This window comes from Paenibacillus silvae, assembly GCF_014639235.1.
GTDB lineage: Bacteria > Bacillota > Bacilli > Paenibacillales > Paenibacillaceae > Paenibacillus > Paenibacillus silvae.
The window spans coordinates 1-50041 of record NZ_BMFU01000022.1 but is presented as its reverse complement, the minus strand read 5'-3'; the positions used below and the strand labels follow the sequence as shown (position 1 = coordinate 50041).

46 protein-coding genes, 1 tRNA gene, 1 rRNA gene, 1 other RNA gene and 1 riboswitch are annotated in these 50041 nt (G+C 46.7%); of the genes, 11 read left to right on the top strand and 38 right to left on the bottom strand.

Annotated features, from left to right (window positions below; translation table 11 throughout):
* Positions 1-292: 292 nt before the first annotated feature.
* The 14 genes from IEW26_RS29195 to rpoE all read right to left on the bottom strand — a co-directional run bounded on the left by IEW26_RS29195 (position 293) and on the right by rpoE (position 13725).
* Positions 293-562, bottom strand: coding sequence for a pro-sigmaK processing inhibitor BofA family protein (locus IEW26_RS29195; RefSeq protein ID WP_145406674.1), 270 nt, complete (start codon positions 560-562; stop codon positions 293-295).
* 45 nt (positions 563-607) lie between these two features.
* Complete coding sequence (locus IEW26_RS29190; RefSeq protein WP_229730096.1) at positions 608-889, bottom strand: DUF2508 family protein; 282 nt, start codon at positions 887-889, stop codon at positions 608-610.
* Between the two features lie 195 nt (positions 890-1084).
* Positions 1085-1684, bottom strand: a complete 600-nt coding sequence (gene recR / locus IEW26_RS29185) for a recombination mediator RecR (protein WP_111273524.1) — start codon at positions 1682-1684, stop codon at positions 1085-1087.
* A gap of 35 nt (positions 1685-1719) precedes the next feature.
* Positions 1720-2031, bottom strand: a complete 312-nt coding sequence (locus IEW26_RS29180; RefSeq protein ID WP_111273525.1) for a YbaB/EbfC family nucleoid-associated protein — start codon at positions 2029-2031, stop codon at positions 1720-1722.
* A gap of 57 nt (positions 2032-2088) precedes the next feature.
* Positions 2089-3834: a DNA polymerase III subunit gamma/tau gene (gene dnaX, locus IEW26_RS29175; RefSeq protein ID WP_188594891.1), complete on the bottom strand. Its 1746-nt coding sequence runs from the start codon at positions 3832-3834 to the stop codon at positions 2089-2091.
* A 177-nt stretch (positions 3835-4011) separates the two neighbouring features.
* An RNA gene (ffs, locus tag IEW26_RS29170) (signal recognition particle sRNA large type) lies at positions 4012-4279 on the bottom strand.
* Positions 4280-4429: 150 nt separating this feature from the next.
* A complete protein-coding gene (rpmE, locus tag IEW26_RS29165; protein ID WP_145406672.1) occupies positions 4430-4627 on the bottom strand; it encodes a 50S ribosomal protein L31 in 198 nt (65 codons plus the stop codon).
* 103 nt (positions 4628-4730) lie between these two features.
* Positions 4731-6005 (bottom strand): radical SAM family protein, encoded by a 1275-nt coding sequence (locus IEW26_RS29160; RefSeq protein WP_188594890.1) that lies wholly within the window; start codon positions 6003-6005, stop codon positions 4731-4733.
* A 55-nt stretch (positions 6006-6060) separates the two neighbouring features.
* On the bottom strand, positions 6061-7386 hold the full coding sequence (gene rho, locus IEW26_RS29155; RefSeq protein ID WP_111273529.1) for a transcription termination factor Rho: 1326 nt from the start codon (positions 7384-7386) through the stop codon (positions 6061-6063).
* A 494-nt stretch (positions 7387-7880) separates the two neighbouring features.
* On the bottom strand, positions 7881-9134 hold the full coding sequence (gene murA / locus IEW26_RS29150; RefSeq protein WP_110899530.1) for a UDP-N-acetylglucosamine 1-carboxyvinyltransferase: 1254 nt from the start codon (positions 9132-9134) through the stop codon (positions 7881-7883).
* 147 nt (positions 9135-9281) lie between these two features.
* The gene (gene fba / locus IEW26_RS29145; RefSeq protein ID WP_111273530.1) at positions 9282-10136 is read right to left on the bottom strand and encodes a class II fructose-1,6-bisphosphate aldolase; all 855 of its coding nucleotides are present in this window, start codon (positions 10134-10136) and stop codon (positions 9282-9284) included.
* 272 nt (positions 10137-10408) lie between these two features.
* Entirely contained in the window at positions 10409-10795 is a 387-nt protein-coding gene (locus tag IEW26_RS29140; RefSeq protein ID WP_111273531.1) for a response regulator, read from the bottom strand.
* Between the two features lie 264 nt (positions 10796-11059).
* Positions 11060-12664 carry a CTP synthase gene (gene pyrG, locus IEW26_RS29135; protein ID WP_110899527.1) on the bottom strand — a complete coding sequence of 535 codons (1605 nt, stop codon included), beginning with the start codon at positions 12662-12664 and terminating at the stop codon, positions 11060-11062.
* A 491-nt stretch (positions 12665-13155) separates the two neighbouring features.
* Positions 13156-13725, bottom strand: a complete 570-nt coding sequence (gene rpoE / locus IEW26_RS29130) for a DNA-directed RNA polymerase subunit delta (RefSeq protein WP_111273532.1) — start codon at positions 13723-13725, stop codon at positions 13156-13158.
* Between the two features lie 490 nt (positions 13726-14215).
* Between rpoE and IEW26_RS29125 the strand changes: the two genes are divergently transcribed.
* Positions 14216-15370, top strand: coding sequence for a S8 family peptidase (locus IEW26_RS29125; RefSeq protein WP_188594889.1), 1155 nt, complete (start codon positions 14216-14218; stop codon positions 15368-15370).
* A gap of 262 nt (positions 15371-15632) precedes the next feature.
* Here IEW26_RS29125 and argS read toward each other — a convergent pair whose 3' ends face one another.
* The 8 genes from argS to speE form a co-directional block, all read right to left on the bottom strand.
* Positions 15633-17312 carry an arginine--tRNA ligase gene (argS, locus tag IEW26_RS29120; protein WP_188594888.1) on the bottom strand — a complete coding sequence of 560 codons (1680 nt, stop codon included), beginning with the start codon at positions 17310-17312 and terminating at the stop codon, positions 15633-15635.
* Entirely contained in the window at positions 17309-17734 is a 426-nt protein-coding gene (locus tag IEW26_RS29115; protein WP_188594887.1) for a YwiB family protein, read from the bottom strand. Before IEW26_RS29115 ends, argS begins: the two co-directional genes overlap by 4 nt.
* Before the next feature lie 331 nt (positions 17735-18065).
* Positions 18066-18371 carry a DUF6171 family protein gene (locus IEW26_RS29110; protein WP_145406666.1) on the bottom strand — a complete coding sequence of 102 codons (306 nt, stop codon included), beginning with the start codon at positions 18369-18371 and terminating at the stop codon, positions 18066-18068.
* 3 nt (positions 18372-18374) lie between these two features.
* A complete protein-coding gene (locus tag IEW26_RS29105; protein WP_188594886.1) occupies positions 18375-19856 on the bottom strand; it encodes an alpha-N-arabinofuranosidase in 1482 nt (493 codons plus the stop codon).
* A 524-nt stretch (positions 19857-20380) separates the two neighbouring features.
* Entirely contained in the window at positions 20381-20641 is a 261-nt protein-coding gene (locus tag IEW26_RS29095; protein ID WP_188594884.1) for a WD40/YVTN/BNR-like repeat-containing protein, read from the bottom strand.
* A 260-nt stretch (positions 20642-20901) separates the two neighbouring features.
* Complete coding sequence (locus IEW26_RS29090) at positions 20902-21939, bottom strand: hypothetical protein (protein WP_188594883.1); 1038 nt, start codon at positions 21937-21939, stop codon at positions 20902-20904.
* Positions 21940-23004: 1065 nt separating this feature from the next.
* Positions 23005-23874: an agmatinase gene (gene speB, locus IEW26_RS29085; protein WP_145406675.1), complete on the bottom strand. Its 870-nt coding sequence runs from the start codon at positions 23872-23874 to the stop codon at positions 23005-23007.
* 14 nt (positions 23875-23888) lie between these two features.
* Positions 23889-24716 (bottom strand): polyamine aminopropyltransferase, encoded by an 828-nt coding sequence (gene speE / locus IEW26_RS29080; protein WP_188594882.1) that lies wholly within the window; start codon positions 24714-24716, stop codon positions 23889-23891.
* Between the two features lie 259 nt (positions 24717-24975).
* Between speE and IEW26_RS29075 the strand changes: the two genes are divergently transcribed.
* On the top strand, positions 24976-27054 hold the full coding sequence (locus IEW26_RS29075; RefSeq protein WP_188594881.1) for a transglycosylase domain-containing protein: 2079 nt from the start codon (positions 24976-24978) through the stop codon (positions 27052-27054).
* A 90-nt stretch (positions 27055-27144) separates the two neighbouring features.
* On the opposite strand, the gene IEW26_RS29070 is transcribed toward IEW26_RS29075, so the two are convergent.
* The gene (locus IEW26_RS29070) at positions 27145-27648 is read right to left on the bottom strand and encodes a YwhD family protein (RefSeq protein WP_145406661.1); all 504 of its coding nucleotides are present in this window, start codon (positions 27646-27648) and stop codon (positions 27145-27147) included.
* Positions 27649-27749: 101 nt separating this feature from the next.
* On the opposite strand from IEW26_RS29070, the gene IEW26_RS29065 reads away from it, so the two are divergent.
* The 5 genes from IEW26_RS29065 to IEW26_RS29045 all read left to right on the top strand — a co-directional run bounded on the left by IEW26_RS29065 (position 27750) and on the right by IEW26_RS29045 (position 32838).
* Positions 27750-29741, top strand: coding sequence for a M1 family metallopeptidase (locus tag IEW26_RS29065; protein WP_188594880.1), 1992 nt, complete (start codon positions 27750-27752; stop codon positions 29739-29741).
* 9 nt (positions 29742-29750) lie between these two features.
* On the top strand, positions 29751-30596 hold the full coding sequence (locus IEW26_RS29060; protein ID WP_188594879.1) for a hypothetical protein: 846 nt from the start codon (positions 29751-29753) through the stop codon (positions 30594-30596).
* A gap of 267 nt (positions 30597-30863) precedes the next feature.
* Positions 30864-31001, top strand: a riboswitch (cyclic di-AMP (ydaO/yuaA leader).
* 3 nt (positions 31002-31004) lie between these two features.
* Positions 31005-31475: a C40 family peptidase gene (locus IEW26_RS29055; protein WP_188594878.1), complete on the top strand. Its 471-nt coding sequence runs from the start codon at positions 31005-31007 to the stop codon at positions 31473-31475.
* A gap of 362 nt (positions 31476-31837) precedes the next feature.
* Entirely contained in the window at positions 31838-32332 is a 495-nt protein-coding gene (locus tag IEW26_RS29050) for a GNAT family N-acetyltransferase (RefSeq protein WP_188594892.1), read from the top strand.
* 149 nt (positions 32333-32481) lie between these two features.
* Positions 32482-32838, top strand: a complete 357-nt coding sequence (locus IEW26_RS29045; RefSeq protein ID WP_111272737.1) for a c-type cytochrome — start codon at positions 32482-32484, stop codon at positions 32836-32838.
* Between the two features lie 110 nt (positions 32839-32948).
* On the opposite strand, the gene IEW26_RS29040 is transcribed toward IEW26_RS29045, so the two are convergent.
* Entirely contained in the window at positions 32949-33245 is a 297-nt protein-coding gene (locus IEW26_RS29040) for a 4a-hydroxytetrahydrobiopterin dehydratase (RefSeq protein WP_111272736.1), read from the bottom strand.
* Positions 33246-33461: 216 nt separating this feature from the next.
* On the bottom strand, positions 33462-33755 hold the full coding sequence (locus IEW26_RS29035) for a hypothetical protein (RefSeq protein ID WP_111272735.1): 294 nt from the start codon (positions 33753-33755) through the stop codon (positions 33462-33464).
* A 234-nt stretch (positions 33756-33989) separates the two neighbouring features.
* Between IEW26_RS29035 and motA the strand changes: the two genes are divergently transcribed.
* The gene (gene motA / locus IEW26_RS29030; RefSeq protein ID WP_111272734.1) at positions 33990-34790 is read left to right on the top strand and encodes a flagellar motor stator protein MotA; all 801 of its coding nucleotides are present in this window, start codon (positions 33990-33992) and stop codon (positions 34788-34790) included.
* Complete coding sequence (gene motB / locus IEW26_RS29025) at positions 34777-35595, top strand: flagellar motor protein MotB (protein ID WP_188594877.1); 819 nt, start codon at positions 34777-34779, stop codon at positions 35593-35595. The genes motA and motB overlap by 14 nt, the downstream gene beginning before the upstream one ends.
* A 222-nt stretch (positions 35596-35817) precedes the next feature.
* Here motB and IEW26_RS29020 read toward each other — a convergent pair whose 3' ends face one another.
* Positions 35818-36519, bottom strand: a complete 702-nt coding sequence (locus IEW26_RS29020; protein WP_188594876.1) for a pseudouridine synthase — start codon at positions 36517-36519, stop codon at positions 35818-35820.
* Between the two features lie 18 nt (positions 36520-36537).
* Positions 36538-38877, bottom strand: coding sequence for a sensor histidine kinase (locus tag IEW26_RS29015; protein ID WP_188594875.1), 2340 nt, complete (start codon positions 38875-38877; stop codon positions 36538-36540).
* A gap of 342 nt (positions 38878-39219) precedes the next feature.
* On the opposite strand from IEW26_RS29015, the gene tadA reads away from it, so the two are divergent.
* Both tadA and IEW26_RS29005 read left to right on the top strand, forming a co-directional pair.
* Positions 39220-39714, top strand: coding sequence for a tRNA adenosine(34) deaminase TadA (gene tadA, locus IEW26_RS29010; protein ID WP_188594874.1), 495 nt, complete (start codon positions 39220-39222; stop codon positions 39712-39714).
* 48 nt (positions 39715-39762) lie between these two features.
* The gene (locus tag IEW26_RS29005) at positions 39763-40335 is read left to right on the top strand and encodes a GNAT family N-acetyltransferase (RefSeq protein WP_145406653.1); all 573 of its coding nucleotides are present in this window, start codon (positions 39763-39765) and stop codon (positions 40333-40335) included.
* Between the two features lie 167 nt (positions 40336-40502).
* Here IEW26_RS29005 and IEW26_RS29000 read toward each other — a convergent pair whose 3' ends face one another.
* The 11 genes from IEW26_RS29000 to rrf form a co-directional block, all read right to left on the bottom strand.
* Positions 40503-41597: a hypothetical protein gene (locus tag IEW26_RS29000; RefSeq protein WP_111272728.1), complete on the bottom strand. Its 1095-nt coding sequence runs from the start codon at positions 41595-41597 to the stop codon at positions 40503-40505.
* A 269-nt stretch (positions 41598-41866) separates the two neighbouring features.
* Positions 41867-42019 carry a small acid-soluble spore protein P gene (locus tag IEW26_RS28995; protein ID WP_111272727.1) on the bottom strand — a complete coding sequence of 51 codons (153 nt, stop codon included), beginning with the start codon at positions 42017-42019 and terminating at the stop codon, positions 41867-41869.
* 24 nt (positions 42020-42043) lie between these two features.
* Entirely contained in the window at positions 42044-42220 is a 177-nt protein-coding gene (locus IEW26_RS28990; RefSeq protein ID WP_186323241.1) for a hypothetical protein, read from the bottom strand.
* Between the two features lie 26 nt (positions 42221-42246).
* On the bottom strand, positions 42247-42588 hold the full coding sequence (locus IEW26_RS28985) for a hypothetical protein (protein ID WP_111272726.1): 342 nt from the start codon (positions 42586-42588) through the stop codon (positions 42247-42249).
* A gap of 167 nt (positions 42589-42755) precedes the next feature.
* Positions 42756-42844: transfer RNA gene (locus IEW26_RS28980), tRNA-Ser, on the bottom strand.
* 199 nt (positions 42845-43043) lie between these two features.
* Positions 43044-44327 carry a serine--tRNA ligase gene (gene serS, locus IEW26_RS28975; protein ID WP_188594873.1) on the bottom strand — a complete coding sequence of 428 codons (1284 nt, stop codon included), beginning with the start codon at positions 44325-44327 and terminating at the stop codon, positions 43044-43046.
* A gap of 278 nt (positions 44328-44605) precedes the next feature.
* A complete protein-coding gene (pdxT, locus tag IEW26_RS28970) occupies positions 44606-45196 on the bottom strand; it encodes a pyridoxal 5'-phosphate synthase glutaminase subunit PdxT (protein ID WP_188594872.1) in 591 nt (196 codons plus the stop codon).
* A 17-nt stretch (positions 45197-45213) separates the two neighbouring features.
* On the bottom strand, positions 45214-46095 hold the full coding sequence (pdxS, locus tag IEW26_RS28965) for a pyridoxal 5'-phosphate synthase lyase subunit PdxS (RefSeq protein WP_024628815.1): 882 nt from the start codon (positions 46093-46095) through the stop codon (positions 45214-45216).
* Positions 46096-46276: 181 nt separating this feature from the next.
* Positions 46277-47668 carry a D-alanyl-D-alanine carboxypeptidase family protein gene (locus tag IEW26_RS28960; protein ID WP_188594871.1) on the bottom strand — a complete coding sequence of 464 codons (1392 nt, stop codon included), beginning with the start codon at positions 47666-47668 and terminating at the stop codon, positions 46277-46279.
* Positions 47669-48090: 422 nt separating this feature from the next.
* Positions 48091-49548 carry an IMP dehydrogenase gene (gene guaB / locus IEW26_RS28955; protein WP_188594870.1) on the bottom strand — a complete coding sequence of 486 codons (1458 nt, stop codon included), beginning with the start codon at positions 49546-49548 and terminating at the stop codon, positions 48091-48093.
* Between the two features lie 392 nt (positions 49549-49940).
* Positions 49941-50041 (bottom strand): 5S ribosomal RNA (rrf, locus tag IEW26_RS28950); the annotation flags it as partial.

Below are 50041 nucleotides of genomic sequence, written 5' to 3'. Positions count from 1 at the left end.
AGCGATAAGCTCATTTTGAATCTGACGAGATTATAAATCTCATTGTTGATCTTGCAAGCAAGATCAGTACTCACTCGTTGTTCAGTTTTCAAAGATCAAACTTCGTTTTTCGTCACCATCTTGTCTCAGCGGCGACTTTTATAATATATCATACTTCGTTCGTTTTGGTCAAGCTTTTTTTGAAATTATTTTTTGAAGTTCTGATTGAACTTCATTCATTTCAGTTGAAGCCTGAAGCCAATCAAGCAAAGCAACGAGATATAATGTACCATATAATTTCCCTAATAGTCAACTATGCAAACAAAGAAATTTTTAATCCTAATAAAAGCCCTACACCAGGCAAACCCAAAACCGTAACGGTACCTATCGTTGCAGGGTTTAAAGGTATATACATCCCCGTTATCCATCCTGAATAATTCACAACATATATGCCCGCAGCAGCCATCACTAGATGAATTCCAATTGACGTAAAAACCGATAAGCCCAACCTCTTCCTGAATAAGATAACAACAAGCGCCAACAGAGAGGCAACTAGTACACTCCCGAGAATTACAGTCTTCATAAAACCCACCTCCAGATATAATCGTCTGCTCCCAACTGCACAGTGTCACATGCTGACTTTCCGTTCGATGACATCCTCCTGCACTCCACTCAATCGTTTCGCCTGCTTCAAATGAATCTGGTACTTTCGTTCTGCCGCCTCAAGTACATAAATTGCATAATCAATCTCATCTTTCCCGAGAGCATATTCGAACTGTTTCATCGCCCGCTCCCACTCCTGTCTTGCCTTCTCCACATCCGCATATACTTGAGATTGTTCCTCCTCAAGCTGTCGGCTCTCCCTCTTCCCTCTTTCCCCTAGTCTCCATACTTTTTGCCATATTAGCACCAGCGTTCCCTCCCTCATATCATCCATATAGCACACTTTCATACATATCAAGGGAGGGACAAACTTAGAACTTGGACGTCCGAATTAATAACAAAAAAAGAGAGAGCTCCTGGCCCTCTCTTGAAGATGATACTATGCTTTCTTTAAAAAATAATACGAAGTTCTCTCATTTATACTGAAATCACGTAATGAACATCAGCGCATTTCCCTGCGACCTTCCAACGCCTTCGAGAGTGTAACCTCATCCGCATACTCCAGATCTCCGCCCACAGGCAGTCCATGGGCAATACGGGTTACACTGATTTCAAACGGACGCACCAGGCGGGAAATGTACATCGCCGTTGCTTCACCCTCAATATTCGGATTGGTTGCCAAAATCAACTCTTTGACACGCTCATCACTCAATCGGGTTAACAGCTCTTTCAAACGTATATCATCCGGGCCAATCCCCTCCATCGGAGAGATTGCGCCCTGCAGCACGTGATAATACCCATCGAATTCCTTGGTGCGCTCCATAGCCACCAGATCCTTCGAGTCTTGAACTACACAGATTACCGATACATCTCTCGACTTATCCTGACAGATCCGGCAAGGGTCTGTATCCGTAATATTACAGCACACAGAGCAGTAATGAAGATTACGCTTCACACTGACGAGTGCCTTGGCAAAATCAATAACGTCATCTTCCTTCATGTTAAGCACATGAAAAGCTAAACGCGCTGCTGTCTTCGGCCCTACACCCGGCAGACGGGTAAAGGCATCAATCAGCTTGGCTATCGGTTCAGGATAGTGCAATCGGTTGTGTCTCCTTTGGACAGGATCAGTTCAAATTAAAACAGTCCCGGAATTTTCATGCCGCCTGTGAATTTACCCATATCCTGATTTGCAATTTCATCAGCCTTTGTCAAAGCATCATTCACCGCAGTCATGACAAGGTCTTGAAGCATTTCAACATCATCCGGATCAACAGCTTCCGGCTTGATTGTAATAGAAAGCAATTTTTTATGGCCATTCACTTCAGCTGTTACCACACCGCCACCAGAAGTTCCTTGAACTGTTTTGTCGGCGAGTTCCTCTTGAGCCTTCAGCATTTGCTCCTGCATTTTCTTTACTTGCTTCATCATTTGGTTCATGTTATTCATATCCGTCATCTCCTTTAATATAGTTATCTCAAATTATATACACTGCATTCAGACGTACTACTCTTTAATAACTACAAGATCCTCACCAAATAGCTGGATCGCTTCATCAATCCAAGGTTGCTTATCGCCTGAACCCCCATCTTCATGCTCAGGTTCAAGCTTAAAGTCCTCCTTTGGCGCATCAGTAGCTCCTTCCATCGCTCCCGTCCAATCCCTGAGCATCATCGTCACAAGTCGTGCCGGACGCCCAAGTTGCTCAGAAAGCACACGCTCAATAACATCACGATTGGCCTGCTTCTCCGTTGTTTCACGGTGGATGTTGTTTTTAAAAGCAACCAGCACATTGTCTTCAAGCAGTGATACCGGCTCTCCATCCATAAACCAGGCATGCACCGTTACCTTTTCCTCTTTGACACGCTGCAGAATTTGACTCCACTTTTTGCTGATCTCCGCGAACTCGGGAGACCCCTTGCGCGCAACATATTGATCCAGATGTGCCGGCAGCTTCGCCGGAGCATTAGATCTGGACATTGGCGCACGCGACGCCGGTCTGGCGGGAGCGCTTGAAGCAGCCTCCCCACCAGACAGACCGCTTTTGAGTGCCCGATCCAGCTTTTTCTCAAGCTCGGCCAACTGCTGCTTGAGTCGGTTAATCTCTCCGCCATCCACCGATGTCGATGGAGAGGATGCTCCTGCCGCTGCAGCCGCCCCGCCCGAAGCCGGGATACTACACAGTTTAAGCAGCGCGACCTCAAATAATGTCTGCGGCTGAACTGCATATTTCATCTCGCTTTGATACCGATTCAGCGTATCAATCATCTGGAACAGCTGTTCCTTTGTGAAAGATTCCGCCATATCTCGAAATGATTCAGGATTCAATACCCGATCCGTGAGCTTGTCCGCATCCGGAACCATCTTGATCATCAGCAAATCCCGGAAATAATACAGCAGGTTCTCCATACATTTGTCTGCACTTTTACCTTCGTGCATAAAGCCTTCGATCATCTGCAGGATATGGCCGACATCCCCTTTAAGCAAGGAAGCCGCCAGCTTGGCGAATTGCTCCGAAGCTATGCCACCGGTCATATCCATAACCTGCTGATATGTCACTCGTCCATCAGTAAATGAAGAGATTTGATCAAGCACGCTTAGCGCGTCCCTCATCCCCCCATCCGATAACCGAGCAATGTACTGCAGCGCATCATGATCCGCTTCCATGCCTTCCTGTTCACAGATCAAAGCCAATCTGGCTGTCTGCTCCTCCAGAGATACACGGCGAAAATCAAATCGCTGACACCGTGATATAATGGTCGCTGGCAGGCGATGCGGTTCAGTGGTTGCCAAAATAAACATCACATGCGGGGGAGGCTCTTCTAATGTTTTGAGCAAAGCATTAAACGCCTCTGTCGTCAACATATGCACTTCGTCAATAATATAAACCTTCTGCCGGACTTCGGTCGGCGCATATTTCACCTTTTCCCGAAGATCACGGATTTCCTCAACACCCCGATTGGATGCAGCGTCAATCTCCTGCACATCCATCACAGCGCCGCTCGTAATTCGGCGGCAAGCCTCACATTCGTTACAAGGCTCCGTTGCAGGTCCACGCTCACAGTTTACAGCTTTGGCCAATATTTTGGCCGCACTTGTTTTGCCCGTTCCTCTGGGCCCGCTAAACAAATAGGCATGGGAAGTTCGCTGTTCACGAATCGCATTCTGCAAAGTCTGAATAATGTGCTGTTGTCCCACCATATCCTGGAACGACTGAGGACGCCACGCCCGGTATAACGCGATATGCTCCATGATGCGTTACCTTCCTTCCACTTCGCATTCGAGTCCGTTGTCGTCACCCCATTATACTATATTCCAGAGTGATTCCAAACTCTATCTGACTGATTTCATACGCACTTTAACATTAACATATCAAAAAAGACCTCTGCATTCATACGCTGCAAAGGTCTCTACATTTAAAAGATTAAGCCGTGCACCTGCTATCGATAATTGCGATCCAAGCGGCACCCCTGAACAACAGCTCGGGCTAGGCAACCCTCCGGCACAAGAGTGGTCTCACTTATGGCTGCTTCCTTCCGGACCTGACCAGGTTCATGAGTACTCATTGCGGAGGACCCAACCGTCAACACCGCGTTCAGGGACCAAACCTCACATCGACAAAACCTCTAACAGGAATTCAACCTCGCTATAGCGGATTGCGAGTTACAGGGCACCGCTACCTCCCCATCTAGCACGGTAAGAAATAGTATAACGTAAGCTTGTCATAATTGCAACCGGCAGCCAATGGAAGCTGTTTGACTCCAAAACATATACAAAATAAAAACCCCCGCCGTAAGGCAGAGGTCGTTGGATGCAATAATTAGACAATCCGTTAGGACTGATTCTATTAGATGCCGTATTTCTTTTTGAAACGATCTACACGGCCGCCAGCATCGATAAACTTCTGTTTACCTGTGAAGAACGGGTGGCACGCGGAGCAAATCTCTACACGAAGTCCGTCTTTAACGGAACCAGTCTCAAACGTATTACCGCATGCGCAGGATACTTGACCAATCGTGAATTTAGGATGAATTGCTTCTTTCATTACCTTTCACCTCTTTCCGCCCTGAGCCTCAAGCGGACCCAGAGTAAATGGCACAACACAGCAGATTATAACACGGCATAAAGCTGGTTGCAATCTAATTCATTCAAGAGGTGATCAGCTTTTTGGGACGAGCCATACCTACTGGCGGAACATGAGTGTACGAGCCAATAACGACATCTGGCAGTTCTTCTGCAAAGATCTCCAGCATCTGCTTCATCCCCAGAATGTCACCCTGTGCCGGTGGAATCAACTCCAGATAACTCTCCGGGTCAATATTCAGATTACGCATCTGAATCAGACGCAGGTTGGTGCGGCGCGCAAATTCAATCATCGCTTCAATCTCTTCCTCACGGTCCGTTACACCCGGGAAGATCAGATAGTTGATGGATGTATACACCCCCTGCTCCGCTGCATATTTCATGGACTTCTCTACATTAGCGAGCGTGTAACCACGAGGTTTGTAGTATGCATTATAATGATCATCCAGCGCACTGATTGTACTTACACGCATCAGATCAAGGCCTGCATCTACAATGCCACGGATATGATCGTTCAGGCCGGCATTAGTATTAATGTTGATATACCCCATATCGGTAATCGAGCGTACTTCCCGAATTGCCTCAATAATGAGCTTGGCCTGCGTGGAAGGTTCTCCTTCACATCCCTGGCCAAAGCTGATAATCGACTCAGGAGTTTTCAGATGCTCCAGCATAACCTCTACAATCTCATCTACACGCGGGCGGAAGTTCATACGTGTCTGCGGGGATACAAAGCCACTGTCATCCGGTTGCTCTGAAATACAGCCGAAGCAGCCGGCGTTACAAGAGTAAGATACCGGCACGCCACCTTCCCAGCGATTAAGGAACGTATTGGAAGAGGTCAGACATTCGTAACCAAGCGCACAGTTCGACAAGTGGGTATACAGACGATTCTCCGGGTATTGTTCGGTTAAACGTTTCACGCCAGAACGCACATCGTCACGATCACAGTTCATCGGATTCCATTTGTCCGGAGTATCGGATTGTGAAGCTGTAACGTAAAAGCCTCCATCTTTCCATACTACAGCTGAATATCCAAACAGCGGCAGCTTGTACTCTTTATCCGTCTTGACATAACCAGGCAGACATAAACGGGTAAAGCCTTGCGGAAGCAAAGCCCCAACCGCCTGTGTACCACTCGGCATCGGCATCATCTCACCCGTGTCGGGGTCCATACCAATGGGACGGGTACTCGGAAGACCCACCAACGTTGCACCATCCGGCAGAGGAATCAACTCATCCTCCATAATCTCGACAATCATATCTCCACTACGAGCGAGCCCGTACAGGGAAGGATGATCAAATACATTACCTTTTTCATCTGCGTATACTAAATACATGATGTTCTCCTCACATCTATTAGGTTAAATCTGACGACAAGTGTTCTATTCAACGTTAATTCGATGTTCCTGACGTCGCTGTTTGTCTTGGGGAGCGGCGAGTTGTTGTTGTTCCCGAGTTGCTGGAAGGACTGTTGCCAGCCGCATCAAAAGCTGCAAGGAACTCCGCATTTGTCTTGCTATTGCGCAGCTTTTTGAGGAATCCTTCAACGAAGTCATGGGAATCATTCATATTTTTTCGAATCGCCCAGATGGTATCCAGCTCTTCCTTACTCAACAGCACCTCTTCACGACGTGTGCCGGAACGGCGAATATCTATCGCAGGGAAAATACGACGTTCAGCCAGCTTACGATCGAGATGAAGCTCCATATTTCCCGTACCTTTAAATTCTTCATAAATAATGTCATCCATACGTGAGCCTGTATCGATCAGCGCTGTAGCCAAAATAGTCAGGCTGCCGCCTTCCTCCACATTACGGGCGGAGCCGAAGAAGCGCTTCGGACGGTGGAATGCCGCTGGATCAATACCACCACTCAGTGTACGTCCGGATGGCGGAATAACCAGGTTATACGCACGGGCCAAACGCGTAATGCTATCAAGCAGAATAACAACATCCTTCTTTGCCTCAACCAAACGCAGTGCACGTTCCAATACCAGTTCCGCGACCTTGATATGATTCTCAGGCAGCTCATCGAATGTAGAAGCCACAACTTCCCCTTTTACCGAACGAGACATATCCGTTACTTCCTCGGGGCGTTCATCAATCAACAGGACAAATAGTTCAATTTCTGGATTGTTAGTTGAGATGCTATTGGCAATTTCTTTGAGGAGAAGCGTTTTACCCGCTTTGGGAGGTGCTACGATCAATCCACGCTGTCCCAGCCCTACCGGGGCAAGCACATCCATAATACGTGTGGACAAGTGGCTCGGGGATGTTTCAAGAACCAGTTTCTTCTGCGGATACAGTGGGGTTAATGCCGGGAAGTGAAGTCTCTCCGCAGCTGCTGATGGATTCTCACCATTCACAGCATTGACTTGCAATAAACCGAAATATCTTTCATTTTCTTTAGGCGTTCTGCATTTGCCTGACACCAGGTCACCCGTTCTAAGATCGAACTTGCGAATCTGTGAAGCCGAGATATAGATGTCTTCTGTACTTGGCAGGTAATTGATTGGCCTTAGGAAACCATACCCTTCAGGTAAAATCTCAAGTACGCCTTGCATAAACATCAAACCGCTTTGTTCCGCTTGTGCACGGAGAATGGCAAAGATTAATTCTTTCTTTTTGAGGGTACCGTAATAAGGAATCTGGTATTTTTTCGCCAGCTTATAGAGGTCCGTTAGTTTCATTTCTTCCAAATCGGAAATTTGTAGATCCATATAATAACCACCTATTCAATTAATGAGTCCGTGAAATGGATAGTTTCGTCAGCTATTTCAGTTAGAGAGCGATTCTGACCCCAATCTCTTCTGTCCATTGTACGGAATGTAACCGTTATAATGCAAATACTTGTCTTTATGTGTAAGTTTCCGGGTGGAATAGCCATAACATGGCATGATCCTGTAATGAGTGAACTCCTAACATGGGGCGATCGATCCGGGAAGACCGGCTATGGAGCGCAGGTTCAAACAAATCCGGGGATTGGAGAAAGGGAATAATTTCAAAAACTATATAAGGAAATGATGTTCATAAAGCCATATGATGTTTATTTCAAAAAAAGACCCTCGAAACAAGATATCCATCAAATTCTATCCTATCCGAAAGAGACTTTAAAATCTATTAGAATAGTTTACCCCATTCGATTACAGGTTATGCAGCACCGCTGAAAATACGCTTCTGGCGTATGATAAACGATGCTGCCCCACTCAAAACGTTATTCGGTTTCCCGCCATACGTCCGCACCAAGCAGACGCAAATTGGTCACCAGATGATCGTAACCACGATCAATAAATTCAACACCTGTAACCTCCGTAACACCTTCATTCACGGTAAGCCCCGCAATGACCAGTGCCGCACCGGCACGAAGATCAGACGCTTTGACTTTGGCCGCATTCAGGGAACTGCCTTCAATAATCGCTGAACGACCTTCCACACGGATTTTGGCACCCATCCGCACAAGCTCCGGCACATGTTTGAACCGATTGCTGTATACGAAATCACTCAGTACGCTTACACCCGTTGCCTGTGTCAGAACACTGGTCATCGGCGATTGCAGATCGGTTGGAAACCCCGGATATACAAGTGCCTTTACATCCACATGGTTATATTTAGGCTGTCCGATTACACGAATGCTTTCGTCCAGCTCCTCAATACCTACACCCATCTCCAGCAGCTTGGCTGTTAAAGCCTCCAGATGTTTGGGAATAACATTATCAATCAGGACATCTCCACGCGTTGCTGCAGCAGCAATCATATACGTGCCTGCCTGAATTCTGTCGGGGATAATGGAATGGCGGCACCCCTTGAGCTCCGACACCCCTTCAATGCGAATGGTTTCTGTTCCTGCACCCTTGATGCTCGCACCCATAGAGTTCAGGAGTGTTGCTACATCTATAATCTCAGGCTCTTTAGCCGCGTTTTCAATAATTGTAGAGCCTTTGGCACGTGTGGCCGCCAGCATAATATTAATCGTTGCACCGACACTGCTTACATCCAGATATATTTTAGCTCCCCGCAGCTCTTTGGCATGCAGGTGGATAGAGCCATGTTCATTAGTTACCGTTGCGCCAAGCGCTTCAAACCCTTTGATATGCTGATCAATCGGACGAGGCTCAAAATTACAGCCCCCAGGCAAACCTATTGTTGCTTCCTTAAAACGCCCGAGCAGTGCACCCATCATATAATACGAAGCACGCAGCTTCTTCACTGGGCCATTTGGCATCGGAATGGATTTAATATCGGAAGGATCGATTTTCATCTGACTGCCTTCCCAAGTTACACGTGCTCCGAGTTCCTCCAGAATTTCCGCATATACTGCCACGTCACTCAGTAACGGCAAGTTATCCAACACGACCTCAGACTCGGCAAGCAATGCTGCAGGAATAAGCGCAATGGCGCTGTTTTTGGCGCCGCTTATGGTTACAGTTCCCTGTAACGGACGTCCGCCGCTAATCATTAGTTTTTCCATAAAGCTTAATGTCCCCCTACGTGTTTTGCAGCCGATGAACGGCAATACGTGCTGATGGCTGACGATGTAGAAATAAGGTGTGAAAATGGAAAGACACCGGCTAGGCGGTGTTCTTCCATTTCACAGTATGGAACTGGTAAAGATAAATTACGCTTTGTTGTTGGAACCAAACTCACGGATTTTACCTTTAACGGTTTCTTTGATTGCTTCACGGCCTGGTACGATGAACGTACGTGGATCGTAAGCGTCTGGTTTTGCTGCAAGTACTTCACGAACTGCTTTAGTGAACGAAATTTGGTTCTCTGTGTTCACGTTAATTTTGGAAGTACCCAGGGAGATTGCTTTATCGATATCGTGTTTAGGAATACCAGTACCACCGTGCAGTACGAGTGGAACTTGAACCGCGTCACGAACTTCTTCCATTTCTTTGAAGCCCAGGTTAGGCTCGCCATGGTAAGGACCATGCACGGAACCAAGAGCTGGCGCCAATGTGTCGATACCTGTTTCTTTAACGATACGGATACACTCGTTCAGGTCAGCATACATGATACCGCCAATAACGTCGTCTTCCTGTCCGCCTACAGTTCCTACTTCAGCTTCTACAGAAACACCTTTAGCGTGTGCATACTCAACCACTTTTTTAGTCATTTCGATGTTCTCATCAATCGGGTGGTGGGAGCCATCAATCATAACGGAAGTAAAGCCAGCATCGATCGCTTCTTTACATTTGTCGAAGCTTGAACCGTGGTCCAGGTGAATGGCTACAGGTACAGTAATTTTCATGTCATGCAAGAGTCCTTCTACCATTTTAACAACAGTAGTAAAGCCGCCCATGTGACGTGCTGCACCTTCGGATACGCCCAGGATTACCGGGGATTTTTCTTCTTCAGCGGCAGCAAGAATCGCTTGAGTCCACTCAAGGTTGTTAATGTTGTATTGACCAACTGCGTATTTTCCTTCAAGTGCTTTGTTCAACATGTCTGTCATAGATACTAATGGCATGGTTTCAATCCTCCTAGGGGTTTGGGTTGTGTCTATGGTTTTTAGCCGAAATCACATACGGGCTTATTATACCACATCCCATGTCAAATACTAAACAAGCATTTGCAAAAATGCTGTGCTTTGCAGCACAGTTTTCAGAGACACAGCAGGATTTCGCTCCCATTTCCAATATTCCCCGCAAAAACAGGTGAAATACCCCAGTTTTCTATGATTCGACACAAGACGGAACATGAATTAATAAATGACGCAAAAAAATCCTGTATCTACAGGATTTAGCTGCACTTGTTGGCAGCACCATTGCGAAGCTGCATATTGACGGCTACACGCATCTCATCAATATCAAACGGTTTCGTAAAATGCATGAGCGCACCCAGATCGGTAGCTTCCTTGATCATATCCAGTTCTCCATATGCCGTCATCATAATGACTTTGATCTCCGGATCAATCTCCTTGATATGTTTCAGAATTTCAAGCCCGTCCATTCCCGGAATTTTCATATCCAGCAGAACCAGATCCGGCTTGTCCCTGTTAACAATCTCAAGTGCAATTTTACCGTTCGCCGCCTGAAATGTGTTGTACCCTTCGCTGCTGAACACTTCCATGAGTAGAATTCGAATACCGTTTTGGTCATCGACAATCAGAACTTTTTTATCTTCCACGCTGTAACCTCCTAGAATTAGGAAAGCATATACACATAACATCTGGATAACTATCCCATAGTCGTCATGATAAGTATTCTACCTCTTCCATTGAAATCCTTCTATTATCTCAAACCACTTCCATAAAAATCCTGTTATCAATCCAATATAACAAATAAGCAATTTAAGCCATGTTTATGCCGTAAAACAAAAGGATGCTTCAGCCGCCGCTGCTGGCGGCTGAAAGCATCCTTCTACGCTTGCTTTTCCAATAAAACAAAACAATTATTTCTCCGCATTCTCCAGTGAAGCTTTCACAAACTCACGGAACAATGGTTGCGGACGGTTCGGACGGGACGTAAATTCAGGGTGGAATTGTACAGCCAGGAACCATGGGTGTCCTGGAAGCTCCACAATCTCAACCAAACGACCATCCGGTGATGTACCGGAAATGACGAGACCGGCTTTTTCAATCGCTTCACGATATTCGTTGTTGAACTCGTACCGGTGACGGTGTCTCTCATATACCAGTTCATCATCATAACAAGCCATTGCGAGTGAACCTTCCTGAAGCTTGCAAGGGTACAGACCAAGACGCATCGTTCCGCCCAGATTTTCGATATCTTTCTGCTCAGGCAGCAGATCGATGACCGGGAATTCCGTAGCAGGGTTGATCTCGGAGCTGTTAGCGCCGTTCAAGCCCACGATGGAGCGCGCATATTCAATAACGGAAACCTGCATCCCCAGACAGATACCGAAAAATGGAATGTTTTTCTCACGAGCATAACGAATTGCCGACACTTTACCTTCAATACCACGGTCACCGAAGCCGCCTGGTACGAGAATACCGCCAACGCCATGCAGCATGTCGCCTACGTTCTCATCCGTAATATCCTCAGAAGGAACCCAGCGGATTTTCACATCTGCATTGGATGCAAATCCTGCATGTGAAAGCGACTCGACAACGCTCAGGTACGCGTCATGCAGTGCCACATATTTACCAACGATCGCGATTTCGACCGTACGCTCCAGCTTGCTGATCCGGTTCACCAAACCTTCCCACTCGCTCATATCCGGCGCAGGAGTGGTCAGCTTCAGGTGGTTAACCACGATCTCATCCAGACCTTCTTCACGAAGGTTAAGCGGCACTTCATACAGCGTGCTTGCATCACGGCATTCCACTACCGCATTCTCGTCGATGTCACAGAAGAGTGCAATTTTGGCTTTCATATCTTTGGACAATTCGTATTCCGTACGGCACACGATCACATTAGGCTGAATACCGATGCTGCGTAATTCCTTAACGCTGTGCTGTGTCGGTTTTGTTTTCACTTCGCCAGCAGCCTTGATGTATGGAATCAACGTAACGTGGATGTACATTACGTTGTCACGGCCTACATCGCTCTTGATCTGACGAATCGCTTCAAGGAATGGCAAGCTTTCAATATCGCCTACAGTACCGCCGATCTCAGTAATAACGACATCCGAACCCGCTTCACGTCCAGCGCGGAATACACGCTCTTTGATCTCGTTGGTGATGTGCGGAATAACCTGAACCGTGCCGCCCAGGTACTCTCCACGGCGCTCTTTGCTGATTACGGAAGAGTACACTTTACCTGTCGTGACGTTGCTGTTTTTGGAGAGGTTGATGTCGATAAAACGCTCGTAGTGACCCAGATCGAGGTCCGTCTCCGCGCCATCATCCGTTACAAACACCTCACCATGCTGATAAGGACTCATCGTTCCCGGGTCAATGTTGATATATGGATCGAATTTCTGAATTGTTACTTTGAGTCCTCTGTTCTTCAGCAATCTGCCCAGCGAAGCTGCTGTAATCCCTTTGCCCAGGGAGGACACAACTCCGCCCGTCACGAAAATATACTTTGTCACTGTTATTACCCTCCTAATATAAGTACAGAAATTCAGGCGATATATGGTATTATCGTAACCCGTTTCTCAGGTAATCATCGTGAAAAAGAGCAATGGCAGAAATTAACTGCTTCTGCGGACTACCCTTTCCAGCGAAGACGGTTTAACTACACACATTCCTGGCATAAATAACGCAAACTTTCCGGGAGCCTTCATCCATGCTTGTCCTCAAGCCGAGTATCTTCGGCAGGCTCCATTTCATTGCATGAACATACAAAAAAACAGGCCCAAAAGATTTGGCCGGGAGCAGTCGGAAAAGTAATCGTTTGACATCATTCTACCTCTAAAAATACAAAAAGAAAGTACTCCCGCAGGACGGGGCACTTTCTCTAAAAAACATAAATATATTCTCGCTCATTCATAAGCCCATGCAATAGTTTACCCGTTACCCCGTCCGCTGTCAAGGCTGACTGTTCGGGAAAAGACGGGTATCCATTGGTCATCAAAAAGGACTAGCGAACATCGGAATCGTCGTCAAATTCTTCCTCGTCTTCAGACTCTTCATCGTCTTCGTCCAGGTCTTCATCTTCCAGATCATCATCTTCAACCAGCACTTCTTCTTCGCTGTCGTCTTCATCAAAGATGTCATCATCATCGTCATCGTCGTCATCGTCGTCCTGATCATCATCTGTGCTGTCGAAATCTTCGTCACTGTTGTAGCTGTCGTCCTCTTCACCGAAGTCTTCGTCTTCCAGATCATCATCTTCATCGTTGATGATACGTGGACGCTTCGCACCTGTCATGGAATCTTCTGTTCCAGCAACCGGATACCAGCGTTTCAATCCCCAAAGACTTGTACCGACGCAAGCAAAACGGCCATCGATATTAATTTCAGTATACAGCTGGGCGATATACTCGTTGATCTCTTCATCCGTCATTCCGCGCTGCTTTGCTACCTCATTCATCAAATCCCGGTAGTAATACGGCGTATTAGCCGCTTTCAGCACCATAAAGGCCAGATCCACCAAAGGGATCTCTCTTACCTTTTCTTTATCAATTTTCAAATTGAGCGAGGTACTCACTGAAGACACTTCCTCTCACACATAATTCACTTTATATCCCCTGCAAACTGGAACGTTACGTATAACATATCCATTAACAAACCTAAGTAAAACCTATTTAGCGTTAAAAAGCAAGTTTTTCTGTAAGCATGTCCCATATTTGCAGAGCTATGCTTCCCCGCTCATTTGCACGCTGCACATTTTAGAGGTCGGAATGCTTGATTTGACCAGATGTTTTTCAACCATGACCAAGCTTAGAACTGTTATTTCAACATACTTCATATGTAAAAGACGGAGTCCCCTCCGCCTTCTGACTGTATACCCTCGTAGGATTGCTCCTCACCAGGTTCCCCGCAAGAGCCCTCTAGCTCTCCATCCATCATATGTCCCTGCGCCCGTTTTGACACGAAGAGAATGTCTTTTTGTAAAAAAAGGGCAAGTTCCCCATGCGGCAGGATGAACGCATTCATAGAATACCTCAGCATGTTCATCCCGAAGGGGGCCGCCCATAATGGACTATACCGGTTTATTGCATCAATTGATTGACGGAATGAGATGCCCCGCGTCTGAACAAGGGGCACGTTATCTGATCCGGTTCGCCAAACCACAGCACTATGAGGCCTGTCTTGTTGAGTTATCCCGAATGCGAAATGAATTCACCGATCTGGGAGGCATTCAGACCTCCAGACTTGCCAGAACCCTCATCGCCCCCGTACCGAGCCTGGATATGTTATATCGTTACGTGGATGACATCACAATAGAGGAAGATACTCCAATCTCGCTTCATTCTTCGGCACTTCACAATAAACCGAGCAGCGCTCAAGGTATACCTTGGGGAGTGAAGCACATCCGTGCTCCCAAAGTATGGTCTGTATCAACAGGACACCGGATCAAAATAGGTGTCATTGATACAGGGGCAGATTACCATCATCCCGATCTGCGATATTCCCTGGCTCGCGGAATTAATCTATTGAACCGAAGCATGCTTCCTCATGATGACAACGGACATGGCACACATATTGCGGGAACCATCGCTGCAGCGAACAGCACCGCAGGTATGATCGGTGTTGCTCCGCGCTCCGTGATCTATCCGGTTAAAGCATTTGACCATAACGGCTCGGCGTATGTCTCTGACATCGTGCTTGGCATTGACTGGTGCGTGCGCAATAAGGTCGACATTATTAATATGAGCTTTGGCATGAAAACACGCAGTAAATCCTTGCTGGATGTCGTTAACCGCGCATATCATGCCGGCATTGTCATCGTGGCTTCATCAGGAAACGACGGCAAGCGTCGCAGCATTGATTATCCTGCTCGTTATCCGCAAACGATCTCTGTCGGGGCTACTGACAAAAATCGGCGTATTGCGTCATTTAGCAATCGCGGGGCTTATGTGGATGTCTATGCCCCGGGGGACAAAATCGTGTCCTCCTGGGTGCAAGGCAAGCATCACGAGATGAGCGGAACTTCAATGGCAACCTCCCACGTCAGCGGGGCCATTGCCCTGCTGTTAGCTAAACATCCCGGCTTGTCTCCGGCCGAGATCAAGACTCTTGTGAAGCGCGCGACAGTTCCACTGCGCGCCCGCAAAAGCACCACCGCGAAAAGTAAAATTCGCGGTGGCGAGATTGACGCCCTCAAGCTGATGCAGGAGGGCGGGGGGTAACGCGGCGGCAGGGCTCTGCAAGCCGCCGGCAGCTGTGCTGCGCAGCAATGGATGCCGGCTGAGGCCGGGCATGCCTTGCGCAGCAAGCACCAGCAAGAGCAGGCGCAAGTGTGCCTGCTCTTGAAGCATTGCCCTGCGGCTATGCCAGCGCAGGGCAAAAAAGTCTCCATGCCCACGCGCAAGCAGAGCTGCTCGCGCGGGCATGGAGACTTTGTGCCTTCGGCCAGGCGGCTGCATGCTGCCCGCCGCTTGGCCGAAGGGATTACATTTTGTCTGGTGCGGATACGCCCACCAGACGGAGCGCTGTCGCGATGACGGTGCGAACGGCACCGATCAGCGCCAGACGCGCCTGGGTCTGCTGCGCGTCTTCGGTGATGACGCGCTCAGCCCGGTAGTAACTATGGAACAGGGATGCCAGCTCATAGACATAACGAATGATGCGGTGCGGCGCATAACCGGTCGCCGCTGCTGCAATCTCTTCAGGCAGCTCACCCATTTTGCGAAGAAGATCATATTCGTGCTCGGTTGTCAGCTTGGACAGATCAATCTGAGCCAGCGGCAATAGCTCGATGCCTTGCTCTTCGGCTTGACGATATACACTGCATACACGTGCATGCGCATATTGTACGTAGAACACCGGATTTTCATTGGATGTCGAAATCGCCAGATCCATGTCAAAGTCCAGGTGGGAATCCATGCTGCGCATCGTGAAGAAATAACGGATGGCATCAATGCCGACTTCATCCATCAAATCTTCCATCGTTACCGCTTTGCCCGTACGCTTGGACATTTTCACTTTCTCGCCATTCTGGAACAGGCTGACCATCTGCGCAATCAAGACAACCAGCTTATCCGGGTCATTGCCCAGTGCTTGCATCGCTGCTTTCATGCGTGGAATATATCCATGGTGGTCGGCGCCCCAGATGTTGATCATCGTATCGTAACCACGGGAATATTTATCACGGTGATATGCAATATCCGGTGTCAGATAGGTATACGTACCGTCGTTTTTGATCAGTACCCGCTCCTTGTCGTCACCATACTGCATTGTTTTCAGCCAGGTAGCGCCATCTTTTTCATAAATTTCGTTGCGGTCACGCAGCTCGTCCAGCACGCGAAGCACCTCACCGTTATCATACAGAGACGTTTCACTGAACCAGATATCAAACTTCACGCGGAAGCGATTGAGGTCACGTTTGATCTTGTCGAGTTCTTTCTCCAGACCATAATCACGGAAATAAGCCGCGCGATCCCCTGGATGCATGGACAGCAGGCTGTCTCCCTTTTCAGCAACAAGCTCCTTTGCAAAACCTTTAATGTCCTCGCCATGGTAGCCATCTTCCGGCATCTCGGCATCCTGACCAAGCTCCTGCAAATAACGAGCTTCAATGGAACGTGCCAGGTTGAACACCTGATTGCCCGCGTCATTGATATAGTATTCACGAGTTACTTCATATCCTGCATAATCGAGAATGTTGCACAGGGCATCTCCTACAGCTGCTCCCCGGGCATGACCCAGATGCAGACTGCCTGTTGGATTGGCACTGACAAATTCCATCTCAACCTTTTTCCCCGCTCCGGCATCAATTCTTCCGTAATTCTCGCCTTGCTCATGCACCAGTTGAAGCACGGGATAGAGATAACTCTTGTCCAATTTGAAATTGATGAATCCCGGTCCCGCAATCTCGGCCTTCTCTATGCCTGCATCAGCAAGATTCAGGTTGGCGATAATCTCTTCGGCAATCTGGCGCGGATTTCGCTTGGCGATTTTGGTCAATTGCATCGCCGCATTGGTGGCAAGGTCACCGTGAGATTTGTCGCGCGGCACCTCCAGCGTAATGGCAGGAAGATGTTCCTGTGTTACGATGCCCGCCGCCACAATGGCGCTGCCAATCGCTGTACTTACCCGTTCGTTAATTGTATCTAGTGGATTACGTGTCATGAATTTGGTTCCTCCTGTATATGCAAACTAATCGCAAAATGTCCGGCTTCTTCATCAAAGCGGTAAAAGTCGTAGCTCCACGCGGCGCGTGCGCTCAATCCCTGAATGGAAAGTTCCAGCTTTTGTGTATAAGTGGACAGGGCAAACGACATATATGGTGAACGGTAGAAACCCGGCAGCTTTCGGTCTAATTCAAACGTCTGCTCCGACTCCACCTCACCATGACGTATAATCTTGATGGATTGTCCGCCCAGCTTCAATGTTGTACGGGTCATGCCTCCCTCGGGTCCGACCTGCGGCTCTTCGTAACGGACATACAGATATGCCCCTTTGACCACAGCTTCTCCCTGCATTTCCTGAAGTACATCTTCCCCTTCATAACGGCTGTGCAGCCGGATCTGAACCGGTCGCATCTTCGACATGAATGTTAACCTCCATTATATTCGAGGCGACGCAAAACAGGACGGCTGGTGAGATCAGCCCTTCCTGTATCATTGTGCCGCTATACACGCTTATATTCCGAATACTTGCTCTCCTGCACTCTACTGTATAACTATATCCAGTTCACCCGCTCAATTCAAATCCAAATTCAGAGTTTTTTTCTCTCAGCATCAAAAAGAAGAGCCGCACCCTTAATGGCGGCCCTCCTTTATTTCGCATTTATTTCATCGCCTGCATCAAACATCCTGTCCTCTTGCTTCATTATATTGAAACAGATTCATCCTGCATCACATCAAAAGATGGAGCTGATTATTATGCCCACTGCGATGCATATGGGTAAGGACAAGTAGACTCGGCCAGCTTGGCGCGCACCTGTACAAGACAGCCGCAATGTCGGCATGTCGTCCCGTACTGCAGATCAGGACAGGCCAAGCAGATTGCAAGTCGCCGTTCATACTCCTCATCCCCTACCGTGGTACGAGAGCGTGAAGCGATCTCCACCAGCCGGGCCATTTTGGCATCACTGATATGAATATCATACTGTCTGTCGCAGCCCTTACAGGGTTCATTTCTGCCCCCACCTGGATACTGCTGTTGTTCATACCCGGAGGACTTCATACGTTAACCATTTACGGCGACTACACCAACGGAAGCAGGAGGCAGCACGAAGCGTAATGTGTTATTCTCCAGAACAAGCCCTTCCCATGCCGCAGGTTTTACCTCTTCTGGCTGTTCAAACGTATTAAAAGCGCCGAAGTCAGTGTGATGAAGAACCTGCCCCGAAACACTCGCCGCCTGACCTGCCTCAAGCTGGCATACCACTTCAAGCTCATCTGTATGACTCAGATTACATGCCGTCACATGAATAACTCCGTCCTTGTTGCGTGATGCAGACAAGCTAAGCTGAGGGATCGTTTCGTCTCCGAACGTATATCCCGGGCTCTCATAGCTGAGATCCAGACGCTGTGCATCCATATGAACCTGATACATGTCGAACACATGATACGTAGGCGTCAGGAGCATCTTATCTCCCTCGGTGAGTACCAGTGACTGCAGCACATTCACGATCTGAGCCAGATTCGCCATCTGCACCCGTTTGTTGTGCTGATTGAAAATGTTCAGGTTTACCGCGGCCAGTACGGCATCCCGCATCGTATTTTGCTGGTAAAGGAAGCCCGGATTCGTGCCCGGCTCAACGTTGTACCACGTCCCCCACTCATCTACGATAATGCCGACCCGGCCCTCAGGATCATATTTGTCCATGATCTCAGAGTGCTTCACTAGTAATTCATCCATAAACAAGGTCTTCTTCAGCGTGGTAAACCATTCTGCTTCTCCAAAACCGGTAGCGTTCCCCTTATCTTCCCATACGCCTGTCGGAATGGTGTAATAATGCAGGCTGATGCCATCCATGAAACGAGCCGCTTCCCGCATCAGCACTTCCATCCACTCATAGTTGCTGTCGTTGGGTCCACATGCGATTTTGTAGACCTGATTTCCTGAATAATTACGTACATATGTAGCATAACGTCTGTATTCATCCGCATAATACTCTGGACGCATGTTACCACCACAGCCCCAGTTCTCGTTGCCCACACCAAAATATTTCAGCTTCCACGGCTCTTCGCGGCCGTTCTGCTTCCGCCAGTTCGCCATAGGGGACTCACCGTCAAACGTAATATACTCTACCCATTCCTGCATCTCCTGAACGGTTCCACTGCCAAGGTTACCGCTGATGTACGGCTCTGCGCCAAGCAGTTCACACAGTCTCATAAATTCATGTGTGCCAAAATGATTGTTCTCCTCTACGCCGCCCCAGTGCGTATTAATCATACGTGCTCGCTGACTCTTTGGCCCTACCCCATCTTTCCAGTGATACTCATCAGCAAAGCATCCTCCCGGCCAGCGAAGTACAGGAATGTTCAGCTTCTGGAGCGCGCCAAGCACATCGTTACGAATACCTTCCGTGTTCGGGATAGGCGATTCCTCACCTACCCATAGTCCTTCATAAATACAACGTCCAAGATGCTCGGAGAAATGACCATAAATATTGCGATTTATTAATCCTTTGTCTGAATTAGCCTTTAAAATAACCTTAACCATAACTTCAACTCCCCTAAATGATGTTGTTATCGCTTACAATAACCTGTTTCAAGGAAGGTTTCAACTCTTTTATTTCCGAAATAAAAGGCCCTTTTCCATATTAAAAATCAGGAAAAGAGCCTGTTTATCACCATAATGACGCCAATAGATGCCATAATGCATGTGAAACCATCTTTCTTTAAATTCATAATATTATTAATTCATAATTGATTCCATTAATTCTGTTCTCATTAAAATGAAATTTTTGGTGACCATATAGCTGGCCCTGTCTCTGCTGTCGATTGGGTGAAAACCTGCTTCCAGCTCTTCCCTTGGTCACCACTAGAGTAGAGGGAATAGGACTGCTGGGACATGCCCGCATCTCCATACAAGACAGCCCACACCTGTGTTCCATGAGCATACAAGTCAGCGCCATTCCATGTGTTCTATTTCACCCGAAGGGCTGTAGTCCAGGTCCTGCCTCCATCACTCGTTTTCTCAAGCTTGTACCCGGCTTCAGGTACAACGACAACAGCATATCCCAGCTATGCAGCAGCTCGGGTGTTCGCAGGTGTGCCCTGTTTCGTCCACGTCACACCACCATCGGTTGTCCGATATGCACCGTTATAGGTGTATTCGTAGCCGTTATTTGTATCACTGAAATCAATGTGCCGGAATGCCGGAATTCCAGGTGTATCAAGTCTCTTCCAGTGTAAACCCCCATCGTTCGTGCGGATGAGATATGTTGCTGAAGAGCCCTTCACGCCTGCCAGCGCATACCCTGTAACGTTATTTGGAAAGCTCAATTGTTCAAGCTGCCACTGTCCCGTGTATATAGATTGCCAAGTACAGCCTGCATTCGAGGTTCCAATCAGGAATCCCTTACCTGCCGCCCCGTCCTGTGGTTTGGTTCAGAACATAAATATCTGTGAATTGCAGCTTCTGCCCCTAACACCACTTCCCTTTTTCAGTGCAGAGGATAACCCGTGATCTGCTTGGCCACATAAGACCAGTTTTGAGAAATAGAGGGACAGGCAATGTTCTGATAAAAGGTTGTTCTTTTGGATCAGTGAGGGCAATCTCTGCTCTCTAATCTTTTAATCAAATTATCTAAGGCCTGAGTTTCTAAAGATTCTATCTCAAGAATTTTTTTTTCTATTTTTTCCAATGTTTTTTTATCATTTATCAAATTATATTTCATTACCATTCTCATCAATATAAGAGAACTATCTTGTATATAAGTATACTGTTTTAAAATATCATCTGAGTTTATTAAAATATTTCTTTTCTGAATATAATTAATTCTTAGTACCATCATCCTTTTGTGTTCCCATAATGTATGAAATATCCGAATATCTATAACCCCTTCTAAACTTTCCATCATTGATCTTATGTACTTAACAAAATGAGTGTATGCAGCCATGCCGTAAATCCACCAGTCATTAGGTGGATTAATTGCCCGAAAATGTAATGATGTATTAATGCTATATCTATACTCTCTTAGTGTTTGAATAACCAATTGTGTATCGAATTGGTAATTAAAATCTTCATTCGACTCTAGAAGGTATAGATACTCTCTATTTTTAGTTGACTTATCACACATTTGATACGCGATAGTAAGTTCATCAAAACTAACTTCATATTTCCCGAATACTGTATTTGCATCGTATCCTAAAACATTAAACGTGGACTCTGTTCTATTATAACCAAATATCAACATTTCATGTGGAAGAGAATATTTATTAAACGCACTTTTATGAGATATATAATATTCATCAACATATAGATATACATAGTTATTTTTTTCAATAGCATCGCAAATAAAACTAATTAACTCTCCATTATATTTTTTAATCAATTGATAATGTATTTTTTGGTAGTTAATGAATGGGCACCCCAAAAATATACTATCCCATTCAAAGTAAGAATTGTAGAAGGTGAAAAATTTCCCTTCAGGAAAATTCCCAGCACATACTACTTGAATATAATTACTGAGAAACCAAGCTTCGGAGTTACTATTTTGTAATGCTATAGATAGTGGGTATGCATTACACAGATACCCATGTATAGGTGGGATTAAAATAGAAAGCATCTTTGTACTCATGACACCACACTCCAGTGATTTTTATCAGAATTTGAACATCCAGGAAAGATTAGTGAATCAGTAAAATAGGCTAAAGAAAACCTCTAACTTAGCAGGCACAATATACCATTAAGCTACTCAGTTGTAAATAATTTTATGAAACCCCTTTCATTTATTCGGATAGATACTATAAATGAGCAAAAACAGATACAGAAACACCCAATTACAATTAAGCCAATTTTTATTGTTCACACACCCCTAAAAGGGAAACCTTTCTGACCGCAATCATAGACAAACCGAAAAAGTTCCAGTTGGACTTGCTTACGTACGACAAGCAATACGTCGCCAAACCAGAAGGCTAATCCAAGCCAGTTTCCGTAGTCAAAGAGGCATCCGTGCATAAAAAAGCCCTCAGTGCTTTGGGCTCTCCGAATGCTTGCTCTGTACAACACAACAGGAATAAGGCATCCACTCCATTTAAGGCACTTTCATAACGGTACGTCCAGTAACAGAACCACACGAGGCGAACGTCTTCTTTTCGAATGTGCTGTTCAAAATCCCTTACTGAGATGCGGATGCCTTGTGGATAGATGATTCGATTGGTTTTGAAAGCGTCAATAAGGTGGATAGCTTAAGGCAGAGTGACTGAAGATGAATGACGCATGGGCAGGTAAAGCAGTAGACTACCAGTATATAGTCTTAGTTAAATAAAACGGAATATTATATACTTTATAACATAAATATTATCCTTTGGTATATATAAGACCGTCAGGATTTGTTATCGTTTTGTCGTAAAGATTAAACGAATGGATCAATGGAACATCATCACTACATTGAACGACAATTGCTTGAACTTGATGACCTAAACGATTTTGCCTCCACATGTGAATGATGAAAGCTCAGTTGCTCCATGTGACGATACATGTTGTTGTGGGTGACTACCCTAAAACATAAGTTAAATTCACTTCAATCAACTTCGCCAGCCGCTATACGAACAAAAACTCGTCTGTACAGATCTTTACATCTGCACAGACGAGGATTTCATAATCGCTTTATACGTTTAGATATATCAGCATTGCACAACGTTTACTTCACGAACCCAAGCAGCATTTCACGAATCAACTTGGCAGCTACGATCTGTGTCTGTTGCGTCGGGTCATAGATCGGTGCTACTTCAACCAAGTCACAGCCTACAACATTCACATCTGATCCCGCGATCATATGAACGGCTTCAAGCAGCTCCTTGGATGTAATGCCACCCGCTTCTGCTGTTCCTGTACCCGGTGCAGCAGATGGATCAAGCACGTCAATATCAATGGTTACATAGACTGGACGATTGCCCATTTTCGGTAGAGCTTCCTTCATTGGAGCCGCTACTTCAAACGGGTAGAAGTTAATATTCTCTCGTCCATACTGGAACTCCTCACGGGAGCCGGAACGGATACCGAATTGATAAATATTTTGACCACCCATCAGTTCAGCCGCTTTGCGCACAGGTGTAGAGTGGGACAGGGGCTCGCCTTCGTAGCTTTCGCGAAGGTCAGCATGTGCATCAATGTGGATCAGAATAAGATCCGGGTATTTTTTGTACATCTGTTGAATAACAGGCCAGGTCACCAGATGCTCGCCACCAAGGCCAATCGGGAATTTGTCATCAGCCAGCAGACTTCCGATGTACTCATGAATGACTTCAAGGCTGCGTCCTGCGTTACCGAACGGCAGAAGCAGGTCTCCCGCATCAAAATATGTCATATCCACGATGCTTTTATCGAGGTATGGGCTGTACTCTTCAAGGCCAACCGATGCCTGACGGATATGAGCCGGACCGAAACGGGAGCCTGGACGGAAGCTAACGGTGTAGTCCATTGGCATACCGTAGATAACGGCTTTCGAATTTTCATAATCTTCAGAGCTGCAAATAAATACGTTTCCTGAATAAGCTTGATCCAGTTTCATCATGATATCCCCTTTTACTTCGTTAAATCTTCCACGAATTTCGGAAGTACAAATGCCGCTTTGTGCAGACGCGGAGAATAATACTTGGTATCCATCTCCGAAATTTGAGTCTCATCCACCGCAAGTGGATCATACGTTTTGCTGCCCATGGTAAATGTCCACAGACCACTTGGGTAGGTTGGAATATTACAGCCGTACACATGTACGATCGGGAAGATTTCTTTGACGTCTTTGTTCACCTTCTGGATGAGATCCGCCTTGAACCAAGGGTTGTCCGTCTGGGCGACGAAGATTCCGTCTGCTTTGAGCGCTTCATAAATGCCCTGATAGAAACCGCGCTCGAAGAGTGGAGCAGCCGGGCCTACAGGTTCTGTAGAGTCTACGATAATGACGTCGTATTCATCTTTATGTTCAATAATATGCATATAGCCATCGTTAACGAGAACCTCAACGTTAGGCTCGTCCAGCTTGCCTGCAATTTCAGGCAAATATTGTTTGGAGTATTCAATCACTTTACCGTCGATTTCAACAAGAACTGCTTTTTCCACGGTATCATGTTTGATGACTTCACGGATTACGCCACCGTCGCCACCGCCAACCACCAGCACTTTTTTCGGATCAGGGTGAGTGTTCAAAGCAGGATGTGCCGCCATTTCATGATATACAAACTCGTCCTTCACCGTTGTCATGACCATGCCGTCCAATACCAGCATGTTGCCAAATTCCTCGGTTTCAATCATTGCAAGGTCCTGAAAATCCGTTTGCTCCGTGACGTAAGTCTGCTTGATCCTTGCGGTAATTCCGAATACAGGGGTCTGTTTCTCCGTAAACCACAGTTCCATGATCGCTACCTTCTCTCCGTAAAAGTAATTAGTGATCACATGACAATGCATAATCACTGGTATGTTCGTCCATACACGCTTTAGTATGTTGTGCCGAACCCTACCTTTTCATTACCCTTTTGCATTATACGCGATAGACGAATCAACTGCAAAACGGTTTTCACGCTGAAATGGGCTACAATTTGTTTACTTTGCAGGCAGATTGAATATCCCTGATAATCACGTCCCATACTGGAAAGAAAAGAGAGGAGCCCGTTCCATGAACAAGCTGAATGCCAAGACCCGCAAACGCGGGTTCCGTGTACGCGCATTATTTAAAAATCTGGCCATTCTTACAGCTCTCGGCCTGATTGCCAGCGCTGCTATTTTGGTATATCTATACGCAACCAGTCTGCCTCTGGCCGAATCGGATCGAAACTCCAGATTGCTGGACAGCAAGGGCGAAGTCATTGCTACCTTCTCTGCTGGCGGCAAGGATTCCATCCCGGTCCAGCTTCAGAACATCGCACCTGACCTGGTGAACGCCACACTCGCTGTAGAGGATCGCAAATTCCGCGATCATCTCGGCTTTGACATACAGGGCATGGGCAGAGCAGTCCTTGTGAATATACAGCATATGCGCATGTCTCAGGGAGCAAGCACTTTGACACAGCAGCTGGCGCGAAATCTCTATTTATCCCACGAAAAAACATGGACACGCAAAGCCAAGGAAGCGATGTACACCGCACAACTGGAGATGAAGTACACTAAGGATGAGATTTTACAGATGTACCTGAACGAAATTTACTACGGACATGGCGCTTATGGCATCGAAGCTGCGGCTCAGATGTACTTTGGCAAATCGGCCAAACAGCTTGATCTGGCGGAAAGCGCCATGCTGGCGGGTATCCCGAAGGGCCCAACTTATTATTCGCCATACAATCATATGAAAAATGCCAAGGACCGACAGCGCATTGTACTTAAAGCGATGATCGAAACCGGTAATATTACACAAAAGCAGGCTGATACTGCCTATGAGGAATTGCTCCATTTCAAACCGGAGAGCGAACGCAAAACGGTGGAAAGTGCGCCTTATTTTCGCGATTATATTCGAAACATCGCCGTGAAGGAGCTGGGCATCAGTGAAGCGATGCTGGATCACGGCGGGCTGAACATTTATACCACACTGGATCTGCGTGTACAAAAGGCCGCTGAACAGGCTGTTGCGCAAGGCATGGACGCAAAAAGCGAGCTGGAAACGGCTCTCGTGTCCATCGACCCGCGCACAGGCTATATTAAAGCGATGGTTGGCGGCAAAAATTATCGCACCAATCAGATTAACCACGTGCTGGCTACAACACGCCAGCCGGGATCGGCTTTTAAACCCATCATGTATCTGACCGCGCTGGAGTCGAAGCAGCTTACCAGTGCATCCATTTTCAATAGCCAGCCTACGCTGTTCCACTATGACAATGACCGCAAAACTTACAAACCCGGCAACTTCGGGGATAAATATCTGGGTGAGATTGATCTGCGGCAAGCCATTGCGGCTTCTGACAATATCTACGCGGTAAACACCATTATGAAGATTGGTCCTGAGAAAGTAGTCAGCATGGCCCAGAATCTCGGCATCACAAGCAAGCTGAACCCGGTGCCTTCACTCGCACTCGGCACCTCACCGGTAAGTCCGCTAGAGATGGCTTCGGCCTTCTCGGTCATTGCAGCCGGGGGACAGCGGACACCACCGATTGCCATTTTGCAAATTACGGATGCGGCCGGTCGTGTAATATACGAATCCCCTCAGACCAAGGCGGAAACGGTCGTGGAGCCGGCAGCAGCTTATGTACTGACTCGCTTAATGGAAAGTGTGTTTGAAAACGGGGGCACCGGCAATCGGGTATCCGCTGCGATCAAACGTCCGGTGGCAGGCAAGACCGGGACTACAAACACCGACGCCTGGATGGTTGGCTTCACACCTGAGCTATCCACAGCTGTATGGGTTGGATATGATCAGGGCAAGGCGATATCCACATCAGACGGCCGCCGGGCGGCTCCTATATTCGCCCAATTCACGGAGCAGGCTCTGGCAAGTGTACCGCCCAAAATCTTTTCCGTGCCTGATCAGGTCGTGAGTGTCTACATTAACCCGGAGACGGGCAAGCTGGCTGGCAACGGCTGTGAGGACAAACGGCTAGAAGTGTTTATTGAAGGCACCGAGCCTACGGAGGTCTGCTATGGAAATACAGAAGTAGAGGATTCACCGCAGGATAAAAAAGCACGTGAGGTACAGAATCAAAAAGGGATACAGGAACAGAAGCATTCCTGGTGGCGTGATTTCAAACGCTGGTGGGTAGAGTGACATATCTTTAAAAAACCAAACGAATAAAGAAGCCCCGAGTCCAGATCATCCGGTTCGGGGCTTCTTTGCACTGTTCTTTTTCCAGACAGTCTAGGCAAGTGCCTCTTTCAACTCATCCGGGGATGCGTTCCACCACTCTTCATTGTGTGAGATGAGAAGTGTCTTCAACGCTGCTTTTTCTTCCGGACCCAGCTCATCCAGCATAAAGCGGCGTTTCATGGCATAATCCATTCGATTGACGTGATCCGCGAGCAGCTTCCAGCCCCGCTTCGCTTCTGTATCGATCCACATCTCACAAGCTGTTGCTCCGCCATACAGCTGTCCTTGCTCGGTACGGTCTACCGCAACCCAAACCAGCCACACCTGACGACCATTCGGAACATCTTCACGATTCGTTGAAAATTTGATGCCGCGCTCCACTTTACTCTTCGCATGCATTGCCCCAATGTCAATCTTCGCTTCCCCCTGATCAATGATGACCGGGGAAAGGTTGTTCAGATCAATGGAGCCTGCGCCAAAGCCTTTATGTTTGCTTTTTGCACTAACGATATTCAAGGCAATCTGTTTCTTGCCGTTTTGCTCATTTTGGTCCATGTTTCCAGCCTCCAAGAGTTGATACAAATATTTTAACTAATAATTGGCCCATTGCAAACATATACATGCTGTAGATGCTTGTCAACGGGAGGTATTTATCGATGATTCCACGACGCGCCAAGAGCTGGCTCACTGTATCCCTGGCCTTTTGTTTGCTTGCCGGAGGATTATGGATCACGTTCGGTTATGATCGCACCACTTCATCTGAATCGCCTGTGCTCGCTCCGGAATCGGGCAAGCCCCAGGCCAAAGCCGCAGCGCCCGCTCCCCCGGAAAGCGTGCAGTCTCCTACGGCCGAGGTATACAGCAACCGTGTGGTGGAATACCACATGGATGTGAAGCTGACCGATGGAAACTTGCTGCAAGGCGCTCAGACGATCACCTGGACCCATCCAGGTAAAAAAACGGTGAACGAGCTTTATTTTCATATGTACCCTAACGCATTCTCCTCAGCAGATTCTACATTTATGAAGGAATCCGGCGGAAAGCTCCGCGGGGATGTGATGCCAGCGAACGGTTATGGCTCCATGAAAATAGTAGATATGCAAACGGAGGACGGGCTCTCCCTGCTGCACCGGATGCAGTATGTACAGCCTGACGACGGAAACATCAAAGATAAAACGCTGATCAAGGTTCGGCTGCCTAAACCGGTCAAAGGTGGAGAAAGCATCACGATCCGCACCAAATTCGAAGTTACTTTGCCGAAAATTTTTGCACGCATGGGCAAAACGGATGATTTTGTGATGGCAGGCCAGTGGTTCCCCAAGCTCAGTGCGTATGAACCGGCAGGCAGACGGGGTCGTACAACCGAAGGCTGGAACCTGCACCAGTACCATGGCAATTCCGAATTCTATGCCGACTTTGGCATCTACAGTGTGCGTATTCGGGTACCTGAGACATACAAGGTGGCCTCAACCGGTTTTCCGACCCAACAGGCAATCTTGAAAAACGGCGAGAAAATCTATCAATTTTATGCCGATGATGTACATGACTTCGCTTGGGCAGCCTCACCGGATTTCGTCTACGCCGAGGAGCCCTTCTCCGCCCCCAACGTACCCGGTGTTCGCATTAAACTGTATCTCGACCCGGCACATCAGGATTTAAAGGAACGTTATCTCTTTGCTGCCAAAGCGGCATTGTCCAATTACAGCAAGTGGTTCGGTCCCTATCCGTATGCTACCTTGTCTATCGTTGTCCCGCCCAAAGCAGCAAACGGCGCAGGCGGGATGGAGTATCCGACCTTGATTACAGCCTTTGGCGCGGATGATTCAACACCGGGTTATGATCTGGAGCGTACGGTTGTACATGAGATCGGACATCAATACTTCTATGGCATGGTTGCGAGCAATGAATTCGAAGAAGCCTGGCTGGATGAAGGGTTCACTTCGTACGCAGAAGACAAGTTGATGGAGCAAGAGTACGGGCTGATTCCGAACCTGCCTGTACAATCGGGGTTGATCACTTCTCCTGCTCCCTTAACGCAGCCTTCCTGGCAATTCGACTCCCAGAATCAATACGCATCCAACGTCTATACCCGAGGCAAGCTTGTGCTGCTTGGTATTGAACAGCAAGTCGGAGCCAAAAAAATGGAACGCATTCTCTCCACCTATGTCAAAAAATATCGTTTTAAACATCCTTCAACAGCTGATTTCCAAAAGGTAGTCGAGCAAGTCACTGCCACCTCCTGGGCAGATTACTTTGACCAATACATCTATAACAACGGCATGGCTGATTTCGCCGTGGAGAGAATTCAGGTCGCCCCTCTTCAGAAAGATGGCAAGACACTGTATGAGTCGGTAATCACTATCGTCAAAAAAGGCAGTGATTATCCAGACATCCCGATTCGGATCGCCTTTGAAGATGGTCATACTTTAGCCAAGCAATGGGATGGCAAGGAGGAACGTATCACGTATAAGCTTACGTATACCTCGCCTGTCAGTTGGGCAATGACGGACCCTTTGTACGACATCGTGCTGGAGAATCGACACATGAACAATTTTTTGAGAGCCGGACTGGACGAGCAAACCAAATCCCGCTGGAGCATGAGCGCTGCGAAATTCATTGAAGTTATATTCGGAGGTCTGTCATGGTGAGGTGGAGACATGAAAGCTAAAATTCGTGAGGGCTGGTTTCTCGTCCGTCAGCATATGTTTATTGCCGCACTTCTATTTATCTATCAGCTCATATGGGGGTACTTTATTTATCGGCTGATTCAATCAGCAGTAGTTCCTCTCCTGCTGCGTTATCCTACAGAGGATGCGGGGGAACTGAGCACACTTTTGTTCAAAATGGAGAGTCAGCTAAGCCTGTCCGGCCCTGAGGTTCAGCGCTATCTGTGGATTCTGTGCGGTATGCTGCTGCTTCGCATGCTGATCAGCCCGCTCTTCCAGGCTGGCCTGCTCTATTCCCTGCAGCATTTTAATGCATCAGAAGAGCGAATTCCTTTTGTCCGTGGCATCAAACAGTTATGGAAACCGATGCTGCTCCTGCACACCGTACGTACGTTGCTGTTATTACTTCCGGCGTACTGGCTCATACCAAAGCTGTATTCCATACTAATGGACAGCTTTCATTCTCTTCATTTACTTCTGCCAGCCCTTCCTTATGCTGCCGGGTGGATCATCTACGGATGGATTGTACATCATACGATGCTCTATATGCAGTTTGGCGCTTCGGCTCCGGAAGGGGAGGGCGGTATTCACGGAACGTTCAAGGGCTTATGGATTGCTGTACGCCGCACCTTACTGATCATCGGGATTGCACTGATGCTGGGACTCATTCATCTCCTGATTTTTGGTGCATTCACATCGGCGTCATGGTTCCTTACCGGTCTTACCGGGCTGATCCTTCAGCAATCTTATCCACTTGCCCGCAGCCTGCTCAGCTTATGGAAAGTGTGTACACACTTCCGCGTATGGCAGTCCACATTTTCCAAGGATGATCGATAAACCGTTTACAAAATGAAAAATTGTTACCATCTCATGTTAAATCATTGATGCTTTATTATGTATAAATACGCAAACCTCGACCTTTCCCCGTCAAAGGTCGAGGTTTTTTTTGCTAATTTTACTGCTAAACGTTGCCAAAGCCCCACTCCTCTGGTACAATAAGCGCAGTGAGTTTTTAGTAACAACTTTGTAATCTTTAAATCCTTATTTGTAACAACTTAAAATTAAATCCTTAAAATTAAATTATCGTTCGTTTTTTCAGGTGCATAACTAGCATAGCCAAATTCCTGGCACCTGGGAAGCGGGGGAACCAGTTATGGGTGAATTGATCTTGATACAGAGGGATCATAGGGGACCTTCAACCGAATCCTTAAGCTAACCTCGCAGGCGTTGGAAGGGGTATATCACTTGTTTAAGAAGAAATTGACCGCAGCGGTACTTAGCCTCACATTTGCATTATCACTTGGTGCAGGCAGCGCATTTGCAGATTCTAAGATGGATAAAGTTATTGATTCAGCAATGGGAACTACATACAAAAGCGGAGGCACAACGCTTGACGGTTTTGACTGCTCCGGATTTACAAGGTATGTATTCGACAAACTAGGTATTGATTTGGCTCGCCAATCCAGCTCTCAATATGACATGGGTGATTCCGTATCCCGCATGGAGATGAGACCTGGTGATCTGGTATTCTTCAACACAACAGGTAAAGGCGTATCTCACGTAGGTATTTTCGTTGGTAGTGGAAAATTTGCACATTCTTCTTCTTCTAAAGGTGTAACCATCAGCTCTTTAAGTGAAGATTACTGGGCTAACCGTTACATTGGCGCTAAACGGATTATGAGCACGGACGCATATGAGTCACTGGCCCTCGAATAGGGACAAGCTGTAATCAACATGATGCTGGAATCATGAACTATACTGGAACGAAATACGAAGCAACCCATCGAACCGCCCGGTACATTCTCCGCAGGAATGTATCCGGCGGTTTTTTTGTGCTTCCTGATCCTGTGTGGTAGCTGATGCGGCAACTCGTGTCTGCGTTCCTGAACCAACACATTTATTTTACTTCGTCTGTCCGTGCCCTTATGATGTTTTTACCCATCCCTTTATAATATAAACGGAATGAGTTTAACTTTTGTTTCACTTTTTTTGGTCAGAGCGGGAGTCTTGTCAAATGAATCGCTCTTTTGTAGAGTGAACAGAGAATGAGTAACAACGAAAGGAGTGTGCATTGTTATATGAATGGAACCCCTGTGGCGTACCATGTCGTGCCTATGGAGGAAACACACGCAGAACTTATATGTGGATGGCAGTATGATCCACCTTACAATATTTATAGCTGGCTTCCCTGGGAGCAGATGAAAGCATTGGAAGTCGAATTTGGAGATGCACAGCTTCGCCAAGAGCAGTATGCTATCGTCCTGGATCAACAGGAGCAGGTCTGTGGATTTGCCCAATTTTTCCCTCTCCAGGGCGTAACACGTATTGGCCTCGGCATGCATCCAGAGAAGTGCGGTCAAGGTCTAGGGACTGCGTTTGTTGCTGCAATCGTGCAGGAAGCTATACGCCGGAATCCGTCCAATGACATCGATCTTGAAGTACTAACCTGGAACAATCGTGCCATCCGTGTTTATCAGAAGAGCGGCTTTGTCATCCATGATACATATGAACGTCAAACACCAAGCGGGCTAAAGCCCTTTCATTGCATGGTATATGAGGGTCCGAGAACGTAAATGAATAACTAAAATCGTTTCAATTTATCTCTCTTTTGTGATTCGTTCAAAAAATTACCACAAAATGCTATGATGTATCGACAGCTTCCGTTATAATGATAGGGATAGTTTGGGTTAGATGATCTTACATTCTGGAGGGGACATAAGGGATGCACAAATGGATCATGAGCGGGGTATTTTTTGCAGCATGTGCTTTAGCTATTGTTTTAATGTTTACGCTTCCAGGTAAAGAGGAAGTGGCTCAAGAAGCCAAGCCAACCATGCCTGAAGTCACTATGGACGCTGGACAGGCCGAGACACTGGTGAAAGCCAACTGTATTTCCTGTCATGGTGACCAGCTTCAAGGTGGCGTAGGTCCGGCTCTTGCAAACATTGGCAGTAAGGACGATGTAGAGAAAATCTATTCTACTATTGTCAAAGGTAAAGGCGGCATGCCTTCCTTCAAAGGCCGACTGCAGGATGAGGAAATTGCCCACATCGCAATGTGGCTCGCAGAGAAGAAATAAGCCCGCCCTTCTTATGGGTAGCCCAAAGGCCCTCATTTCCCAACCGGGAGACAAGGGCCTTTGGGCTGTTTGCTCTGAACATTTTCCCCGCAGACCGATGCTGCGGCAGCTTATTCTGTTCTCATTTTCTCAAAAGCCTCATTGTATTGCTCTGCTTCTTTAATATCGACCGACGTAATGCCGCCTTCATCCCATGAAGTCAGACGCAGCGTAACGGTTGTATAATCAATGGTGATAAAAGGATGATGATTGAATGCTTCCGAAATCGCTGCGACCTCGTCTACAAATGCAATCCCTTTCATATAGTTAGAGAACACAAATTTACGGACAATCCACCGTCCCTCTTCCAGTTCCCAGCCTTCCAGCCTTCCCAGATGAGCTTCGACTTCCTCTTGCGAAAAAACCATGCGTTATCTTCCTCCCCATATGATGAGACATCGCGGATTTGCATCCGCATGACCATCGACACCTTTTCTGCTGCTGATGCAGCCCTAAAGGCAGGCTCCGCCCTGCGAAAGCCTTTTTTCATGAGTATCATCTTATCACGTCAAAGCGTCAAAATCCATAGAACAGACGGCTCAGAGCCTTGAAGCATAAGGCATGTTGTTAATCCGTTACGATATTCAGATCAAAGGTACAAACGTCAGCTCTTCTTCTCCAATCAAAATATGAATCCGGTGCTGGTCCTTATCATAAATTACGACACCGCTCCCCACTGGAATAACTGACTCTTCACCGAGCGCATAGAATAGATCTTCGGCCAGTGCCTCATCCACCTCCAGCTGCTCTGGTTCCCCCAGCCTTCCCCACTCTTCTGCATCCATCTCGAAGAAAACATAGCGATCCGGTATACGTCCGATGGCCGCTGTTAAATCTGTCAATATTCCTTCATAATCACGTCCATGCTTTACGCCCATTGACTTTTCACTCCCACTGGCTCCCGAAGGTGCGGATTTGATCTTATTATACCTGAAAATAACCCTTAAAAAAAAAGGCCCTTTGGTCGATAAATACTATACATGACCGTTTCAATCGTTTTGGCTGCCCCGAGGGGCGTCAGACATGCAGCGGATTGCGGCGTTACGTTCGTCCGGAAGCCCGAATTCAGCCGCTTGAAAGGATTCAATTTTATCTCATGGATGAGGTGTATGATGGAAATTTCAACGATTATCGGACTAGTTTTGGGTTTGGTCTCCCTTGTACTTGGTATGTTCCTGAAAGGAGCACCCCTGATCAACCTGGTTAATAACCCTGCTGCTTACGTTATTATCTTCGTTGGTACAGCAGGAACCATCTTTATGGCGTTCCCTATGTCTGAGGTTAAGAAGATCCCGAAGCTTTTCGGTATCATTTTCAAAAAGCAACAACTGATTGACCGCGTTTCTCTGATTGGCACATTTATGGATTGGGCTTCCACCACCCGTCGTGAAGGCTTGCTTGCACTGGAATCAAAAGTAGAAGAGATTGATGATCAGTTCCTTCGCAGCGGTATGCGGATGATCATTGATGGTAACGACCAGGAATTCGTCAGTGATGTACTGATGGAAGATATTCACGCAACCGAAGAAAGGCACCGCGGCGGTGCATTGATCTTCTCCCAAGCGGGGATGTACGCACCAACACTTGGGGTCCTCGGGGCCGTTGTTGGCCTCATTGCCGCACTAGCCGACCTGAGTGACATGGAGAAGCTATCTCATGCAATCGCGGCTGCCTTTATCGCAACGCTTCTCGGTATCTTTAGTGGTTATGTATTATGGCACCCGATGTCCAACAAGCTGAAGCGGATGTCCAAGAAAGAGATGGAGATCAAGCTAATGATGGTTGAGGGACTTTTGTCTATCCAATCCGGTGTGTCTACCATCGCCATTAATCAGAAGTTATCTGTATTCCTGACACCTTCCGAACGTAAACAACTGGAAGAGAAGGAGGGATCATCAGGTGAAAAAGGCTAAGAAGCACGAACCACATGAGGAGCATGCTGACGAAAGCTGGCTGCTTCCCTACTCTGACTTGATGACTCTGCTGCTGGCTTTGTTTATTACCCTGTTCTCCATGAGTTCGCTTGATGCGGCCAAATTTGAGCAGATGGCATCGGCATTAAGCAGCGCACTGAACGGCGGCTCTGGCGTTCTGGATCATACTTCGATGAATCCGACGGATTCCAGTACTGATCTCGGCAAGAACAAGGAAGTCCCGGAGGAGATTACAAAGAAAACGCCTGCTCAGATTACAGATGCCCAGATGGCTCAGAAGGAACAGGAAGATCTGGAGAAGCTCAAGAAGCAGCTCGACAAGTATATTGCTTCCAATGGACTTTCAGACCAGCTGAACACCAAGCTTAATCAGTCTGAGCTGAAAATCACCATCAGTGACAAGGCCCTGTTCTCCTCAGGTCGAGCAGATGTAAAGCCTGAATCACGTTCCCTTGCCAAGGCAATCTCCAGCATGTTGCAGGAGTTCCCGGAATACGAGGTTGTCGTATCGGGTCATACAGATAATGTACCCATTTCGAATAACCAATACAAGGATAACTGGGACCTGAGTGCAGATCGAGCGCTGAATTTCCTGAAAATCCTCTTGTTGAACACCAATCTGGACCCTGCAAAGTTCACACCTAGCGGATACGGGGAATACCATCCCATTGCCAGTAACGAAACAGATGCCGGAAGATCACAGAATCGCCGTGTAGAAGTGTCTATTATCCGGAAGTATCAAAGTAACAACACCAATGTAAAATCCGTTGGAGGCGGCAACTAGACGCTCTCAGCACATATGGCATGGCAAACCGTTCTCCTTGGGTACAGGAGAGCGGTTTTTTTGTTTTGACATGATGAGATGACGCTCCCTCCATCGAAGGTGTTCAACCACATGGTGCCGCCAAACCAAAAAGCACCGTCCCATTAAGGGAACAGTGCTTCGTCTTTGAATTCATTCCGAGCTCGACGAACCCGAAATCATATTGCCATATGCTAAAAGTCTTTATTCCAGCGTATAGTTCAGCAAACTGCCCAGCTCAGACTTCTCCGCAGCAGTAAGCTCTCTCCATGATCCTGTTGCCTGTTCTCCAAGATGAATATTCATAATACGCACCCGCTTCAGCTTGCGAACCTCATAGCCAAATGCACTGCACATGCGCCGGATCTGGCGATTCTTTCCTTCTGTCAGGATAATGCGGAATACACGATCTGTCATCCGGGTCACCGTACAAGGAAGAGTCATCTCGCCTAAAATCTTGACTCCTGTACTCATACCTCGAAGGAAGCTCTGCGTTATGGTTCGATCCACCGTAACGATATATTCCTTCTCGTGTCGGCCCTCTGATCTCAGAATCCGATTAACGATATCCCCGTCATTGGTCATTAGAATTAAACCTTCTGAATCCTTGTCCAAACGGCCAATAGGAAAAATTCGTTCATCGTGACCTACGAAATCAACGATATTCCCTTGAATATGCTGCTCTGTCGTACTTGTGATGCCTACTGGTTTGTTCAGCGCAATATATACATGTTTTTTCTTCTCGCTAATCGGCTTGCCATTGATACGTACATCATCGCCTTCTTCTGCCTGACTGCCAAGCTCTGCCTGAATGCCGTTGATGGTCACCTGACCGCTTTCGATCAGCTTGTCGGCCGCTCTCCGGGAGCAGTAGCCTGTCTCACTAATAAATTTATTAATACGCAAAAGGTCATCTCACCTCATCTAGTTCTCTTCATCTGGTTGTTGTTCTTCCGCAGGCTGATCTGCCTCCGGTAATGTTGTCTGCTGCTCGGAGGCCGGCAGTTCGATAATAACAGTTGTACCCCTGTTAAGGGCGCTCTTAATATCCATCATACCCTTATGGGATTGAATAATGCGCTGGCTCACCATAAGACCAAGCCCTGTACCCGATTCCTTGTTGGTGAAAAACGGCTCTCCCAGCTTTGGCATCATTTCTTCAGGGATACCGATTCCTTCATCCCTGATCTCGATTCGTACCCGTTTTGCCTGCTCGTCAAGCTTCAATTTGATATAGATGCTTCCTCCGTTAGGCATAGCCTCCATACCATTTTTCAGCACATTGATAAATACTTGCTTGAGCTGATTCTCTTCACAGTGTACCATAGCTGAATCCGATGAAGCACGCAGTACAAACTCCACCCCATGCAGATGGGCCTGACTGTCCAGCAGTGAGATAACATCTCCTAGAATAAAGCGAACATCCCTGTCCTGAAAATGAACCGCCTGTGGCTTCGCCAGAATCAGAAACTCGCCCACAATCAGATTGATCCGGTCAAGCTCGGATAACATCAGATCCAGATGACGGTGATTCAGCTTGTTGCTTTGCTGTTGAAGCTGCAAGAAACCACGCAGCGTTGTAAGCGGGTTGCGGATTTCATGGGCTACCCCAGCAGCAAGCTGACCCACAGTGGTCAACTTCTCTGACCGTCTCAGCAGCTCCTCCATGCGATTGCGGTTAGTAATATCCCTTGAGACACTGATAAGTGCTGTAATCTCCCCTGCCTCATCACGAACAGGAGCTGTACTTACACTAACCTCTACTCGTGTCCCGTCTTTTTTCATCCAGACGGTTTCATTCGACGTAATCGAAAGACCCTCAATCAGTTGTGCATGCTGACGTGCCATCTCTTCCGCAGCCTCTGGTGGAATGATCTTTAGCAGACGTCCTTCCACTTCACGGCTCCGGAAGCCGTATAGTTGTTCAAATGCCCGATTGACCCTGAGCACTTTCCCTTCAAGATCCGTAATATGAATCGCATCTGCCGTTTGATTAATGATGGACTCCAGATGTTCCTTGACCGCCCGATTCTCTTCATACATCTGTTTCAGACGGCTTGTATAGTGGCCCAGGTTTCTAATCATCGCGTTAATCCGATTGGCGAGCTGACCTAGCTCGTCCTTGCGCTTTATTTTCAGACGAAAATCAAAATGTCCATCTGCCACATCATTAACCTTGCCCAGAATAGACTGGATCGGACGTGTAATGTACCCTGCGAGCAAGTAGCTCCCAAAGATCACAATCTCCAGCAACACAAGTGATATCGACGCATGGCTGACCAATTGCTCGGACACCATGGAGGATATTTGTTTGTAGTCCATGACAATACTGATGACATAAGAGGGCTTATTCGGTGTGAAAATCGGAATGAAATTCTTCAGCACCTTCTGATCATGAGTTTCACTTACAAATGACACATTCTGACCGGTACGAACAGCACGTACGACAGCCCGATGGTCTTCGTCCACCGAGCCATATTGATATGTACCAAAACGGATCGGCCTATTATTCAGCTTGCTAAAGTTTGTATCTCTCCCGTCTTCACTCATATCCGGGCTGGCAAAAGTGAGCGGATTAATGCCTGTAATCTCCAGTATGGAAGGATTGACTTCACGAATTTTGTTTAATATCTCATCCGGACTCGAGATTTTCACATAGTCATCAACTTCAGCATTATTATAGAAGGGATTGATTATGTAGTTTCTCTTTCCATCATGGTAATATCCCCAGATGTCAATATCTGTCGGACTGGATGTCGAATACTCGAAACCGTCTGACCAGAAATGATCCAGCTTCTGCCCTTCAGGAATCGTTACCTGCTGCTTGTCAAATAATTGCTTAAAAGCCTGATACCAGTATGACATCGATTTTGTAGACAACCCGATCTCTCTTGGGTCAGAGGAACGGCTGACAACGATGTCATCATCTGTCTGTTCCAGAAGTGATATATGGGAGACTCCTACCTTGTGGCTTAAACGCACCAAATCTTCATTCGTAATATTTTTGATGTCGGGATCCAGTTCATTTGCTGCCATCATGGAAGCAAGCCACAGATTGTTGCCAATCTGCCGTTTGACATAATCCGAGCTGTATTGATTCTGTTCTACGGAAATAGCGATCTGCTTCGCGGTGAGCACCATCTTGTTCTCGCTATCCTGCCTTAGATTCTCTTCTGTAGTATAATAACTCAGTGCAATATTTAATATCAAAATAACAAGCACCGAGCACGACATAATCATCGATAATTTCGTTTTAATAGACAAATTCGCTTTTCACCTCTTGGCTTATGCCCTCTGGCGATATATGGCAAAACCTATATCCATCATAACGCTTGTGTGACTATTTGAAAAGGAGAATTGCCCTTTGCCCAGAAGTTACCGCCCAAGCGGCAAAATCGAATTTCGTAGTATTTTGCGATTACTATGATCTAATATGATCTACAATGAAATAAATCACTATATTTGCACACAAATCCACAGGCTTGTGGATAGTATGTTTATAACTATGTGTGCAACTGCTTAGTTATCCACAATTCTATACACAGTATGTTAACAACCCGAATATTTGTTCGTTGTATAAACGTTATTGGAAGGAGTTTTTTATCCATGAATGACCCATTTTGCCAGTTGGAGCTTACAGAACAAAAACAGCACGAGCATTGGATGAGGCAGGCTATCGCAGAAGCGCAGAAAGCAGAAGCGCTTGGTGAGGTGCCCATCGGTGCTGTCATCGTGCGCAACAATGAAATTATCGGCCGCGGCTATAATCTGCGGGAAACAACACTGGATTCAACCGCCCATGCCGAGATGGTTGCCATCCGCCAAGCCAGCGAAGCCATAGGTGCCTGGCGGTTATTAGAATGCTCTCTCTATGTTACACTTGAACCTTGCCCTATGTGTGCTGGAGCGATTGTTCAGTCCAGAGTCCCCCGTGTTATCTTCGGTACAGCTGACCCCAAGGCGGGTTGTGCGGGAACGTTAATGAATCTGCTTCAGGAACCGCGGTTTAACCACCGTACCGAAGTCATCCCGGGCGTGCTTCAGCCGGAATGCTCAACGATGCTCACCCAATTTTTTAGAAAGTTGCGAAAAAAGGGATAACCTTGTAACATAAGAAAACATTATGCACAAGAAAGGATGTTTATTGCAATGGCAATCACACTCTATGATACTGCTCACGGCATAAGCCTTCGGCTGCTTGCTGTTCAGGATGCACAAGCCTATCTCGAATTGGTTCAGCATACACGTATCCCTTATCAGCCGGTTGAACCGGTTCGGGATGATGACTTTTATACGCTGGATTCACAGATTCGGCGGATTGAGGATCGGATGAAAGCTGCTGACGAGGGTACAGGTTATCAGTTTGGCATTTTTACAATCAAGGATGATATGCTTATAGGGCAAGTCAGTCTAAACAATGTGGTACTTGGTGTTGCCCACTACGCAGACATGGGATATTTTATCCATCCGGATTATCAGGGCGGTGGACGCATGACAGCTGCAGTTAAGCTGGCGGTGGCGTACGGCTTTCGTGCCTTGAAGCTGAACCGGATACAGGCCGCAGTATTGCCTACTAATAAGGGCTCTCAGCGTGTTCTGGAGAAGAACGGATTTCAGCCTGAGGGTATCGCTCGTAAATATTTAAAAATTAATGGCATGTATCAGGATCACCAGGTCTATGCTGTGCTCGCAGAGGATTTGGAAGACGTGCAGCAGCCGTAATGGCTGAAGCAGTTGTCCAAGTCAGGATTCTACATATTAAAACCGCACCATTCCTCGTTAGAGGGAGCGTGCGGTTTTTAAAATACGAAAAAACCGCCTGGATACCAGGCGGGAGAAATGAATCTCTCCGCTTGAGTATCCGGGCGGTTTCGCCAAGAATTCAGATATTAATATCCGTAGGAGGAATTCAGCAGCTCCTCGAACTCTTCCATTGTAATTACATCGTCACCCGTTGGGATATTGATTTTAAATTCCGGCTTTTGGTTGATCTTCGTGTATGTGTTGGAGCCTGTAAAAGCCAGCTTCATTTCGTCTTTGGTATCTTCCGGTTTGATCAGCATGTCAGCGACCATTTTTTGATATACCGGGAAATCATTTTTATCCAAAGCAAAATCAATGTTAAATGTATTGATCGTCAGAACGTTATTCAGCTTATCCAGATCTTTGGTCATTTCAGCTTGATCCGCTGCGTTCATCTTCAGATCTTCTTTCGCTTTGTCGATGTCCTCTTGGCTCAGCTGCAGCATATCCCGATATTCTTCTTTGGATACAATGTCCATTACCTTAGGCATCGCTTTAGTTACCAGTACAGTAATAGCTTCCTTCACATTGTCATTGTTCACCGAGAATTGTACAACCTGTTTGGCATCTACACCCTCAGGCAGTTTTGCATCTTTGGTATCCAGGTTTTTGAAAAATTTAGCTTGATCATACTCACCCAATACTGCATCCATTAGCTCATTGCTCAGCTTCTGAGTTTTGGCTGCATCCAGTGCATCCGGGTTCCATTCCGTACCCTCTTGCTCAGCAAGTTTTTTCAGATCAAATTCAATGAATTTGTTAACGACATTTTCCGGAATCGGGAAAAACGGAATGTTCGGTACTTTGACGTACAATTTCTCTTTGGTCAGAACCATAGGAATGTTAAACGTCATACCCATATCGCCTTTAAGCTCGATGCCAACGGTCATCTCTGTCTGCATTGGCTCGCTTTGATATACACCCGTTACGTTCAACTGTGCATCCTTCAACATACTCATAAATTGAGTCATGCTTGGATCTGTCTGAGATGCATCACCAGGTTTATAGCTCAATTCATTAATTGTAAAGTTGGAACTCATCTCATACGACGTTAATTTGGAAGCATTCGCTGCTGCTGTCTTCAATGCTTCCTTTGGTTCCTGCTTGCTGCTACATGCTGTTAAAGCCAAAGATACAGTTAACAACAATGTAAGAAGAAGCGCCCCCATGCGTTTAGTCATTTGTTTCTCTCCTCTCGTGATAACCCCAAAAAAATAATTCAATATCAATGATATACCATCCCGGCAGATACTGAAACCTAATTTGGGAAAATTGTGATTTTTCATCTTGAAAATGGCTACAAAGACCTATGTCAGGTACGGGAAGATCTGACTGCTAGTCTTTCACTTATGTATGAATACGCAAAAGCCCCCTGTTTGGTAACAAGGGACTTTCAAATTTAATCCATTCTGTTATGTGACGCCACATTGTTCAGCAGCAATGAATGGAATTACCCTTGTGGATTCAGGTGATCCACATGGTTCTGATTTTTCACCTTTTTGGAGCCGGACAAGGGTTCTTGCATCGAGGAGCGTTTGGATGAATGACGATGCTGCTGGTTATCCTGAGCTTCCGGTACAGGGACTGCTTTCGGTTTACTCATATAGAAGCCTCCTCATCATAGTATTTAGGAATGGGATGGGTCCCGGTCCTCCGTCTTATCGTGATTTAACGCATCCTGATGGCGACGATCATTGGTATCTTGCTGTATTTGCTGGGCATGATGACTGTTCACACCAGTCTGTTCAAGATCTCCAACGACATTTTGCAAATTTTTATCTACGCCTGCCTTCGCTTTGGTCAATGTACTTCCAACTCCTTCAGGTTCCATTAGGAATTTGTTATGGATTGCAGGGACTGAGCACATTCATGAATATGTCTGGTGTAATCATGAGCGAGCTCTTGAATGGGCTCTGTGCGTTCATCTGTTGTCCGCCCATCCCGTTCCACATCAACCAGCTCAACGCTAACCTCACGAGAATCAACATATTGACATTTAAAATCAAAAGAGTACATCTCGTGCCCCGCTGTTGCAATGTGTATCCGAATCGCTTGTTCATCGGCCTCATCGGCCATCACCTGCGCCTGATCTCCTGCATTCAGGACTTGTGGCAAACGGTCCTGCCATGCACCTACAAGTTCGTTCTGATCTATGTTCAGCTCGCGGTTCATCTTAACCACCTCCACTTCTATAACGTGCGGCAATAACGCAGTTTTTATGCATGCTGCGAACTTCTGAACGAAGTGGTACTGAACTGCTTTCATATTTACACCATAGTTTGGAAAAATCAAAAAAGGACCCGAGCATAATCGCTCGAATCCTTGTTATAAGTGTAGTATGGCGGAGAGGGTGGGATTCGAACCCACGTGGGCTTGCACCCTAACGGTTTTCAAGACCGCCCCGTTATGACCGCTTCGGTACCTCTCCATATATTCATTTTATAAACTTGCCACGAAAAGTATCATACCATAGATTAATGATGTAATGCAAGTTTTTATTTAAATTTTATGTTAGCACCTGATTTTAACAGCCATCAGCACTGTAACAAATCATCCGTTCCACCCGCCACCCTCAAATGGCGAATGGAGTTAAGATGACTTGTTGATTATGCTATTTCAAGCTTCGACTATTTACGGCGAGCGATGACTTCAAGTCCACCCATATATGGACGCAATGCTTCTGGAATAATCACCGTACCGTCTTCTTGCTGATAGTTCTCCAGAATGGCTGCTACCGTACGCCCTACCGCCAATCCTGAACCGTTCAGTGTATGCACAAATTCAGGCTTCGCCTTAGGCTCTCTGCGGAAACGAATATTGGCACGACGTGCCTGAAAATCTTCACAGTTGGAGCAGGAAGAAATTTCACGGTACGTGTTGCTCTCTGGCAACCATACCTCGATATCATACGTTTTAGCTGAAGTGAAGCCCATATCTGCTGTACAAAGCGTCAATACACGGTATGGCAATCCCAGCAGCTGCAATACACGTTCTGCATTCTGTGTCATTTTCTCCAGCTCATCATACGATGTCTCCGGTGTGGACAGTTTAAGCAGCTCTACCTTGTTGAACTGATGCTGACGAATTAAGCCCCGAGTATCACGTCCAGCCGAACCGGCCTCCGAGCGGAAGCATGAGCTGTACGCCACAAAATGCTTAGGCAGATCATCCGCATTCAAAATCTCTTCGCGATGGTAGTTCGTTACCGGCACTTCTGCTGTAGGAATCAGATAATACTCCGTATCTCTCAGCTTGAACAGATCCTCTTCGAACTTCGGCAGCTGCCCTGTGCCAAACAGACTGTCCCGATTGACGATATATGGAGGCAAAATCTCTTCATACCCATGCTGGTCACTGTGCAAATCCATCATAAAGTTAATCAGTGCACGCTCCAGACGCGCCCCATATCCTTTGTAAAAGGTAAAGCGAGAACCCGTGACTTTAGCGGCTGCTTCAAAATCAAGGATATCCAGCTCCTGTGCAATCTCCCAGTGCGCCTTAGGCGTGAAGGCAAACGACTTTGGCTCTTCCCAGCGACGAATTTCGACATTGTCCTCTTCAGATGCACCCACAGGTACACTCTCATTAGGAATGTTGGGGATCGCCATTGTCAAATCGTTGATCTTCACTTCAAGCTCACGGACTTCTTCGTCCATCGCTTTGATGCGATCGGAAACTTCGCGCATTTCAACAATTAGGTCATCCGCATTCTCACGGTTTTTCTTCAATCTGGCTACTTCTGCTGACACTGTATTACGACGGCTCTTCAGGTTCTCACTCTCCTGCAGCAATTCCCGGCGCTTAGCGTCCAATTCGGTAAATCCTGCAATCAGATCAACTGATTTACCGCGGTTATTCAATGCTTCTTCAACTCGTGCATATTCATTCCGCAATATTTTTACATCAAGCACTACGTACCCCTCCTAGATAAGCCCGCATGTCAGGCCTCATGTCAAACCTATAGGTAGAACTCTTATTAAATAAACAATATATCTATTATAACCTAATCCATATCAATAACCGAAAAAACAACCTATGTCCCCGGTGTCGCCTTCCGCTGCGATTCCCGCTATGCAGCAGTTACAAGCAACATGAGGCATCCGTCCAGATTCAGCTACCGCAGCGGCCTTGAGCAAACGGCTGAGGAGTGATCCTAGGACCGGGAGATCATAGGTTGTACCATCATACTTTATTTTGCTTCTGCAGATTGTTTGTAAGCTCTAGCCATGTCTACAAAATAAGCATGCAAACGATAGTCGTCTGTTAACTCTGGATGATATGAGCACGCAAGCAAATGACCCTGGCGCGCTGTCACAATCTCATCGTTATAGGTTGACAGAACCTCTACTCCATCGCCAACACTCTCAATCAACGGTGCGCGTATAAATACAGCACGTACCGTCTCATCAATGCCTTTGACGGGCAGATCGGTCTCAAAGCTCTCTCTCTGTCTCCCAAACGCATTGCGAGACACGGTCATATCCATGAGCTCCAGATGAGCCTCATCCTGCCCCTGAATATGCTTAGCCATAACGATCAAGCCCGCACAGGTTCCGAATACCGGCTTGCCTTCTGCGGCAAAAGCACGAATCGCTTCCATAAATCCGTACTTACGCATCAGCTTGCCGATTGTTGTGCTTTCGCCACCAGGCAGAATCAAGCCATCCAGTTCTTCTAACTGCTGAACCTGCTTGATCGCTATACCTTCTGCGCCAGCACGTTCAATACTGCGTATATGCTCTGTAACAGCACCCTGAAGTGCCAGAACGCCAATCTTCATGTATATTTCCCCTTCTCTTACCAGCCGCGATCCTGCATACGCTCGGAAGGTGCAAGTTTGGAAATTTCGATGCCTTTCATTGGCGCTCCGAGATTTTTGGAAACCTCGGCAATCAATTTATAGTCTGTATAATGTGTTGTTGCTTCAACGATCGCACGTGCGAACTTCTCAGGACTGTCGGATTTGAAAATACCGGAACCTACGAACACCCCATCCGCTCCAAGGTGCATCATGAGTGCAGCATCTGCCGGAGTGGCTACGCCACCCGCTGCGAAGTTAACCACTGGCAATTTTCCGTTCTCATGCACATCCAGCAAAAGCTCGTAAGCTACGCCCAGGTTTTTCGCTTCCGCATACAGCTCGTCCTTAGACATATTCGTCACTTTACGAATCTGGCCATTAATGAAACGCATGTGGCGTACCGCTTCAACAATATTACCTGTTCCCGGTTCACCTTTGGTACGAATCATGGACGCACCTTCACCAATACGACGCAGGGCTTCACCCAAGTCTTTTGCGCCACATACAAACGGTACAGTGAACTCATGTTTATCAATATGGAATACTTCATCCGCAGGAGTCAGTACCTCACTCTCATCGAGGTAATCCACACCCAGCGACTCAAGCACTTTAGCTTCTACATAGTGACCGATACGAGCTTTGGCCATAACAGGAATCGTTACAACCTTCATTACTTCTTCCACAATCGTTGGATCGGCCATACGAGCCACTCCACCTGCTGCACGAATATCGGAAGGAACACGCTCAAGTGCCATTACTGCTGTTGCACCTGCAGCTTCCGCAATTTTAGCTTGCTCAGCGTTCATGACGTCCATGATAACGCCGCCTTTTTGCATTTCAGCCATACCTCTTTTAACGCGTGATGTTCCCGTTTCCATATTCCAAGCCCCCCGTAGTGTATGTGTTGTCTCCCATTTTCAATAAGCATTGAACTGCTTGTTTCCTTATGAAAGAACCTTAGACTTTTTTACTTTAATACGTCGAATTCTAACTTGATATTTTACCCTAAAAAACGTAAATATACAATCCACTCATTCAGTATTAGTTTGTATTTTTCGGTTAGAACAGGTTTTTGATTCCGTCAAACAGATCAACGAAGAAATCTTTAATGGCACGGAAGAACAGACGGAACCAGCCACCCTTTTCCGCCTCTTCAGCAGTAATCAGGTTCACCGTTTTCTCCTGTGGTTCCATTCCCTCTGCTTTGTAAGTGTACGTTACCGTACCAACCTTGGTGCCCGCTTTGATCGGTGCCACCAGTTTGTCCGCTTCAGTTACACTTGCTTTGAATGTAACATCCAGGTTCTGAGTTCCTTTAGGCACGACAAAACTTACCGCATTATCTGTAACAACCGGGACGGAGGTCTCTTTCCCTTTTTTCAAAGGTACCGATTCCCAGCCTGTTACTTTTGTTTTACCTGCAACGGCTTGTTTAACCTCGAAATTGTCGAATCCATAGTCCAGCACCTTTTTAGTCTCTCTAAAACGAGCGGATTCCGAATCAGTGCCCATAACTACGCTGATCAGACGCATGCCGTTACGTTCAGCCGTACCTGTGAAGTTATTACCTGCGTTGCTTGTATGGCCTGTTTTCATGCCATCCAGACCTTCGTAGGCGTAGCTTTTGAAGTTGGTTATACTTTTATTCGCTTCCAGCATCCAGTTATAGTTGATAATCGGCGCTTTATCGTTAGGACGGAATTTGTAGGATTGAATTGTTGTGAAATCCTTGTAGTCCGGGTGATCTCTTACAATATATCTGCATAGAATCGCTGCATCCATCGCAGACATCACTGTTTCCTTGTCTTCTGCAGGGCGGAACTCGGCTGGCATATCTTTTCGGTCCAGACCGGTGGAGTTAATGAAATGAGTATCCTTCATCCCCATACGCTGGGCTTCTTCATTCATCAATTTCACAAACTCTTGCTCCGAACCTGCAACAAACTCAGCGAGCGCAACGGTAGCATCATTCGCTGAACCAACCGCCATCGCGATATACAGATCCTTCACTGTGTGCTTGTCACCTTCAGCCAGGAAAATACGGGACCCGATACTTTTCGCTGCATTCTTACCCACTTCAACGACAGTGTCCCAGCCAAATTTGCCTTGCTTGACCTGTTCAGCAACGATATATTCAGTCATCATTTTGGTCATACTTGCTGGCGGCATTGCTTTATCTGCATTAACCGACAAAAGGATCTCGCCTGTGGAAGCTTCCATTAGAACTGCTGACCTCACATCAAGTCCAAGCGAATCAACTGACGGAATGCTTACAGCCTTTGCTGATGTTTTGGTAGTCGTTGCCGCTGCCGTCAAAACCTGACCAGAGTTGTTGGCTGCCGCCATCACAGGCATTACCGCAGACATACACAGCATGTTAAGCAGCATAACGGAGGCTACGCTCTTTTTGAGGATTTGACGCTTCTTCTTATTCATGTGTTTGGCTTTCAATTGATGAATACTCCCTTCGATCCGAAGCTTCTGAATGAGATGCCTCAGTGCAGCTGAAGCTGCCCATTTTCTTAATCCCTGTCCATGTGTAATTGGATGTGTATCTGTGTTATATGCGCTGTATCGAAATGAGCAAGTTCTTTGCTCTAACGTCCAGATCTATTATCACTTCGTTCGCATCTTGCCGATTGCTTATGTACCTTAATCAGATATCGGCTCTTCTTGTCGTGGATATGTCAAACCGGACTCCACTTAGATATAAATAGTACAGCAATGAATCACATCAAAAAATCGCCGCAACGCCCATATCCATTCTTGGACGGTCACCGCTTTTTCTATTCTATCACAGGGGTATCCGCAAAAAAAGACAAGCCCGGCGATTTTCGCCGGGCTTGTCTTGGAAATGATTAACTCTCTTCGCATTACAACGAGTAGTTAGGTGCTTCTTTGGTAATCTGTACATCATGCGGATGGCTCTCACGAAGGCCAGCGCCTGTAATACGGATAAAGCTTGTATCGTTGCGCAATTGATCCAGGTTGCTTGTTCCACAATATCCCATACCCGAACGCAAACCGCCGATCAATTGATGAATTGTGTCGGACAAAGGTCCTTTGTAAGCTACCCGACCTTCAATACCTTCAGGAACCAGTTTTTTGTCGTCGTCCTGGAAGTAACGGTCTTTACTGCCCTGTTTCATTGCAGCCATCGAACCCATACCACGATATACTTTGTAACTGCGTCCCTGGAAGATTTCCGTTTCTCCCGGACTTTCTGCTGTTCCTGCGAACAGGCTTCCCAGCATGACTGCATGAGCTCCCGCTGCAAGAGCCTTGGTGATCTCACCAGAGTATTTAATACCGCCGTCAGCGATAATAGGTACACCGTACTCACGTGCTACGGTAGCACAGTCATATACTGCCGTCACTTGCGGAACCCCGATACCTGCAATAACACGAGTTGTACAGATGGAGCCTGGTCCAATACCGACTTTCACGACAGATGCACCCGCTTCAATCAGATCACGTGTTGCTTCTCCTGTAGCAACGTTACCTGCAATGATGGTCAGATCAGGGAAACGTTCACGCAACTGACGAACTGCGTCGATGATGTTAACATGATGTCCGTGTGCCGAGTCAACTGTAATCAGATCTACACCCGCATTAACAAGAGCCTCTGCACGTTCAAAGGTGTCTTTGGAAATACCAATTGCAGCACCGACCAGAAGACGACCTTGCGCATCCTTAGCAGCTTGCGGGAACTGAATTGCTTTTTCAATATCTTTAATGGTGATAAGACCTTTCAATGTGTTGGACTCATCCACCAATGGAAGTTTCTCGATTTTATGCTTCTGCAAAATAACTTCAGCCTCTTGCAAAGTCGTACCAACTGGCGCTGTTACCAGATTTTCATGCGTCATAACTTCACTGATCTTGATATTGAAATCGTGAATAAAACGCAAGTCACGGTTCGTCAGGATACCTACAAGCTTCTGGTCGCCTTCAACAATAGGCACACCAGAAATCCGGTATTTTGCCATAACTGCTTCAGCGTCGGATACCAGATGCTCCGCAGTCAATGAAAATGGATTAGTAATAACTCCGCTTTCTGAGCGTTTAACCCGATCTACCTCTTCCGCTTGCTGTTCAACAGACATATTTTTATGAATAATACCAATACCGCCCTCGCGTGCAATTGCAATTGCCAATGTCGCTTCTGTAACAGTATCCATCCCTGCGCTAATCAATGGAATGTTCAATTTGACGTTATCGCTCAAACGAACGGATACGTCTACTTCTTTTGGCAGTGTCTCGGATTTCCGCGGCACTAGCAATACATCATCAAAGGTGAAGCCTTCCTTACCAAATTTATCTTCCCACACGCGAGTGTTCCTCCTTATGTTTGCTCAGCTTTACGGACCAAAACCCGAAGATTCCAGGCTGTATTTTATGCCGAAAATACGTTTTCTGAAAATATATTATTGTCCATCTTAGCAAAGCGATATTTAGAATGTCAAGGGAAACTGCTTGGATATATCAGGTGTAGTTCCCCATGTATACAACTGTGTTTCTTGTGTGGACATGCTTTGATAATATAACAAAATAAGCGCTCATTCATCCTGACTGGCGCGCCTACTTTGATGGTTATTTAAGTTAAGATTTCCTGAAATGGACCGTTTTATGTTTCATTTAATAAGGATACTGATGCATCAATATGGCATAAATAAATAAAAAAATAAAAACCACCACCGAACATCATCGGCAGTGGTTCTTTGCTTGGCGGCGTCCTACTCTCCCAGGACCCTGCGGTCCAAGTACCATCGGCGCTAGAGGGCTTAACGGTCGTGTTCGGGATGGGTACGTGTGGAACCCCTC

Coding starts and splice junctions, on each gene's coding strand:
- tadA (WP_188594874.1), top strand. CDS start 39,220: ATGAATGACCCATTTTGCCAGTTGGAGCTTACAGAACAAAAACAGCAC.
- IEW26_RS29075 (WP_188594881.1), top strand. CDS start 24,976: ATGAACAAGCTGAATGCCAAGACCCGCAAACGCGGGTTCCGTGTACGC.
- IEW26_RS29115 (WP_188594887.1), bottom strand. CDS start 17,734: ATGTCGAAGATGCGACCGGTTCAGATCCGGCTGCACAGCCGTTATGAA.
- IEW26_RS29110 (WP_145406666.1), bottom strand. CDS start 18,371: ATGAAGTCCTCCGGGTATGAACAACAGCAGTATCCAGGTGGGGGCAGA.
- pdxS (WP_024628815.1), bottom strand. CDS start 46,095: ATGGAAACGGGAACATCACGCGTTAAAAGAGGTATGGCTGAAATGCAA.
- murA (WP_110899530.1), bottom strand. CDS start 9,134: ATGGAAAAACTAATGATTAGCGGCGGACGTCCGTTACAGGGAACTGTA.
- speE (WP_188594882.1), bottom strand. CDS start 24,716: ATGGAACTGTGGTTTACGGAGAAACAGACCCCTGTATTCGGAATTACC.
- IEW26_RS29065 (WP_188594880.1), top strand. CDS start 27,750: ATGATTCCACGACGCGCCAAGAGCTGGCTCACTGTATCCCTGGCCTTT.
- IEW26_RS29195 (WP_145406674.1), bottom strand. CDS start 562: ATGAAGACTGTAATTCTCGGGAGTGTACTAGTTGCCTCTCTGTTGGCG.
- IEW26_RS29160 (WP_188594890.1), bottom strand. CDS start 6,005: ATGTATTTAGTATACGCAGATGAAAAAGGTAATGTATTTGATCATCCT.
- IEW26_RS29060 (WP_188594879.1), top strand. CDS start 29,751: ATGAAAGCTAAAATTCGTGAGGGCTGGTTTCTCGTCCGTCAGCATATG.
- IEW26_RS29005 (WP_145406653.1), top strand. CDS start 39,763: ATGGCAATCACACTCTATGATACTGCTCACGGCATAAGCCTTCGGCTG.
- IEW26_RS29045 (WP_111272737.1), top strand. CDS start 32,482: ATGCACAAATGGATCATGAGCGGGGTATTTTTTGCAGCATGTGCTTTA.
- IEW26_RS29105 (WP_188594886.1), bottom strand. CDS start 19,856: ATGGTTAAGGTTATTTTAAAGGCTAATTCAGACAAAGGATTAATAAAT.
- IEW26_RS29035 (WP_111272735.1), bottom strand. CDS start 33,755: ATGGGCGTAAAGCATGGACGTGATTATGAAGGAATATTGACAGATTTA.
- IEW26_RS28985 (WP_111272726.1), bottom strand. CDS start 42,588: ATGAACCGCGAGCTGAACATAGATCAGAACGAACTTGTAGGTGCATGG.
- dnaX (WP_188594891.1), bottom strand. CDS start 3,834: ATGGAGCATATCGCGTTATACCGGGCGTGGCGTCCTCAGTCGTTCCAG.
- IEW26_RS29180 (WP_111273525.1), bottom strand. CDS start 2,031: ATGAATAACATGAACCAAATGATGAAGCAAGTAAAGAAAATGCAGGAG.
- fba (WP_111273530.1), bottom strand. CDS start 10,136: ATGCCATTAGTATCTATGACAGACATGTTGAACAAAGCACTTGAAGGA.
- IEW26_RS29070 (WP_145406661.1), bottom strand. CDS start 27,648: ATGGACCAAAATGAGCAAAACGGCAAGAAACAGATTGCCTTGAATATC.
- rho (WP_111273529.1), bottom strand. CDS start 7,386: ATGGATCTACAAATTTCCGATTTGGAAGAAATGAAACTAACGGACCTC.
- IEW26_RS29040 (WP_111272736.1), bottom strand. CDS start 33,245: ATGGTTTTTTCGCAAGAGGAAGTCGAAGCTCATCTGGGAAGGCTGGAA.
- argS (WP_188594888.1), bottom strand. CDS start 17,312: ATGACACGTAATCCACTAGATACAATTAACGAACGGGTAAGTACAGCG.
- motA (WP_111272734.1), top strand. CDS start 33,990: ATGGAAATTTCAACGATTATCGGACTAGTTTTGGGTTTGGTCTCCCTT.
- IEW26_RS29050 (WP_188594892.1), top strand. CDS start 31,838: ATGAATGGAACCCCTGTGGCGTACCATGTCGTGCCTATGGAGGAAACA.
- IEW26_RS29125 (WP_188594889.1), top strand. CDS start 14,216: ATGGACTATACCGGTTTATTGCATCAATTGATTGACGGAATGAGATGC.
- IEW26_RS29090 (WP_188594883.1), bottom strand. CDS start 21,939: ATGAGTACAAAGATGCTTTCTATTTTAATCCCACCTATACATGGGTAT.
- IEW26_RS28995 (WP_111272727.1), bottom strand. CDS start 42,019: ATGAGTAAACCGAAAGCAGTCCCTGTACCGGAAGCTCAGGATAACCAG.
- pdxT (WP_188594872.1), bottom strand. CDS start 45,196: ATGAAGATTGGCGTTCTGGCACTTCAGGGTGCTGTTACAGAGCATATA.
- speB (WP_145406675.1), bottom strand. CDS start 23,874: ATGAAACTGGATCAAGCTTATTCAGGAAACGTATTTATTTGCAGCTCT.
- rpmE (WP_145406672.1), bottom strand. CDS start 4,627: ATGAAAGAAGCAATTCATCCTAAATTCACGATTGGTCAAGTATCCTGC.
- IEW26_RS29000 (WP_111272728.1), bottom strand. CDS start 41,597: ATGACTAAACGCATGGGGGCGCTTCTTCTTACATTGTTGTTAACTGTA.